At 43.2% G+C, this 57,671-nt stretch carries 52 protein-coding genes (1 of these 52 running past the window's edge); 13 read left to right on the top strand and 39 right to left on the bottom strand.

Features of this window, described 5'->3' with window-relative positions:
• Positions 1–973 carry the 5' portion of a M24 family metallopeptidase gene (locus ADF75_RS08390; RefSeq protein WP_048789799.1) on the bottom strand. 95 nt of this gene lie to the left of the window's left edge, so only the first 973 of its 1,068 coding nucleotides appear in the window; it begins with the start codon at positions 971–973; the stop codon falls past the left edge of the window.
• Positions 970–3,795 carry an excinuclease ABC subunit UvrA gene (gene uvrA / locus ADF75_RS08385; protein WP_048789798.1) on the bottom strand — a complete coding sequence of 942 codons (2,826 nt, stop codon included), beginning with the start codon at positions 3,793–3,795 and terminating at the stop codon, positions 970–972. The genes ADF75_RS08390 and uvrA overlap by 4 nt, the downstream gene beginning before the upstream one ends.
• A 121-nt stretch (positions 3,796–3,916) precedes the next feature.
• Between uvrA and ADF75_RS08380 the strand changes: the two genes are divergently transcribed.
• Together ADF75_RS08380 and ADF75_RS08375 are read left to right on the top strand one after the other, a co-directional pair.
• Entirely contained in the window at positions 3,917–4,861 is a 945-nt protein-coding gene (locus ADF75_RS08380) for a magnesium transporter CorA family protein (RefSeq protein WP_048789797.1), read from the top strand.
• 28 nt (positions 4,862–4,889) lie between these two features.
• Entirely contained in the window at positions 4,890–5,564 is a 675-nt protein-coding gene (locus ADF75_RS08375) for a DUF1129 family protein (protein WP_048789796.1), read from the top strand.
• A 43-nt stretch (positions 5,565–5,607) separates the two neighbouring features.
• Here the strand turns inward: ADF75_RS08375 and ADF75_RS08370 are convergent, their stop codons facing one another.
• The 4 genes from ADF75_RS08370 to rpsF form a co-directional block, all read right to left on the bottom strand.
• Positions 5,608–6,120 carry a GNAT family N-acetyltransferase gene (locus ADF75_RS08370; protein WP_048789795.1) on the bottom strand — a complete coding sequence of 171 codons (513 nt, stop codon included), beginning with the start codon at positions 6,118–6,120 and terminating at the stop codon, positions 5,608–5,610.
• Between the two features lie 207 nt (positions 6,121–6,327).
• Positions 6,328–6,567 (bottom strand): 30S ribosomal protein S18, encoded by a 240-nt coding sequence (gene rpsR, locus ADF75_RS08365; protein ID WP_000068664.1) that lies wholly within the window; start codon positions 6,565–6,567, stop codon positions 6,328–6,330.
• Positions 6,568–6,608: 41 nt separating this feature from the next.
• Complete coding sequence (locus tag ADF75_RS08360) at positions 6,609–7,103, bottom strand: single-stranded DNA-binding protein (protein WP_048789794.1); 495 nt, start codon at positions 7,101–7,103, stop codon at positions 6,609–6,611.
• 26 nt (positions 7,104–7,129) lie between these two features.
• Positions 7,130–7,420, bottom strand: a complete 291-nt coding sequence (gene rpsF / locus ADF75_RS08355; RefSeq protein WP_006595679.1) for a 30S ribosomal protein S6 — start codon at positions 7,418–7,420, stop codon at positions 7,130–7,132.
• 277 nt (positions 7,421–7,697) lie between these two features.
• Here rpsF and ADF75_RS08350 point away from each other — a divergent pair, with 277 nt between their 5' ends.
• The 3 genes from ADF75_RS08350 to ADF75_RS08340 are packed head-to-tail and all read left to right on the top strand — an operon-like array spanning position 7,698 to position 10,036.
• Positions 7,698–8,750, top strand: a complete 1,053-nt coding sequence (locus tag ADF75_RS08350) for a bifunctional glycosyltransferase family 2/GtrA family protein (RefSeq protein ID WP_048789793.1) — start codon at positions 7,698–7,700, stop codon at positions 8,748–8,750.
• Positions 8,737–9,639, top strand: coding sequence for a phosphodiester glycosidase family protein (locus ADF75_RS08345; protein WP_048789792.1), 903 nt, complete (start codon positions 8,737–8,739; stop codon positions 9,637–9,639). Before ADF75_RS08350 ends, ADF75_RS08345 begins: the two co-directional genes overlap by 14 nt.
• A complete protein-coding gene (locus tag ADF75_RS08340; RefSeq protein WP_082162676.1) occupies positions 9,620–10,036 on the top strand; it encodes a hypothetical protein in 417 nt (138 codons plus the stop codon). Before ADF75_RS08345 ends, ADF75_RS08340 begins: the two co-directional genes overlap by 20 nt.
• 108 nt (positions 10,037–10,144) lie before the next feature.
• Here the strand turns inward: ADF75_RS08340 and ADF75_RS08335 are convergent, their stop codons facing one another.
• On the bottom strand, positions 10,145–12,529 hold the full coding sequence (locus tag ADF75_RS08335) for a phosphoketolase family protein (protein WP_048691154.1): 2,385 nt from the start codon (positions 12,527–12,529) through the stop codon (positions 10,145–10,147).
• 360 nt (positions 12,530–12,889) lie between these two features.
• Here ADF75_RS08335 and ADF75_RS08330 point away from each other — a divergent pair, with 360 nt between their 5' ends.
• Positions 12,890–13,861 carry a hypothetical protein gene (locus ADF75_RS08330; RefSeq protein ID WP_048789790.1) on the top strand — a complete coding sequence of 324 codons (972 nt, stop codon included), beginning with the start codon at positions 12,890–12,892 and terminating at the stop codon, positions 13,859–13,861.
• Between the two features lie 365 nt (positions 13,862–14,226).
• Here the strand turns inward: ADF75_RS08330 and metF are convergent, their stop codons facing one another.
• From metF to ADF75_RS08310, 4 genes are all read right to left on the bottom strand, one after another.
• On the bottom strand, positions 14,227–15,102 hold the full coding sequence (metF, locus tag ADF75_RS08325; protein WP_048789789.1) for a methylenetetrahydrofolate reductase [NAD(P)H]: 876 nt from the start codon (positions 15,100–15,102) through the stop codon (positions 14,227–14,229).
• A gap of 69 nt (positions 15,103–15,171) precedes the next feature.
• On the bottom strand, positions 15,172–17,421 hold the full coding sequence (metE, locus tag ADF75_RS08320) for a 5-methyltetrahydropteroyltriglutamate--homocysteine S-methyltransferase (RefSeq protein WP_048691161.1): 2,250 nt from the start codon (positions 17,419–17,421) through the stop codon (positions 15,172–15,174).
• Positions 17,422–17,693: 272 nt separating this feature from the next.
• On the bottom strand, positions 17,694–19,301 hold the full coding sequence (locus ADF75_RS08315) for a glycoside hydrolase family 13 protein (RefSeq protein ID WP_048691163.1): 1,608 nt from the start codon (positions 19,299–19,301) through the stop codon (positions 17,694–17,696).
• 114 nt (positions 19,302–19,415) lie between these two features.
• The gene (locus ADF75_RS08310; RefSeq protein ID WP_048691166.1) at positions 19,416–20,456 is read right to left on the bottom strand and encodes an acyltransferase family protein; all 1,041 of its coding nucleotides are present in this window, start codon (positions 20,454–20,456) and stop codon (positions 19,416–19,418) included.
• A gap of 120 nt (positions 20,457–20,576) precedes the next feature.
• Between ADF75_RS08310 and pabB the strand changes: the two genes are divergently transcribed.
• From pabB to ADF75_RS08290, 4 genes are all read left to right on the top strand, one after another.
• Positions 20,577–22,307 (top strand): aminodeoxychorismate synthase component I, encoded by a 1,731-nt coding sequence (gene pabB / locus ADF75_RS08305; protein ID WP_048691168.1) that lies wholly within the window; start codon positions 20,577–20,579, stop codon positions 22,305–22,307.
• Positions 22,304–22,954, top strand: a complete 651-nt coding sequence (locus ADF75_RS08300; RefSeq protein WP_048691170.1) for an alpha/beta fold hydrolase — start codon at positions 22,304–22,306, stop codon at positions 22,952–22,954. Before pabB ends, ADF75_RS08300 begins: the two co-directional genes overlap by 4 nt.
• A 372-nt stretch (positions 22,955–23,326) precedes the next feature.
• Positions 23,327–24,235, top strand: coding sequence for an ABC transporter ATP-binding protein (locus tag ADF75_RS08295; protein WP_048690315.1), 909 nt, complete (start codon positions 23,327–23,329; stop codon positions 24,233–24,235).
• A 54-nt stretch (positions 24,236–24,289) separates the two neighbouring features.
• Positions 24,290–25,042, top strand: coding sequence for an ABC transporter permease (locus ADF75_RS08290; protein WP_048690317.1), 753 nt, complete (start codon positions 24,290–24,292; stop codon positions 25,040–25,042).
• A gap of 20 nt (positions 25,043–25,062) precedes the next feature.
• Here ADF75_RS08290 and ADF75_RS08285 read toward each other — a convergent pair whose 3' ends face one another.
• From ADF75_RS08285 to ADF75_RS08255, 7 genes are all read right to left on the bottom strand, one after another.
• On the bottom strand, positions 25,063–25,950 hold the full coding sequence (locus ADF75_RS08285; RefSeq protein ID WP_048690320.1) for a sensor histidine kinase: 888 nt from the start codon (positions 25,948–25,950) through the stop codon (positions 25,063–25,065).
• Positions 25,950–26,639, bottom strand: a complete 690-nt coding sequence (locus ADF75_RS08280) for a response regulator transcription factor (protein ID WP_048690324.1) — start codon at positions 26,637–26,639, stop codon at positions 25,950–25,952. Before ADF75_RS08280 ends, ADF75_RS08285 begins: the two co-directional genes overlap by 1 nt.
• Positions 26,640–26,775: 136 nt before the next feature.
• Positions 26,776–28,215 (bottom strand): 6-phospho-beta-glucosidase, encoded by a 1,440-nt coding sequence (locus ADF75_RS08275; RefSeq protein WP_048789788.1) that lies wholly within the window; start codon positions 28,213–28,215, stop codon positions 26,776–26,778.
• A 646-nt stretch (positions 28,216–28,861) separates the two neighbouring features.
• On the bottom strand, positions 28,862–29,209 hold the full coding sequence (locus ADF75_RS08270; protein WP_048688664.1) for a VOC family protein: 348 nt from the start codon (positions 29,207–29,209) through the stop codon (positions 28,862–28,864).
• Between the two features lie 154 nt (positions 29,210–29,363).
• Entirely contained in the window at positions 29,364–31,139 is a 1,776-nt protein-coding gene (gene spxB, locus ADF75_RS08265) for a pyruvate oxidase (RefSeq protein WP_048688661.1), read from the bottom strand.
• 335 nt (positions 31,140–31,474) lie between these two features.
• The gene (locus tag ADF75_RS08260; protein ID WP_048789787.1) at positions 31,475–32,107 is read right to left on the bottom strand and encodes an SGNH/GDSL hydrolase family protein; all 633 of its coding nucleotides are present in this window, start codon (positions 32,105–32,107) and stop codon (positions 31,475–31,477) included.
• A gap of 52 nt (positions 32,108–32,159) precedes the next feature.
• On the bottom strand, positions 32,160–32,993 hold the full coding sequence (locus ADF75_RS08255; RefSeq protein ID WP_048789786.1) for a Cof-type HAD-IIB family hydrolase: 834 nt from the start codon (positions 32,991–32,993) through the stop codon (positions 32,160–32,162).
• 247 nt (positions 32,994–33,240) lie between these two features.
• Here ADF75_RS08255 and ADF75_RS08250 point away from each other — a divergent pair, with 247 nt between their 5' ends.
• A complete protein-coding gene (locus ADF75_RS08250) occupies positions 33,241–34,116 on the top strand; it encodes an AraC family transcriptional regulator (protein WP_048789785.1) in 876 nt (291 codons plus the stop codon).
• Positions 34,117–34,208: 92 nt separating this feature from the next.
• Here ADF75_RS08250 and ADF75_RS08245 read toward each other — a convergent pair whose 3' ends face one another.
• The 6 genes from ADF75_RS08245 to ADF75_RS08220 form a co-directional block, all read right to left on the bottom strand.
• Positions 34,209–35,891, bottom strand: coding sequence for a MutS-related protein (locus ADF75_RS08245; protein ID WP_048789784.1), 1,683 nt, complete (start codon positions 35,889–35,891; stop codon positions 34,209–34,211).
• 17 nt (positions 35,892–35,908) lie between these two features.
• Positions 35,909–37,186, bottom strand: coding sequence for a CapA family protein (locus ADF75_RS08240; protein ID WP_239665213.1), 1,278 nt, complete (start codon positions 37,184–37,186; stop codon positions 35,909–35,911).
• 352 nt (positions 37,187–37,538) lie between these two features.
• Complete coding sequence (locus tag ADF75_RS10850; RefSeq protein ID WP_082160978.1) at positions 37,539–37,742, bottom strand: hypothetical protein; 204 nt, start codon at positions 37,740–37,742, stop codon at positions 37,539–37,541.
• A 34-nt stretch (positions 37,743–37,776) separates the two neighbouring features.
• Positions 37,777–38,712 carry a peptide-methionine (R)-S-oxide reductase MsrB gene (gene msrB, locus ADF75_RS08230; RefSeq protein ID WP_048789783.1) on the bottom strand — a complete coding sequence of 312 codons (936 nt, stop codon included), beginning with the start codon at positions 38,710–38,712 and terminating at the stop codon, positions 37,777–37,779.
• A gap of 282 nt (positions 38,713–38,994) precedes the next feature.
• Positions 38,995–39,351 (bottom strand): hypothetical protein, encoded by a 357-nt coding sequence (locus ADF75_RS08225; RefSeq protein WP_048789782.1) that lies wholly within the window; start codon positions 39,349–39,351, stop codon positions 38,995–38,997.
• Positions 39,352–39,474: 123 nt separating this feature from the next.
• The gene (locus ADF75_RS08220; protein WP_048789781.1) at positions 39,475–40,410 is read right to left on the bottom strand and encodes a dihydroorotate oxidase; all 936 of its coding nucleotides are present in this window, start codon (positions 40,408–40,410) and stop codon (positions 39,475–39,477) included.
• A 374-nt stretch (positions 40,411–40,784) separates the two neighbouring features.
• On the opposite strand from ADF75_RS08220, the gene gdhA reads away from it, so the two are divergent.
• Positions 40,785–42,131 (top strand): NADP-specific glutamate dehydrogenase, encoded by a 1,347-nt coding sequence (gene gdhA / locus ADF75_RS08215; protein ID WP_048789780.1) that lies wholly within the window; start codon positions 40,785–40,787, stop codon positions 42,129–42,131.
• A gap of 93 nt (positions 42,132–42,224) precedes the next feature.
• On the opposite strand, the gene dnaJ is transcribed toward gdhA, so the two are convergent.
• The 13 genes from dnaJ to ADF75_RS08150 all read right to left on the bottom strand — a co-directional run bounded on the left by dnaJ (position 42,225) and on the right by ADF75_RS08150 (position 54,988).
• Complete coding sequence (gene dnaJ, locus ADF75_RS08210) at positions 42,225–43,370, bottom strand: molecular chaperone DnaJ (RefSeq protein ID WP_048789779.1); 1,146 nt, start codon at positions 43,368–43,370, stop codon at positions 42,225–42,227.
• Between the two features lie 157 nt (positions 43,371–43,527).
• Positions 43,528–44,160 carry a DJ-1/PfpI family protein gene (locus ADF75_RS08205; RefSeq protein WP_048789778.1) on the bottom strand — a complete coding sequence of 211 codons (633 nt, stop codon included), beginning with the start codon at positions 44,158–44,160 and terminating at the stop codon, positions 43,528–43,530.
• 198 nt (positions 44,161–44,358) lie between these two features.
• Complete coding sequence (gene dnaK, locus ADF75_RS08200) at positions 44,359–46,182, bottom strand: molecular chaperone DnaK (protein WP_048716323.1); 1,824 nt, start codon at positions 46,180–46,182, stop codon at positions 44,359–44,361.
• A 223-nt stretch (positions 46,183–46,405) separates the two neighbouring features.
• Positions 46,406–46,930, bottom strand: coding sequence for a nucleotide exchange factor GrpE (gene grpE / locus ADF75_RS08195; protein WP_325049894.1), 525 nt, complete (start codon positions 46,928–46,930; stop codon positions 46,406–46,408).
• A 24-nt stretch (positions 46,931–46,954) separates the two neighbouring features.
• Positions 46,955–47,989: a heat-inducible transcriptional repressor HrcA gene (gene hrcA / locus ADF75_RS08190; RefSeq protein ID WP_045759110.1), complete on the bottom strand. Its 1,035-nt coding sequence runs from the start codon at positions 47,987–47,989 to the stop codon at positions 46,955–46,957.
• Positions 47,990–48,155: 166 nt separating this feature from the next.
• Complete coding sequence (locus ADF75_RS08185) at positions 48,156–48,929, bottom strand: M15 family metallopeptidase (protein ID WP_048789777.1); 774 nt, start codon at positions 48,927–48,929, stop codon at positions 48,156–48,158.
• Positions 48,922–49,620 (bottom strand): histidine phosphatase family protein, encoded by a 699-nt coding sequence (locus ADF75_RS08180; protein WP_048789776.1) that lies wholly within the window; start codon positions 49,618–49,620, stop codon positions 48,922–48,924. Before ADF75_RS08180 ends, ADF75_RS08185 begins: the two co-directional genes overlap by 8 nt.
• A gap of 41 nt (positions 49,621–49,661) precedes the next feature.
• On the bottom strand, positions 49,662–50,378 hold the full coding sequence (locus ADF75_RS08175) for a histidine phosphatase family protein (RefSeq protein ID WP_048789775.1): 717 nt from the start codon (positions 50,376–50,378) through the stop codon (positions 49,662–49,664).
• A gap of 133 nt (positions 50,379–50,511) precedes the next feature.
• Positions 50,512–51,849, bottom strand: a complete 1,338-nt coding sequence (locus tag ADF75_RS08170; protein ID WP_048789774.1) for a PFL family protein — start codon at positions 51,847–51,849, stop codon at positions 50,512–50,514.
• 18 nt (positions 51,850–51,867) lie between these two features.
• Positions 51,868–52,134, bottom strand: a complete 267-nt coding sequence (locus ADF75_RS08165; RefSeq protein ID WP_048789773.1) for an ACT domain-containing protein — start codon at positions 52,132–52,134, stop codon at positions 51,868–51,870.
• Between the two features lie 141 nt (positions 52,135–52,275).
• Positions 52,276–53,379, bottom strand: a complete 1,104-nt coding sequence (locus ADF75_RS08160; protein WP_048688602.1) for a VanZ family protein — start codon at positions 53,377–53,379, stop codon at positions 52,276–52,278.
• Positions 53,380–53,516: 137 nt separating this feature from the next.
• Positions 53,517–54,113: a rhomboid family intramembrane serine protease gene (locus ADF75_RS08155; protein WP_048688599.1), complete on the bottom strand. Its 597-nt coding sequence runs from the start codon at positions 54,111–54,113 to the stop codon at positions 53,517–53,519.
• Positions 54,114–54,277: 164 nt separating this feature from the next.
• Positions 54,278–54,988, bottom strand: a complete 711-nt coding sequence (locus tag ADF75_RS08150; protein ID WP_048688597.1) for a CPBP family intramembrane glutamic endopeptidase — start codon at positions 54,986–54,988, stop codon at positions 54,278–54,280.
• A 458-nt stretch (positions 54,989–55,446) separates the two neighbouring features.
• Between ADF75_RS08150 and ADF75_RS08145 the strand changes: the two genes are divergently transcribed.
• Positions 55,447–55,650, top strand: a complete 204-nt coding sequence (locus ADF75_RS08145) for a CsbD family protein (protein ID WP_048688589.1) — start codon at positions 55,447–55,449, stop codon at positions 55,648–55,650.
• Between the two features lie 298 nt (positions 55,651–55,948).
• Here the strand turns inward: ADF75_RS08145 and ADF75_RS08140 are convergent, their stop codons facing one another.
• Complete coding sequence (locus ADF75_RS08140) at positions 55,949–56,536, bottom strand: SMI1/KNR4 family protein (protein WP_048688586.1); 588 nt, start codon at positions 56,534–56,536, stop codon at positions 55,949–55,951.
• A gap of 485 nt (positions 56,537–57,021) precedes the next feature.
• Positions 57,022–57,639 (bottom strand): CPBP family intramembrane glutamic endopeptidase, encoded by a 618-nt coding sequence (locus ADF75_RS08130; RefSeq protein ID WP_048688579.1) that lies wholly within the window; start codon positions 57,637–57,639, stop codon positions 57,022–57,024.
• Positions 57,640–57,671 lie beyond the last annotated feature (32 nt).

Here is a 57,671-nt window from a genome sequence, read left to right as displayed (position 1 = left end):
CTTCAATGTAGATCCCTGGCTCATCTGTCAAGACCATGCCGGCCTTGATAACTTCTTTGGAAGTTTGGCTGAAGTAAGGCTCTTCATGGATGTCCAAGCCAATTCCATGACCAATTCCATGAGTAAAGTACTGACCGTATCCTGCAGCCTCAATAATATCCCGAGGAATTTTATCAAAATCACGGAAACCGAGTCCATCCTTAGCTTCAGCAATGAGAGCTTGGTTGGCTTTCAAGACCGTTTCGTAAATTTCTCTTTCCTTGTCGCTGACATGACCTGCATAAATGGTCCGGGTCATATCACTGACGTAATGGTTGTAAAGACAGCCAAAGTCCAAGGTCAAGGCATCCCCAGGAGAGATGATGCGATCACTTGGAGTCGCGTGGGGCATAGCAGAGCGCTCTCCCGCAGCAGAGATGATATCAAAGGATACACCTGAAGCCCCCAATTCCCGCATTCTGAAATCCAGGAAGGTCGCCGCTTCTAACTCTGTTGTTTGGCCAACCTTGATAAATTCCAGCACGTCCAGGAAGGCTTGATCTGAAATACTGCAGGCCTTGCGGATGGTTGCTACTTCTGTCTCATCTTTAATCAAACGAAACTCCATTACAAAATCAGACAAGGCTCTTAGAGCGACTCCTGAGAAAGCGGTCGCTAGACGGGTATGGTAGCCAACTGTGATCTCATCCTCAAAGCCAAGTTCTTGGATCGCTGCGTCTTTGACAATTTTTGCCACTTCTTCCAATTCATTGCGGGTCTCCATAATCTCAACAAAGGGAAAACAAGTCGCATGGGCATGAATGGTATAGCGAGAATCTGTAAAGAGGACCACGCGCTCTTCTGTCACCAAAACAGTCCCATTTGATCCCCAGAAATTGGTCAAATAGTAAACATTTTTTAAGTTGTTAATGAGGACAGCTTTTAAATCCTGTGCCTTCATTTTAGTTCGTAGATTTGTAATTCGTTGGTTCATTGTAATTTCCCTTTCAAATACTGTCCTGTAAAACTAGCTGGGTTGCTAGCTACCTCTTCTGGTGTTCCTGTCGCAATAATGGTACCACCACCGACTCCACCTTCAGGGCCTAAGTCGATGATATGGTCCGCTGTCTTAATGACATCCAAGTTGTGCTCAATGACCAAAACGGTATTGCCATCATCCACAAAGCGTTCCAAAACCTTGAGCAAACGAGAGATATCTTCGGTATGAAGACCTGTTGTCGGCTCATCCAAAATATAAAAAGACTTACCTGTCGAACGTTTATGAAGCTCAGAAGCCAACTTCATCCGCTGGGCTTCTCCTCCTGAAAGTGTCGTTGCCGGTTGTCCTAAGGTCACATAGCCCAAGCCGACATCCTTGATGGTTTGTAATTTGCGATTAATCTTTGGAATATGTTTAAAGAAATCCACCGCATCATTGACGGTCATGTCCAAAATCTGGGAGATATTCTTTTCTTTATAGTGAACTTCTAAGGTTTCACTGTTGTAGCGTCGCCCATGGCAGACTTCACACGGTACATAGACATCCGGTAGGAAATGCATCTCAATCTTGATGATCCCATCTCCCGAACAAGCCTCACACCGACCCCCTTTGACGTTGAAACTAAAACGGCCTTTTTTGTAGCCTCTAATCTTGGCTTCATTGGTTTGGGCAAAGAGGTCACGAATGTCGTCAAATACACCTGTATAGGTAGCCGGATTGGATCGCGGAGTGCGGCCAATCGGGCTCTGGTCAATATCGATCAGTCGATCAATGTGCTCAACTCCTGAAATAGTCTTGTATTTCCCGGGTTTCTCTGAATTGCGATTCAATTTTTGAGCCAGCGTTTTTTTCAAAATACTGTTGACCAAGGTTGACTTGCCTGAGCCTGAAACGCCAGTAACAGCAATGAACTTGCCCAGCGGGAAGCGTGCTGTCACCTCTTTTAAGTTATTTTCAGCGGCCCCTGTCAATTCGATAAAGCGACCATTGCCTATCCGCCGTTCCGTTGGTACGGGGATAGCCCGTTTTCCAGAGAGGTACTGACCAGTGATGGATTTGCTATTGCGGGCTACCTGCTTAGGCGTTCCAGCCGCAACAATCTCGCCTCCAAAGACACCGGCACCTGGGCCGACGTCGATCAGGTAATCAGCCTCTCTCATGGTATCCTCATCGTGTTCGACCACGATCAAGGTATTGCCCAAATCACGCATTTTCTTGAGACTGGCAATCAAGCGATCATTGTCCCGCTGATGAAGACCGATCGAAGGCTCATCCAGGATATAGAGGACACCTGAGAGGTTGGATCCAATCTGGGTCGCCAAGCGAATCCGCTGACTCTCTCCCCCTGATAGAGTCCCGGCCGAGCGAGACAGGGTCAGATAGCTCAAGCCAACATTGTTCAAGAAGGTCAAACGATCCTTGACTTCCTTGAGAATCGGTCGCGCAATGGTCTCCTCATTCTTGGTTAATTTAAGATCAGCTACCACCTTAAGATGGTCCTCAATGGACAAGTCCGAGATTTGCCCAATATGTAGCCCCTTCTCTCCTCCCACTCGGACAGACAAGGCCTGGTCATTCAAGCGATACCCATGGCAGGTGACACAAGTCAATTCATTCATGTAGGACAACATCTGATTGCGAGTAAAGTCGCTAGACGTTTCGTGGTAGCGGCGATTAATATTGGTAACGACCCCTTCAAAAGGAATGTCAATATCGCGAACCCCACCAAATTCATTCTCATAATGGAAATGGAATTCCTTGCCCTCAGAACCATAAAAAATCAAGTCCCGCTCTTCTGGAGACAAGTCTTCAAAGGGCTTGTCCATATCAATCCCAAACTGGATCATGGCCTGCTCCAACATCTGAGGATAGTAGTTAGAAGAAATCGGATTCCATGGCGCTAGTGCTCCTTCACGGAGAGTCTTGCTAGCATCTGGAACAACCAAATCCAAGTCCACCTCTAGCTTGATCCCCAGCCCATCACAATCTGGACAAGAGCCAAAGGGAGCATTAAATGAAAAGAGACGCGGTTCCAACTCAGGGACGGTAAAGCCACAAACCGGGCAAGCATAATGCTCTGAAAAGAGCAGTTCGTTTTCGTCCATGGTATCGATGACCACGTAGCCATCTGCGATCCGAAGGGCCGCTTCGACCGAATCAAAGAGACGGGACCGAATGCCATCTTTGATGACAATCCGGTCTACGACAACCTCAATTGTGTGCTGTTGGCTTTTGGATAATTCTGGGACTTCTGTCACATCAAAGATTTCACCATCCACACGCACCCGGACATAGCCGTCTTTTTGCACCTTTTCGATGATGTTCTTATGTTGGCCTTTTTTCTTACGAACAATGGGAGCTAAGATTTGCAGGCGTTGGCGCTCCGGCAATTCCAAAACTTGGTCTACTATTTGCTCGACCGAAGAAGCCGTAATCGCTCCATGCCCATTGATACAGTAGGGAGTCCCCACACGAGCATATAAAAGACGTAAGTAATCGTTGATTTCAGTTGTCGTTCCAACCGTTGACCGCGGATTTTTGCTGGTTGTTTTTTGGTCAATGGAAATGGCTGGACTTAAGCCATCAATCGAGTCCACATCGGGCTTTTCCATATTTCCTAAAAACTGACGAGCATAGGCTGACAGGCTCTCTACATAACGTCTTTGTCCTTCCGCATAGAGAGTGTCAAAGGCTAAGCTCGATTTCCCAGAACCTGATAGACCAGTGACCACGACCAGCTTATCTCGAGGGATTTCAACATCAATATTTTTTAAATTATGAGCACGCGCTCCATGAATGACAATTTTATCGAGCATTTCTTCCACTTTTCATCAATTTATTTATCCTTCATTATATCAAATTTTTCAGCATTCTTTTATCCAAAAGCGTGCTTTTTCTGTTATAATGTTAAGGTGTAAAAAAACAAGGGGAGGCACCATGAAACAGGTCTTTTTATCGACAACGACTGAATTTAAAGAAATAGAGACACTGGAACCCGGTAGCTGGATTAACCTTGTCAACCCTTCCCAAAGTGAGTCGATGGAAATCGCTTCTGCTTTTAACATCGATATTGCCGACTTACGGGCACCGCTCGATGCGGAAGAAATGTCTCGTATGACCATCGAAGATGAGTATACCTTGATCATCGTAGACGTTCCCATCAAGGAAGAGCGGAACAATCAGACCTACTATGTCACCATCCCTTTGGGAATCATCCTAACAGAAGAGGCTATCATCACCACTTGCTTGGAAGAGTTGCCTCTCCTAGACACCTTTATCAATCGTCGCTTGCGGAATTTCTATACCTTCATGCGATCCCGCTTCATCTTCCAGATCCTTTATCGCAATGCGGAGCTCTACTTGTCCGCGCTTCGTACCCTGGATCGTAAGAGTGAACTGATTGAAAGTCAACTGCACAAATCAACGCGTAATGAAGAGCTGATTGAACTGATGGAATTAGAAAAGACCATCGTCTACTTCAAGGCCTCTCTGAAAACCAATGAGCGCGTGATCAAGAAATTGACCAGTGCCACCAGCAACATTAAGAAATACCTGGAAGACGAGGATCTGTTGGAAGATACCTTGATCGAGACCCAACAGGCCATTGAGATGGCGGATATTTATGGAAACATCCTCCACTCCATGACCGATACCTTCGCATCGATCATCTCCAACAACCAGAACAATATCATGAAAACCTTGGCCATGGTGACCATCGTCATGTCCATCCCAACCATGATCTTCTCGGCTTATGGCATGAACTTTAAGAACAATGATCTCCCCCTCAACGGAGAACCTAATGCTTTCTGGCTCATTATCTTTATTGCCTTTGCCATGACCGGATCGCTCGTTGTCTACCTCATCCATAAAAAATGGTTCTAACACCTACTAATAACACTAAGGAGTATTTATGTCTCAATTTGATTTGACTCAATTAAGTAAAAAAAATCAAGAATTCGTTCGCATCGCTAAACACCAATTGATTGAAAACGGAAAAACAGAAGAAGAGGCTACTAGCCTGATTGAAGAAATTCTTCCAGCTATCTTTGAAAACCAACCAAAAGGAGTAACAGCGCGAACTCTCTTTGGAGCTCCAACTGTTTGGGCCAATGCTTTTAGTGATAAGGAACGCTACGAAAAAGAGCATCCAAAAGAGAATGATGCTCCTCATCTCATGATCACAGATTCTTTCCTTCTTGTCTTTGGTCTCTTTGCTGCCATTTCAGCCTTCATGAACTTATTTGCTCCTCAGGGAACCACTTATGGACTCCTCACATTGACTCTTGGTAGCTTGGCTGGTGGGGTTGTGCTCTATTTGATGTATTACTACTTCTACCAATACTACGAAGTTTCTAAACGTGGAATGAAACGGCCTGCTTTAACCAAGTCACTTCCTATCCTAATGTTGGCGATGATCCTTTGGGTTGTGATTCTCATGGTCACTGCTTTGCTCCCACAATTCCTCAATCCGCGTGTACCAAACTGGTTCATGCTCTTACTCGGTGGTGGGGCTCTTCTCCTCCGCTACTATTTGAAGAAAAAATACAATATCAAGAGCGCCAATACAGCACCTCAACGACGCTAAAAAGAAACGGATGAAGTTTTCATCCGTTTTTGTTTTACTGTATTTACCTGTTCAACCTTTTTGAAAAATAGAGGACTAAGTCATCATTGTTTTCACAAGAACTGTAAGGATCCGAGGGCTGATCCCTAAACCAAACTCCAGATCCATCTGGGATATAGCCCCGTTTGACATACAGTCTTTGAGCTGGGCCATAACCCGAGTGTAAACCAACCCCTAAAGTAACAATCTCTGATAGTAGCCGGACTCTTTTTTCCGCCTCTTCTAAGAGTTGATTCCCAATTCCTCGATTTCTAAATGGCTCAAAAACATTAAAATCAGATAGTTCAGGATAGACTCCCACGAAAGGGCCGTGCTTGGCATAAGGCAATATAGTGATATAACCTGCCACAAATCCATCCGACTCAGCTACTAATACGTCTCTCTTTCCGTTCTCCTGATCCTGAAAATAGCTGGCCAAGATATCCTCTCTACCCGGCCACCCTTGATGGATAAAGGCTTGAGAGATCCCTTCAATATCATACTCCATCATACTTCTGATGATTGTGCTTTCCTTCATGTTGCGCTCCTTGATACCTTTCTCCCCCTCATTATAGCATAATTAGAGCTTGGGAAAGGTTAAAGAGGGCCACCCGGACCTAACTCACTATTACATTTCTATGCTCGCAAAAAAAGATTCAAAAGGGTCTGAAAAAGAGGTCCACTGGACCTCAACTCGCTCTTACATTTCCAGGCTCGTGAAAAAAGACCCGTAAGGGTCTTTTCTTTAATCTTCGTTTACGAAAGGCATCAAAGCCATTACGCGAGCGCGTTTGATAGCTGTTGTTACTTTACGTTGGTTCTTCGCTGAAGTTCCAGTTACACGACGAGGAAGGATTTTCCCACGTTCTGAAACGAAACGGCTAAGAAGCTCAGTATCTTTGTAATCAACATATTCAATTTTGTTTGCTGCGATGTAATCAACTTTTTTACGGCGTTTGAATCCGCCACGACGTTGTTGAGCCATGTTTATTTCTCCTTTATAGTTTTAATTCGTTAAACCCATTCTTAGAATGGTAGATCGTCATCCGAGATGTCCATTGGATTAGCTCCGAATGGATTGTCATCACGTCCAAAGTTTGGTGTTGCATTTGATGGTTCAGATCCTCCAAAGCTTGGAGCTGCACTTCCTGCAAATCCTCCAGCTGAAGCATAACCACCACCTGCTTGTCCTTCACGATTCGCGCGGCTTTCCAACAATTGGAAGCTGTCCGCTACGACTTCAGTGACATAAACACGTTGACCTTGCTGATTCTCATAATTACGAGTCTGGATACGACCTGTAATCCCAACTAAGGCACCCTTTTTAGCCCAATTCGCTAAATTTTCAGCTTGTTGACGCCAAATCACACAGTTGATAAAGTCCGCATCTCGTTCACCATTTTGGTTTTTAAAATTACGGTTAACCGCGAGTGAGAATGTCGCAACAGCCTGATTTTGAGGGGTATAACGAAGCTCAGCATCTCGAGTCATACGACCTACAAGTACAACATTGTTAATCATTAGTCACCTTCTTTATTCGTTAGGGCTTACGCGTCAACTTTTACGATCATGTGACGAAGAATGTCACCGTTGATTTTTGAAAGACGGTCGAACTCGTTAAGAGCTGCATCGTCGTTCGCTTCAACGTTTACGATGTGGTAAAGTCCTTCACGGAAATCTTGGATTTCGTATGCAAGACGACGTTTTTCCCAATCTTTTGATTCAACAACAGTTGCACCGTTGTCAGTCAAGATAGAGTCAAAGCGTGCTACCAAAGCGTTTTTAGCTTCTTCTTCAATGTTTGGACGAATAATATAAAGAATTTCGTATTTAGCCATTGATATGTTCCTCCTTTTGGTCTAATGACCCCAAGTTTTTGCAAGGGGTAAGTGAGGTTTGCTCACAAGAAACTATTATACCAGACTTTGGGATAGAAGGCAAGTAAAAATACCTTCTCTACATTCTTTTCGAAAAGTTTTATTTTTCTTCTATTATTTTCTCTCCTTTTTTACAACAAGGAAATCTCTCCCTTTCCTTAAAGAAAACTGATATCAGTTAGCTTTAAGAAAGGGCCGTTATACTACCTTCATCACAAACAAGAAACGAGGAACGCTTATGAATTATTTAGTCATCCCCGCTTATCAACCCGATCAAAAACTTCTCAAACTGGTAAATAAACTGAGAGAAAAATGTAACTTCTCCATTATCGTTGTGGACGATGGTAGTTCTGAGGACTGCCAAGCGATTTTTGAAAAATTAGACGGACTAGCTACAGTCCTTCACCACGAAACCAACCTTGGAAAAGGAGGGGCGCTCAAAACAGCTTACACCTACATTCAAGAGCAAGGGCAATATGGAACAGTCATCACCGCTGATGCTGATGGTCAACATAAGGTTTGGGACGTCTTCCGCGTAGCCAATCAATCACAAGAAAATCCGAACCAATTGGTTCTAGGGGCACGCGCCTTTTCAGGCAAGGTTCCTTTGCGTTCTGCTTTTGGAAATAAATTGACCCGCTTCTTGTTCAAGCAACAAACAGGGGTCGCTGTGACAGATACGCAGACTGGCCTTCGAGCCTTTACAACCAACATGATCCCCTTTATGTTAGATATCGAGGGACAACGGTATGAGTACGAAATGAATGTGCTCCTCGCAGCTAGCAAGGCCTTTCCCATCTTGGAAGTTCCGATTGAAACAGTCTATATCAATGACAATGAAGGGTCCCACTTCCGTCCTATTCGCGACGGTCTCATGATCTACAAGGACATGTTCAAGTTTGCCCTCTCTTCCCTGAGTAGCTTTATCGTGGATTACCTGGTCTATGCCTTCTTCCTTTTCGTGATGTTGGCTGTGCCGATTAGTCTTCGGATCCTCCTTGCAAACGGGATCGCTCGTGTGGCCAGCTCCATCTTTAACTACTCGACCAACAAACGTCTAGTCTTTAAGAACAAAGACAGCCTGGCTCGAACCGGAAGTGGTTACTTGGGACTTGCGATTGGACTCTTTATTCTCGATACCCTCTTGATTCGACTTTTCTATACAAGCTTTGGTCTCCATTTGCTCCTCAGCAAAGTGATCGTCGGACTCTTGCTCTTCGTCGTCTCATGGTTGATTCAGAAAAAAATCATTTTCAAGGAAAGGACTGCACCCACTCATGAAATTCTTTAAAAAATCGTATACCTATGCTGCTTGTTTCGGCATCCTGCTAACAAGCTCCTTCAGCTATTCTATGCTCAAGACCTTTATCTTATCGGATGCTATCCAAACAGTCAAAGCTACGACCACTGATACCAAGGCGGCTGAGGAGGCAGCAGCCTCTGCTACTACTACAGATACCAGTTACTCCGATGACAATATCCAGGTGAGCCTGACAGAAACAACAGTTGAAAACACTCAAGTTTACATTGCAGATATTACGGTTAGCTCTTCTGACTATCTAAAAACTGCTTTTGCTCAAAATACCTACGGGACAAACGTGACGGCTAAGACGTCCGTCACTGCAGCTGAAAATAATGCTATTCTAGCCGTCAATGGAGACTACTACGGTGCTAATAGCACCGGCTATGTCATCCGAAATGGAGTGGTCTACCGCGATACGGTTCGCGAAGACTCTAGCAATGGCGACTTAGCGATTTATAAAGATGGTTCCTTCAAGGTTATCTACGAAGATGAAATCACTGCGGATCAGTTGGTCAAAGACGGGGTTGTTAATCTCCTTGCCTTCGGACCTTCCTTGGTTGAAGATGGAGTAATTACTGTCGATACGAACTCAGAGGTGGGACAATCCATGGCGTCTAATCCACGTACTGCCATTGGGATCATCGATGAAAACCACTACATCATTGTCGTCTCGGACGGCCGGACTTCAGAGAGTGAAGGGCTTTCTCTCTACCAATTAGCGGAAGTGATGAAATCGTACGGCGTCAAAACAGCCTACAACCTGGATGGTGGTGGATCTTCTACACTTTACTTCAATGGCCAAGTTATTAACAAACCAACTACAAATGGTACTATCTCAGAAAGGGCGGTGAGTGACATTGTCTACATCGGTTACTAATCCTATCAAACAACGGTTGAAAAAGACCATCCTCTGGTACACTCTGATTACAGCTTTCTTCTTCGTCGGAAGTCGCATCTACGAACACTTTAGTTTTGGCGAAACCTCTGCCTTCATGCACTACCTCTTCTTGATTCCTTTGATCGGCGGCACCCTGCTAGTGGCTCTGCAACTAGTGGTAAAAGGCCTTTCTCGACTCACTCTCAATCTTTGGAACTCAGCAGTTGCCACGGCAACTGCTGGAGTCCTCTACCGAGGCATTGTTAACCTCTCTGGTCGTTCAACAACTCTCGACCAACCCTACTATTATGTCGCAGGGATTTTCCTAGCCCTTGCCCTCATCAGCATCTTCTTTGTCCGAAGTGTCTGGGTGGAGAAAACAAAGTTAAGTACTTAATATTGAAAGCTCTTATCCAATTATTATGGATAAGAGCTTTTAGATTTTTTACAATACTATCTATCAAAAAAGAAATCAGAATAACTTCTGATTTCTTTTGAAATAAACTTATTTATTTACGTTTTCCCATTTCCAGTTGTGTACTTCTGGAATATCATCACCATGTTCACGGATGTAAGCATTGTGGAAGGCAATTGTTTCGTCCATTTGAGCTGCGAATTCAGCTGCTTCTGCTCCAAGAGCTGCATTGGCTGCATCTTGTGCCAAGTGGAAGCGATCCAATTCAGACATGACACGCATATCGAATGGTGTTGTGATATCTCCGTTTTCACGGTAACCATGTACACGAAGGTTATGGTTGTGACGGTTGAAGAAGATGTCACGGATCATGCCTTCATAACCGTGGAAGGCAAAGATCACAGGTTTATCAGTTGTGAAGACTTTGTCGAACTCTTCATCTGAAAGTCCACGCGCATCGACGGATGGGTGACGCAATTTCAAGATATCTACCACATTGACAAAGCGGATCTTCAATTCTGGGAAGGCCTTGTGCAAGATTGTAATGGCTGCAAGAGCTTCAAGGTTTGGCTCTGTACCTGCAGCTGCAATGACAAGATCTGGATCTTCATCTGCTGAAACAGTTGATGCCCAATCGATCACCTTGTATCCTTCACGAACCAATTCTTCCGCTTCATCAGCTGAGTAGAATTGAGGACGTGGGTGTTTAGAAGAAACGATCAAGTTAATCATATCTTCTGCCTTGAAGGCTTGGTCCATCACCGCAAGCAACGTATTCGTATCTGCTGGCAAGTACTCACGGATGTATTCTGGAGTTTTTTCTGCCAAGTGAGTCAAGATACCTGGATCTTGGTGAGTGTAGCCATTGTGGTCTTGTTGGAAAACAGTTGAAGTCGCAATCAAGTTTAAGGCAGGGTAGTTTTTACGCCATGTCGTGTGAGTCTTAGATTTACGCAACCATTTAAAGTGTTGAGTAATCATAGAGTCCACGACACGAAGGAATGATTCGTAAGAAGCGAAGAATCCGTGACGACCTGTCAAGACATATCCTTCGAGCATACCTTCTGCTTGGTGCTCTGACAATTGAGAGTCAATGACACGTCCAGCAGGGCTCAAAGCTTCATCGTAGTCTGGTTTCGTACGTCCTAACCATTGACGGCTTGTACGAGTGAAGACTTCTTGAAGACGGTTTGATTTGGTTTCATCTGGTCCAAAGATACGGAAGTTATGTGGGTTCGCATCCACAAGATCTGCCGCATACTTACCAAACTCGATCATATCTTGGGCCATGATAGCACCTGGTGTTTCGATCTTGAAGGCATGTTTCTTCCAATCAGCAGTGTCCATTGGTTTGATGACACCTGCGTTTGTGATTGGGTTCATAGCCATGCGACGGTCACCTTTTGGTGCAATTTCAGCAATTTCAGGAAGCAATTTACCAGTTTCGTCGAACAATTCAGCTGGACGATATGATTCCAACCATGAAAGAAGAGCATCCACATGCTCCATATGGTGAGCATCTACTGGGATTGGAACTTGGTGAGCACGGAATCCACCCTCGATTGGTGTACCTTCCCAAGCTTTTGGTCCAGTCCAACCTTTAGGAATACGAGCAATCAAGACAGGGTATACTGGTTGAGTTGCTTCTTCTGCAGAACCTTTACGAGCTTCTGCTTGGACTTTCTTGATTTCTTCAATCGCTTCGTCCAATTTTTCTGCAAACAAAGCATGAGCTGCTTCGTGGTCGTCAGAAATAGCCGTTACGTCTGCAAAGATTGGTTTCCATCCAAGACCTTCAAAGAAGAGGGCCAATTCTTCGTCTGTTTTGCGTTCGAAAATCGTTGGGTTGTGGATCTTCCCACCGTTGAGGTAGAAGATTGGAAGAACAGCACCATCGTTAACTGGGTTCAAGAAGGTATTAGCCAACCAACCAGCCATCAATGGACCAGTTTCTCCTTCGCCATCACCGATTACGGTTGCAGCAATCACATCTGGATTATCCAAAACAGCTCCAGCTGCGTGAGAAAGAGCATAACCAAGTTCTCCACCTTCGTGGATAGATCCTGGAGTTTCAGGTGCCGCGTGAGAGGCAATCCCTCCTGGGAATGAGAAGATTTTACATAGGTGTTTAAATCCTTCTTCATTTTGTGGGATATTTGGATTCAATTCTGTGTAAGAACCATCTAAGTAAGAGTTGGACACCATAACTTGTCCACCATGACCTGGTCCTTCAATGTAAAACATATCCAAGTCGTATTTGTTGATGGCACGGTTCAAGTGAGCATAGATAAAGTTTTGTCCTGGTACAGTTCCCCAGTGTCCGATTGGGTGAGCCTTCAAGTCGTTTTCAACCACTTCACGTTTCAACAATGGGTTGTCTTTTAAGTACATTTGAGCAGCCGAAATGTAGTTGGCTGCACGCCACCACGCATCCACTTTATCCAAGTAAGCTTTGCTGTTAAAATCAACAGTCATATTGTCTCCTCTCAAATTCTAGCTATGATTCTGATGAATTAGAATCCAGTGCAAGTATTTAGGTTATAAACATCCTGTTTCATTCATATGAAGACAGAACGAACGCGAACCAAATTTAATTCAATTCTTTTCTATTCTATCAATAATTTAGCTTTTTGTATATAGAAAAAATTAAAAAAAATATAGTTTTTTATAAAAAGTTGCAAATCTCTTTTAAAATCAAAGCATTTTTCAATCATTTTACAAACAAGTTTTTGCTTAAACCTCTCAAAAAGCCTTTGAAATCAGCTATCTATAAATTTCCTTGTCACATAAAATCTTTCATGATATACTTTAGATATCAAACTAAAGGAGATCGGTATGATAAAGGAAAAACGCAATAAAGGATTTGTGTCAGGTCTGGTGCTTGCCCTTGTCTTCCTTGCATTCGCAGGATTAGTATTTTCATTATGGATGGGACGCCAGAACCCTTCCACTAGCTTTGCGAAGGCAGAAAAGTCTGGGGACCCTGTAACGATGCAAGTCTATGATATTACACGAGAACCTGTCGGAACTGTGGACAACGGCCACGTCCTCTATATCGTCCAGTACGATATCCAAAACGATGGTAAGTTTGCAGGGATCGAAGCCAAAAAAGACGATGCGACGATTAAAGAAATCGTTGATAAGGCAAAAAATGGGGAACTGCTGACCAAACCTTATCGACTAAAAGGAACGCAATTAGCCCCTTTGGCAAAGGATAGCAAAAATACGTCTCGTAACGGTCGCCTTGTCGGCTATAGCGACTACATCCATTCCCTTCTCGACCCGACTTCTGTCGTGTCACTTAATATGACGACCAGCTATTACTTAAGCCTCACAGAGTACAACAAAGACTCCTTATTCCTCTTAATTGGTTCAGCTGCTCTTGCTGGACTTTCTATCATAATGGTCGTAGCCAGCTTCTCCGTACGGAAACGGACCATTGCTTCCTATCAGGAACTCCACCAAAACTATCCCGAACTCCAAGGAGATCTGTCCCGCCTGTCTGATGAAGCCAGCTACTACAATCAAGACTTAAAAGTTATCTTGTACAAAAATCATTTGATTACCTATTTCAGAGGAACGCAAACGATTGATTTACGAGAGGTTCAACAACTATACTTACATGTCACTCGAGTTCGTCAATCAGGGATTGCTCGCTCAATCTTCCAATTGTGCTACATCCGCAAGGACAAACCAAAGAAACAGCACCGCCTAGCCATTAAGAATAAGAAGAACGCTGAAGAACAACTCTACACTCTTTTTGCACAGGTATCTGAGAGATTCCCAGATGTCAAGGTTGGAATTTAAAGCTTTCCAACTCCCTTTGGAAATACTTTTCTCAGCACTAAAATCCCCTCATCAGAATCAGTTGATGAGGGGATTTTTTTCTATTTAGGTCACATTTGAAACGAGAGGATTAAATCACTTTTTTACCATTTTTATAGACATCTGTCACTAGGTTGGTCGCGAAGAAATAGAAGAGATAATCTAGATTTGGTGCATCGTAAATCGTGATATCGGCTTGTCAAACAAGATCTAAGCTTCCGATTTTTAGGATTACTATAAAAAAGTGTATCTTCGCATGTATTTTTCTTAAACAAAAAAATCAAAAGGGAGAGGAGCAAGAGGGTACTTTTGAATTCCCTCTGTTCTTCTCCCTATTTTTTGATTTCTCAACTCACTTCAAGTTTGGTTTTGTGGTGGAAGAGAGCTTCCGTAGCCTGATGCACTTGATGAGCTACTTCTGCATTATTCATCGTGTATAGATGAATTCCTGCTACATCTTGAGTAACCAAATCAACGATTTGATCCACCGCATAGGCTAAACCAGCCGCACGAAGGGATTTTGGATCATGTTCATACTTATCCAGAATGGCTTTGAATTTCCGTGGGATATGAACATTTTCACAAGTCTTCAACAAGCGAAGGGCCTGGTTTCTGTTAAGAATTGGCATCACCCCTGCATGAATGGGAACATCAATTCCCGCCAAGGTACACTTATCTTGAAAATCGTAGAAACGCTCATTGTCAAAGAAAAGCTGAGTCACTAGGCTCGAACATCCAGCATCCACTTTCTTTTTCAGATTTTGAATATCTGAAATTTGGTTTGGCGAATCTGGGTGACCTTCTGGGTAACAAGCACCGATCACATCAAAGTGAGGAGCTTCTGTTTTAATAAATTCAATCAAGTCCGTTGCATAACGAAAGTCTTTTAAAGGCTCAATACCAGGAATAATATCACCACGAAGGGCCAAAATCCGATGAACCCCTACTTGATCTAATTCATGAAGGGTATCTGCTACTTTTTCCTTGCTTAGATAGATGGCAGGTAAGTGGGCAATGGTCGGAATAGACAATTCATTCTGAATATGATTGGCTAAAGCAACCGTCGTCTCTTTGATATTGTATTTATTATTGCTAGCTGTCACACTGATAAAGTGTGGAGCTAATTCCTGCATATTTTCCAAGGCACGTAAGAGCTTGGCATTGCCTACTTCAGGATTTGGAGGGAAAACCTCAAAGGAGAGCGACGGTGTTTGCTTAGTCATCAAATGTATTCCTTTCTTGATTGAGCAATTTTTTTTGCTATCGAGCAAGCTTAGGAATTTCTACTTGCTTTATAGCGCTTTACGAGCAGCTTTTGCCGCTTCTACAAGACGGATCAAGCTTTCTTTTGTTTCTTTAATTCCACGTGTTTTCAAACCACAGTCAGGGTTGATCCAAACTTTTCTGCTTGGTACTTTGGCAAGGATCGCTTCGATAGTGTGATCGATTTCGCCTTCGTTAGGCACACGAGGTGAGTGGATATCGTAAACCCCAGGTCCAACTTCTGTTTGGAAGTTTTTCGCTTTGAGTTCGTCCAAGATTTCAAGGTTTGAACGGCTCGCTTCAAATGAGATGACGTCTGCATCCATGTTGTCGATGGCTGGGATGATATCTGTAAATTCTGAGTAACACATGTGTGTGTGGATTTGTGTGTCTGGTGCTACTGTTGAGTGTACCAAACGGAAGGCTGGAATCGCCCAGTCAAGATAGTCTTCGTACCAGTCGCTACGACGGAGTGGCAATTTCTCACGAAGAGCAGCCTCGTCGATTTGGATGATCTTCACGCCTGCAGCTTCAAGATCAAGAACTTCATCCTTGATCGCAAGAGCGATTTGAAGAGTAGAATCCTTGATAGAGATGTCTTCACGTGGGAATGACCAGTTAAGGATGGTAACAGGTCCAGTCAACATACCTTTTACAGGTTTGTCCGTACGGCTTTGTGCGTAGCTAGACCATTTGACAGTGATTGGGTTGAGACGAGTCACATCCCCCCAGATGATTGGTGGTTTCACCCCACGCATACCGTATGATTGTACCCAACCATTCTTAGAGAAGAGGTAACCGGACAAGTTTTGACCGAAGTACTCAACCATGTCATTCCGCTCGAATTCACCGTGTACAAGCACGTCAAATCCAACTTCTTCTTGCCATTTGATCCATTCGTCGATGGTTTCAGCAAGGAAGGCATCGTATTCTTCTTGTGACAATTCACCCTTACGGAAGGCCAAACGTTTCGCACGAACTTCTTTCGTTTGAGGGAAGGATCCGATGGTTGTTGTTGGAAGGGCTGGAAGTTTGAAGGCATCTTCTTGGATTGCTTCACGTTCAGCAAAAGCTGGCAAACGAGTGTAGTCTGCATCAGTCAATCCAGCGATACGCGCACGAAGTTCCGCATTTGCTCCGACACGTTCAGTCGCAAAGAGTTCTTTGTTTGCTGCAAGAGCTGCTTCACCTTGACCATTGCGGATAGCATCCAAGTCACGAAGTTCTTCCAATTTTTCAACTGCAAAAGCAAAGTGGTTCAAGATAGCTGGTTCAAAGTCTTCATTGGCAGTTGTAAATGGCACATGAAGCAGTGAGCAAGAAGTTGTCAAAACAATGTTTTCAGCTGGTACTTGTTTCAAGATTTCCAAGCTTGCTTCGTAGTTGTTGCGCCAGATGTTCTTACCATTGACAATACCTGCATAAAGAGTCTTATCAGCTGGGAAGCCACCTTTGACGAGTTCAAGAGTTTTCTTCCCTTCCACAAAGTCCAAACCAATCGCATCTACTGGCAAGTTCACAAGGTCATTGTAGACATCACGAACATCACCAAAGTAAGTTTGAAGCAAGACTTCAAGACCTTTTTTGTCAGCCAATAGCTTGTTGTAGATGTTCAAGAAGAAGGCTTTTTCTTCTTCTGTCAAGTCTTTGACAAGAGCAGCTTCGTCGAGTTGGATACGAGTTGCACCAAGTTCAGCCAATTTAGCAAAAACATCTTGGTAAGCAGCCACTAAGCTATCCACGAAGTCTTCTGCTTTTACGCCTTCTTCGAAGTCTGATAATTGAAGGAAAGTGAATGGCCCAACCACAACCGGACGAGTATCGAGACCCAATTCTTTGGCTTCTTGGTACTCATCAAAAATCTTGTGACCAGCCAATTTGACTTCTGTTGTTTTTTCAAATTTTGGAACGATATAGTGGTAGTTAGTGTTGAACCATTTCTTCATTGGAAGAGCACGCACATCCCCTTTTTCTCCCTGGTAACCACGCGCCAAGGCGAAGTAGCGTTCAAGGTCAGACAAGTCCAAGTTTTGAACCGATGCAGGAACCACGTTGAAAAGGAAGGCTGCATCTAGGAAGTTGTCATAATGTGAAAAGTCATTTGATGGGATTTCAGTAATGCCTTTTTCTTTGACAATGTTCCAGTGTTTGGCACGCAATTCTTTTGCAGCATCCAACAAATCTTCAGCTGTAATTTCGTTTCTAAAATATTTCTCAGTTGTAAATTTTAGTTCGCGGAATTCACCCAAACGAGGGAATCCGATGATTGTAGTTGACATGTTTTGTCCTCCAAAAATTCAAGTTGAGTCTATCTTATCAGAAGAAGCCCCTTCTGTATAATTGCTTTTCAATGGTTTATGGTATAGCCAGAAGCTATAACCTTATAGATCAAGGGTTTTCGCCGCTTGCCATTGACCAGAACTAATAGTCCTTATAAAAAATAACTATAAGGCTTCTACCAGACAGACTGCCCCCCTCCCATTGGACAGTCCTCGTCCCCTCTAAAACAAAAAAAGAAGCTATCCGCTTCTTTTTTTGTAGGAACTTATGCTCAAGTTAGTTGCACACAAAAAGCATCCCAAGGTTCCAATACTTTTGTCTGTTTGACCTGCTCTACATTGGTATTGCTAATGAGGACCTCCTGATAGTCTTCCTCCAGTTCAAAGCTCTGAACTTGACTAGACAAATTGACCACAATCAAATAGCGTTGATTCCCATCTACTCGTTGGTAGGCAAAGACCTGGTCGACTGTATCCAGTAGCTCAAAGTCTGCCGAGATCAACCAGTCTTGCTCCTTACGGAGGGCAACCAATTGTTGATAGGTATAAAAAATGGATGAGGGATCAGCCAAAGCCGCTTCTACATTGATTTCCTGATAGTTTGGATTGACAGCTAGCCAAGGGTGACCGGTTGTAAAACCAGCCTGTGGGTGCTTGGACCACTGCATAGGGGTTCGAGCATTGTCCCGGCCAATATGTCGGATCTGGTCCATAATGGTGTCGAGATTCACTCCCTTTTCGAGGCTTTCCTTGGCGTAGTTAATAGATTCAATATCTTCGATTTCGTCCAGGCTCTTAAAAGGATAGTTGGTCATGCCAATCTCTTCCCCCTGGTAGATATAAGGTGTCCCTCTCATCAAATGAAGAAGAATAGCTAGGGCCTTAGCGGACTTCACCCGATAGGCTTGGTCATCTCCCCAGGCAGAAACAATCCGAGGGAGGTCATGGTTGTTCCAAAAGAGAGAGTTCCAGCCTTCGTCCATGCCCAGCTCCGTCTGCCACTTGTTAAAGATTTCTTTCAACTTAGGAACATTAAGCTTCTTCGCATAGTGCCATTTGGGCTGACCCTCTTGGAAGAGAAGCCCAATGTGTTCAAATTGAAAGACCATCGATAATTCTTCATTGTCAGGACCAGAGTATTGCTTAGCAATCTCAGGTGTCGCTCCCCAGGTCTCCCCGACCGTTAACAAATCCTTATCCCCGAAAGTCGCTCGATTCATTTCTTTCAGATAAGGGTGGAGCATGGGACCATTGGCTACGATCTTCTGATCAGGAATTTTCCCAATCATGTCGATGACATCCATCCGAAAACCACCGATCCCCTTGTCGATCCAAAAGTTCATCATGTCATAAATCTTCTGCCGAAGGGTCTCATTTTCCCAATTCAGGTCTGGTTGCTTCTTACTAAAGAAGTGCAAATAATACTGCTGGGAAGCCGGATCAAATTCCCAAGCTGAACCACTAAAGGTAGAGACAAGATCATTGGGTCGGTCCCTCCAAATATAGTAGTCTCGCTCTGGACTGTTTGGATTTTCCTTGGCCTCGATGAACCAAGCATGCTCATCAGATGTATGGTTGACCACCAAATCCATGATCATCTTAATACCGCGCTTTTGCCCCTCCGCAATCAATGTTTCCATATCTTCCATGGTGCCAAAGATGGAAGCAATATCCTCGTAATCAGATATATCGTAGCCATTATCATCCATAGGGCTTTGGTAGACAGGAGACAGCCAAATGGCCGTAATACCTAACTTCTCCAAATAATCCAGCTTACTGATGATCCCCTTGAGGTCACCGATTCCATCTCCATTGCTATCTAAAAAACTCTTGGGATAGATTTGATAAATCACGGCATCATGCCACCATTTTTTCTTCATGCGCTTCTCCTTTTTGGTTTCACTTGTAATCCCTTACATCATAACCAAACTGGAAAAGAATTGCAACTCTCAGCTGACCTATCAGTCTCCCTTAAAATAAAAAAGAAAGTCTCTCTAGAGAACTTCCTTTTCAAGACTTCTGTTTTTCTTTTCTTTTTGCCAAGAGTGATAAGAGAGCATGACCAATCCAAAGAGATGACTTCCCAACAAGGCCGTCACAAAAATCAACTTGCCCCTGTCTGGATAAGAAAGCGGGACATTGCTAAAGCCATAGCGAGCCCATTCGATAAAGATCGGATGCGAAAAATAAAGCGCCATGCTCATCTGCTTTAAGTACTGTAAATCATAGCTTTTCAAAAAGGACGATCGCAGACAAGCATTAACCAAATAGACCGTCACAAAGGGAAGGAGCAAGTAAAAGTTCTTATCGATTCCTTCATGTTGAAAAATGATGATGCCTTCCATACAGAACAAGCCAAAGGCGAGAGATAGCTTTTCCCAACGGTGAACCCTAAAGGTTTGTGCATGAAAATGATCATAGAGATAGTAACCCATAAAGATAAAAATGGGCGTGTAAAAGAGACCATTTCGAGCTGTAAAAAATAAATTGCTGTAGAGCTGGTAACCCTCGAGAAGACTCGTGGTGTCCAGATAAGCTGAATAGGTCTCGATCAAGCCCCAGCAGTAAAGAAGAAAGGTGATCACCCCCGTCCAAACCATACCTAAGCGTTTGACCAATTGATTGACCAAAAACAGGCCCAGCAAAAAGGCAGGGATATACCAGAGTTGGTAACACATTCCCAGATAGAGCAGAGCAATCAGAACGCCTGCTGGAAAGAGATAGACAGGGAGATGGAGACTAGAAAAAAAGACCCAGGCATAGGGAAGATAGACACAACTCCAAAATAAATAGGTTTTTACGATTTTGACCAGGTAGGCCTTCATTTTCCTTGCATCTCTTAGTGATGGCTTGAGGAAAAAGCTGGCACAGACGATAAAAAATGGCACCGCTAGCCGTCCAAGGATACTCTTAAGGCCAAAATGCACTGGCTCATAGGAAGTTAAGCGACCACTATGCACCAAAATCACTGCAATCGCAAAGAGGTATTGAAAAAGACTAATACTGGAAGTGTTATAGAGGGAATTCTTTTTCATGGTCCTACTCCTTCGCCAAATGCAGATTCTATGGTTATTTTAGCATGAAAGAGAGGACCAAGCAAGGAATCCTTGCCTCCTTATCTACCTTTTTTCCTCTATTTTTGATATACTCAAAGCATGCATAAACAAACAATTATTGATTTTAAAGAGCTTGGATTGCGACAGCTTTTCACCAAGCCGCTAAAGGAATTAAAAACAAGAGACCTTGACCAAGTAGAGACTCTTCTGAGAGAGGTGGAAGCCTATCAGGAAGCTGGTTTTTATGCCGTAGGCTATGTCAGCTATGAAGCCGCTCCTGCTTTTGAGAAAAAATTAGCCGTCCACCCAGCACCTCTCATGGGAGAGTATCTCCTCTATTTCACCATCCACGAAAAAGTAGAAACCCTTCCTTTCCCAGAGGACTACGAGGCAGTGGATCTTCCAGCCAATTGGCAGGAAGAGGTAGAGGCGCCTGCTTATCAAAAAGCCATCGAGACCATCCAGCACCACATCCGCCAAGGGGATACCTATCAGGTCAACTACACTGTCCAGCTTTCTCAAGAGCTAAAAGCTGACCCTTTGGCCATCTACAATCGCTTGGTGGTAGAACAGAGGGCCCATTACAATGCCTTCATTCAGCACGATGATGTGTCCATCCTCTCTATTAGTCCTGAGCTCTTTTTTAAACAAGATGACAGGCTACTGACCACGCGCCCTATGAAGGGGACGACTCGTCGTGGGCTTACCAACCAAACAGATCTTCAAGAGGCTGCTTGGCTAGAAGCTGATCCCAAAAATCGAGCAGAAAACATGATGATTGTCGATCTCCTCCGCAATGACATGAACCGGATTTCGGAAATTGGAAGTGAGCAGGTGACCCGTCTCTGCCAGGTTGAGCAATACTCTACTGTTTGGCAGATGACCTCGACCATTGAAAGTCGCTTGCGCCCCGAAGTCGACCTAGTCCAAACCTTCCAGGCCCTCTTTCCTTGTGGTTCTATCACAGGGGCACCGAAGATTTCTACTATGGAAATTATTCAACAGACAGAGGTTGCTCCTCGTGGCGTCTACTGTGGAACGATCGGTATCCTTCTTCCAAAAGGTAAACGAATTTTTAATGTGGCCATCCGAACCCTCCAAATGCAAGGGCATCAAGCCATCTATGGCGTAGGTGGAGGCATCACTTGGGACAGCAAATGGGAAAGTGAATACCGAGAGACCAAGCAAAAATCAGCAGTCCTCTACCGACAAGAGCCTCGCTTTGAGCTCCTGACGACCGGCCGCATCCACCAAGGAAAACTGACCTTCCTGGAGCAACACCTGACCCGTTTGAGAGAGGCCAGCCGCTACTTTGCCTACCCTTATGATGAGCCAAAACTCCTGAAAGAACTTCAAGAAGAGCTTGCTCGTTGTGATTCCAACCTTGACTATCGTTGTCGGATTGCCTTGCAAAAAAACGGGTCCTTCCAGCTGGCTATCACCGAACTGAAGGACTTGCCAGCTAGCTATCTGCAGGCTCAACTGACCGAGCAAAAGCTTGATTTAGCGAAGCCATTTACTTATTTTAAGACTAGCCAGCGAGCCCATCTAGTAGCTAAAGATCACGAGCAGATCTTCTATCTTCCTGATGGCAGCTTGTTAGAAACGACAATTGGCAATCTCATCCTTGAAATCAAGGGTAATCTCTATACCCCACCAGCTCACCTCCCTATCCTCGACGGGATTTACCGCCGCCATCTCTTAGAAACTGGACAAGTAGAAGAAAAACTGTTAACGCTGAAGGATTTAGGAGTCGCTGACCAAGTCTATGCCTGTAATGCCCTGCGTGGCCTCTATCCACTCGATTTCACTAGAGAGGAATCAGAATGAAACTTATTTTTATACATGGCCTAGGCCAGGATGCTCACTCTTGGCAAGGGGTCCAAGATGCACTTTCCCCCTTGCAATCTGAATCTTTCGCTATTTTCTCCCATCCAAGCGAAAGCTACCAAGAGGCCAAAGAAAGATTGACGGAGCACCTCCAGCAAGAAAGCGAGCCCTTTATTCTGGTTGGACTCTCACTGGGAGGCGTTCTCGCTCTCGATCTCTCCAGCCGAGACTTGCCACAACTCAAGGGCTTGGTGCTTTCAGGGACGCAATACAAACTCAACACCAATCTCCTCTATAGGCTCCAAATTCTCCTTTTTCGTCTGATTCCCAAACATGTCTTTGAAAAGCAGGGGGCCAATAAACAGCACATGTTGCAAATCTTTACCGAATTAAAAAGCCTCAATCTAACCGATACCGCTAAAACTTGCCCTCTTCCTAGCTTAGTGATTTGCGGCAGCAAGGATGGGGCCAATCAGGCTTCTTCTAAAAAGTTGGCCAATCTCCTGCCTAAAGGTCACTATCTAGAAATCGCAGACGGGGGCCATCTACTCAATACTCAGAAACCCCATGAACTTGCAGAAGCCATCAAGGAGTTTGTTGGTGAATTTAAAAATGAAGAGGCTAGCTTAAAAAACAGTTCCTCTTAATGTAGATAACGTATTTTTTCATGTTACATAACTTAAAAAATCAAGAAATGTTTATATTTTTAAGTTATGCATGAATATCTAGAGGCTTTCCGCCGTGAGAAAAGTGCCTGAAACACAATTGTTTCAGGCACTCGGGAGTTTTGGAACCTTAGGTCCAAAACTAAGTCATGGAACTTCTTCGAAGTTCGCTGACGTCCGTACTCACCTAAGGAAAGCCTCTAAGAAAACTTATTCTTAAAGTCACGGCTAACTTTTAAAAGGTTAGTCATTTTTTTAGAAATATTTTAGAATTGCTTGATAGTTATTTGAAAAGCAAGCTGTATACTAAGAGTGTAAAGAAAACAACTAGTCATTTGGACGAAGGAGAAAACCATGGAAAAAGTATTAGAAATTTCCCATTTGAGTAAAAAGTTCGGTCAACAATACGCCTTAAATGATGTGAATCTCACCATTCGCAAAGGCGACGTCTACGGCCTCATCGGTAAAAACGGGGCAGGGAAAACCACCCTCATCAAGGTCATCACCCAGCTGATTCAAGAAACTGATGGAAGCGTCTCCCTCTTCGCTTCCACGAATCGCTCTCAGTGGACACAAGCCCTGAAACGGGTCGGATCTGTCATTGAAAGTCCTGTGGCTCACAAGCATATGACCGCTTATCAAAACCTAATCTACTATTGCAAGGCACGCCATATCCCCAATCCCGACCAGGTCATCAAAGAAACCTTGAACTATGTCGGCCTGAATAATACGGGTAAGAAGAAATTCCGCGATTTTTCACTCGGGATGAAACAACGGTTGGGAATTGCGATTGCGCTCATTGCCAAGCCCGACTTCCTCATTTTGGACGAACCCATCAATGGTCTCGATCCTGTCGGAATCAAGGAATTCCGTCAGATGATCAAGCGCCTCAACGATGAACTCGGCATGACCATCCTCATTTCCAGTCACATCCTCTCCGAACTTTATCTGGTTGCCAATCGCTTTGGCATTGTCGACCAAGGACGCCTGATCAAAGAAATTAGCAAGGCTGAATTCGAAGAACAAGGAGAAGATTACATCATCCTCAAAACTAGCCAACTAGCTCTTGCCAGTCAACTGATCCAGGATCAGCTCCATCACCGTATCAAGGTCATCGATAAGGATGGAGAAATCCATATCTTTGGACAGACTCACGATATTAAAGTCATTGTCAAAGCGCTCGTTCAAGAGGATATTGACGTGGATGAAATCTACTATGCTCGCCAAGATCTGGAAAAATTCTTTACGGACTTGGTAGACTAGTCAACCCACCGTCTTGCATTACTTATCCCACATATTTCATTTAGGAGATTTATCATGTTGCATACCATTCAAGCAGATTTTTACAGACTTTTTCGCTCAAAAGGTTTTTGGATTACAGAAGCCATTCTCGTTCTCAACATCCTGTCTGGAGTCATCTTTGGAGCTACCGGCCACGTCGGCGTCAATACGGAATCCAAATTACCCCAAGCGACCGAAGTTTGGACGGGCTTTAAAGCCTTGACCAACTACTCTTCCAGCATCAGTGTGACTATCCTCTTTACCATTATTGTCATCACCTTGGTTCTAGGAACAGACTTAACGCAAAACTTATACAAGAATAATCTGGCCTATGGGGTTTCGCGCACCAGCTACTACTTTGCTAAAAGCGCCGTTGTCCTGACCATTGCCCTCTTCCAATTTCTTGTTTCTTATGGTCTCGTCTTCTTAATCGCGACCCTCTACAATGGACTTGGAACCATGCCAGAGCACTTCCTTGCTCATTTTGGACTGACCGTGCTGATTCAGTTCCTTTCCACCTTAGCTTGGGTCAGTATCATTTCCTTCCTCCTTTACGCTAGCCAATCCATCACCTTGGCCTTCGTCGGCTACTTCATTGGAAATATCCTCTTAAGCCTTCCTGCGCTTTTCTTTAAAGATATTGACATTCTCCACTATCTAAACTTGGAATTCCAATATTCCATGGTACAGAGCACAACAGCAACGAACAACACTCTCTCGATTTCCCTTGGATTCATCCTTGTTTTCGGCTTCCTAGGACTCGCTACTTTCAAACACAAAGATTTATAACAAAAAGGCTTGAGCGATGCTCAAGCCTTTTTTCTTAGTGTAATGGTCAAAACAAACCAATCTGCCTCTGTTGCCAGTTGCAAGTCGCCCCCTAAGATCTCTACAAAATTTTGAATAATGTAGAGACCCAAGCCAGAAGACTCTTCTGTATCCGACAGATTTTCAGAGTAGAATCGACTAGCCAGTTGGTCTAAATGTTGAATCGGTTGTTGCACAATATTGCGCAGCTCTACCCGAATCGTGTCCGCGTCCGACATCAAGGTCAAACGCGCCTGCTCCTTTCCATGTTTGAGGACATTGCTGAGCATATTTTGCAAGAGGCGCTCCCAAAGCTCCGGATCCGTAGCATAATGAAGATGCTCCTCTATCTCCACTTCTAAGGCAATCCCCGCCTCAGACAAGCTATCATAATACTGGAACAACTGCTGGGTCAGGACTTGGCTGAGATTAACGTCTGTAAGCCGAGGCTGAATAGCTCCCTCCATCAAGCGTCTGTATTCCAAGAGAGATTCCAGGCGTTTTGAGACAACTTGAAGATTGGAAGCAATTTTCTTCAGCTTTTCCTCTTCCTGCGTCCCACCCTTGATGATTTGTTGGGTATAGCCCGATGCAATGGTCAAAGGCGTTCGGATATCATGAGCAATATTACTGATGGCCATATCCAAGGTCTTTTTCTCTTGAAAGGCAATCCGATTGGTCCGCTCGATCTGTTCAAAGAGATCACTTACCTGCTTGGTCAAGGCGACCATTTCTTTTTTTGAAACACGTGACGTTAACCGCACCCCACTCCCATTTTGGAGCTTCTTTTGAATCTGCTCCTGCAAATCTTTGAGAGCAGAGAGTAGGCGAAGGTAGCCAAGTCCCAAGAGAAGGACAAGGACGACTAGAATTAGAACCAATCCCCACATTACTTGTCTCCTTTCAAGCGAACACCCAAGCCCCAGACGGTTTCAATGTAATCCTCATTAGGATCAAGCTGGGCAATTTTCTTCCGGAGATTACTCAATTGGGCATTAAGGGTATTGTCTCCAGGCAGATAAACTTCTTCCCAGACCGCCTCATACAATTCTTCCTTGGTGAAAATTTTCTTTGGATGTGCCAGCAAGGTCTCAAAAATTTGAAATTCTTTTTTGCCCAAGCGAAGCGTCTGTTCGCCAGACTCCAGTTCAAAGGTTTCTGGGTTCAGGACCAGATTTTTAAAAGTCAGCTTTTTCGATGATGGAGGTTCCTGTGCCGGAGTGTTGTTATTTCTCAACTGCACCGTCACCCGAGCCGCCACTTCATCCAGATTAAAGGGCTTGACAATATAATCATTGGCACCGGCAAGGAGGTACTGGCTAATGAGGTGTTTGTCTCCAAGAGCCGTCATCATGATGACCGGCACCTGACTCTGCAAACGGATCTCCTCCAGGACCTGATCGCCATTTTTCCCAGGAAGCATGATGTCTAGGAGGACCAAATCAACGGCTTCTTGCTGGAAGAGCCGCAGCCCTTCTGTACCTGAAAAAGCCTGAAGGACCTCATGATCTTCACTTAAGAGACTGTATAAAATTTCTTGGATATCATTATTATCCTCGATTAATAAAATCCGTGCCACTTGCCTCGCTCCTTTTTCCTTTGAACTCCAAATCATTTCTATTACCCTAGCCTATCAAATAAAAGCTCCTTCGTCAATGAAAAATGCAAAGAAAACACTCGATCAAGAAGAACTTTCTTCCTAATCGAGTGTTGCATTAGTTGACAGAAGCTCCATTGGTCGCAATGACTTCTTTGTACCAATAGAAGGATTTCTTACGTGAGCGGGCTAAAGTTCCTTTTCCTCCATTGTCCCGATCAACATAGATAAAGCCGTAGCGTTTCTTCATTTCTCCAGTCCCGGCAGAGACCAGGTCAATACAGCCCCAAGTCGTATAGCCCCAGAGGACAACACCATCTTCATGGATGGCATCCCGCATGGCCTTGACATGGGCAGCCAGGTAGTCAATCCGGTAATTATCCTCAATCTCCCCTGCTTCATTTGGTGTATCAACTGCCCCTAATCCGTTTTCCACGATAAACATCGGCTTTTGATAACGATCCCAGATGGTATTGAGGGTAATGCGGAGACCAAGAGGGTCAATCTGCCAACCCCATTCCGAGCTTTCTAGGTAGGGGTTCTTCAGAGAGGCAAAGATATTGCCCGCTGTTTTCTCCCTTTCAGCTGGATCACCTGAAGCGACCCGACTGGCATAGTAAGAGAAGGAAATAAAGTCTACCGTGTGTTCTTTCAATAATTGAAGGTCCTGCTCGGTCATCTCAACCGTGATTCCCTGACGCTCCCACTCTTTCTTAGCATAGTTTGGGTATTCCCCACGCGCCTGCACATCGATAAAGAAATAGTTTTTGCGGTCTTTTTCTAGACCAGCCCAGACATCTCGCGGAGCACAGGTATGCGGATAGTTTTGCCCTGCTGCCAGCATACAGCCGACCTTATTGTTGGAATCAATCTCATGGGCTAGCTTGGTGGCAATGGCTGAAGCGACCAACTCATGGTGAGCCGCCTGGTATTTGACTTGCTCCTCATTCTCTCCTTCTTCAAAGCAGAGACCCGCTCCCATAAAAGGCGCATGGAGGATCATATTGATCTCATTAAAGGTTAGCCAGTAGTTGACCAAGCCCTTGTAGCGAGTGAAGAGGGTCCGGCAAAGACGTTCATAACATTCCAACATCTTGCGACTACGCCAACCTCCATACTCGGTAATCAAATGCATGGGACAGTCAAAGTGGGTAATGGTCACCAAGGGTTCAATGCCATACTTGTGGCACTCCTTAAAGAGCTCTTCATAGAACTGTAGACCTGCTTCATTTGGCTCCAGTTCATCCCCTTTGGGGAAAATCCGAGACCAGGCAATGGACAAGCGATAAGTTTTAAAGCCCATTTCCCCAAAGAGGGCAATGTCTTCCTTGTAGCGATGGTACATATCAATGCCATCCTTAGCCGGATAAAAATAGCCCTCTTCAAAGTCAAACATCTTTTTCTGACCCGTAATAATGGCGTGACGATCAGGACCAATCGGTACCACATCCACATTGGCCAAGCCACGGCCATCTTCATTATAAGCTCCCTCACACTGGTTAGCAGCCGTCGCCCCACCCCAAAGAAAACCATCTGGAAATTGAAGTTTATCGGTCATCTCTCTACCTCACTTGATTTGATAGTTCTATTATACCCTTCTCTAACCAGAAAATCTTACAACATCCTAGGAAAAACTGATACTATTCTAAGATTGTTTTTGTTCACGCGCAATACAAAAAGTCCGGAGGACTCCGATTTTTTAAAATGCATACCAATTATTTTTTGTCAAATATAAATATTGGTCTTTCTTAAATCTAATAAATTCTGTTAAAATAGAAAAATTTTATTCGTTAGAGTTATTCAATCATCTACTGAAACTTTCCGCCGTGAGAAAAGTGCTAGAAACACGATTGTTTCTAGCACTCGGGAGTTTTGAAACTTTAGGTTCAAAACTAATTGAACACTGGCTGCGGATTGTGTCAAAAAGATAAGCTTTCCTAGAATCAAAAGATTCTGCGTCAAACTTCCTATTTTGACTTTATCCGAAGACGCCCTTAGTATCTTGATTTAGTCATGGAACTTCCTGGATTGCTGAAATCATCCACTGGATAATTTCACCTAACGTCCGTACTCACCTAAGGAAAGTTTCAAAGAAGATTTTGTCTTTAATAAAAAAGACCGGATGGCTCCGATCTTTTCTATAGTTCATTTTCTCAAATTCTATTTTAAGAATAGCTAAGGTTGACGTTAAATGACCACGCCTCCTATTTCATACGATAAAAATCAATCACTAGACCAGCAGGGCCACTTACTAGCAGGGATTCGGTTCCCCAATCAGTTACAACTGGCCCATGTAAAATCTCAATCCCTAATTCTTTCACACGCTTTTGATTCTGTTCCAAATCTTCAACTTCAATGTGTAGAATGATTCCTGACTGAAAATTTTCCAAAGGAATCAAATGATTTTGGGATAACATGAGACAGTGACTGCCAATCGTGAACTGAGCAAAACTTTGGTCAACATAGTCCGCCTTTTTGTCCAAGATACGCTCCAAGCTAGCACATACTTGGGGAACATTTGAAACGATAATATCTAATTGATTTAAATTCATTTACTATCCTCCAGAAAAAGACCGGATAGCTCCGATCTTTTCAAGTTCTGCTCTAAGAAAATCAAAGTATAAACAAGGCATAGAACCGCAGACAGTACTGGAGTACGGCAAGGTGAAGATAACGCAGTTTACATTTGATTTTCGACGAGCAGGATTATTTGATTGCGCGTGATTGCAACCCTTCTTCTTCCAAGAAGAGGCGGAATGGTACAAGCTCTTCAGCTTCGTATTTTTCTTTGAAGGCTTTAATAGCTTCTTCTGAGTGTTGTTTTGGATCCAACTCAAGTACTTCTACTGGAAGTGGACGATGTGGAGTGATGTGAGCATCGATAACAACAGTTTTACCTTCTTTGTTCAATTTAACAGCTTCAGCAACGACTGCGTCGATGTCTTCGATACGGTCAACTGTAAATCCAATAGCTCCTTGAGCTTCAGCGATTTTCGCATAGTCAGCATTAGGGAAGTCACAACCAAACAAGTGTTTGTTTGTGTCTTCGTATTTGTCCTTGATGAAGGCATATTTACCATTTGAGAAGACAACGTTGATAACTGGAAGGTCGTATTGAACGTTTGTGATAACGTCTGGGTAGCACATGTTGAATGCACCGTCACCCATGATGTTCCATACTTGGCGATCTGGATTGTCTTTCTTAGCAGCGATACCACCAGGAAGGGCAATACCCATTGTCGCAAAGAGTGGAGATGTACGCCACATGTTCTTAGGTGTCATGTGAAGGTGACGAGTTGATGTTTGAGTAGTGTCACCTACGTCGATTGAATAGATAGCGTCTTGATCAGCATGTTTGTTGATTGCATTGTAAACTTGATACAATTGCAATTCACCCTCAGTTTTACCTTCGAGTTTGTTCATGTAATCACGCCAGTTTTGGTTATTCTTAACGTTTGCACGCCACCATGGAGTAGATTCAACTGGATTCACTTTATCAAGGATTGCTTTCGCTGCTTGACCTGCATCACCAAGGATTGAAGCGTCTAGGGCATGACGTTTACCAAGTTTGTAAGGGTCGATATCGACTTGGATGAATTTTTCAGTGTTCTTGAATGCTTCGTATACTTCAGCAAATGGGAAGTTTGAACCAAGGAAAAGAACTGTGTCTGCTTCAAAGACAACTTCGTTGGCTGGTTTCCAACCAACACGGTAAGCAGAACCTGTCAAACCTTCGTAGTTCCATTCGAACGCTTCAAAGTTTTTACCAGTTGTGATGATTGGTGCTTTGATTTTACGTGACAATTCAGTGATCACTTCACCAGCTTTAACACCACCGTAACCAGCATAGATCACTGGACGTTCAGCATTGTTCAAAATTTCAACAGCCTTGTCAATTTCAACTTCGTTCAAAGCAGGAGCGATGAATGAACGCTCGTAAGAACCTGATCCGTAGTATGAGTTTTCGTCGATTTCTTGGAAACCAAAGTTTACTGGAATTTCAACGACAGCTGGACCTTTTTTAGAAACGGCAGCACGGCAAGCTTCGTCAATCACTTTTGGCAATTGCTCAGCGTAAGCTACACGTTTGTTGTAAACAGCGATACCGTTGTACATTGGGTTTTGGTTCAATTCTTGGAAGGCATCCATGTTCAATTCGTTAACTGGACGTGATCCAAGGATAGCAAGGAATGGAGTGTTATCCATAGCTGCATCGTAAACACCGTTGATCAAGTGAGTTGCACCTGGTCCACCTGAACCAACTGCAACACCGATAGATCCGCCAAATTTAGCTTGCATAACCGCTGCAAGAGCACCTGTTTCTTCGTGACGAACTTGCAAGAAACGGATATCTTTGTCTTCAGCCAAAGCGTCCATAAGTGAGCTAAGTGTTCCTGATGGGATACCGTAGATAGTGTCTACGCCCCATGTTTTCAATACGTTGAGCATTGCTGCAGATGCAGTAATTTTTCCTTGAGTCATAAATATAACTCTCCTTCAATAAAAATAATTGTCAGTCTTTGAACTGAATTCGACAAAGAGTGAAAACGTTTCAAATAACTTTACTATATCAATTTATCACGTTTTATTGTCCTTGTATAAGAATATGCTCACTGAATGCCTGGAACTATTACATAACACAAAGCACATATCTGTTCTGTTTCTGCCAACTATTTTATAACAGAAGTCACAAACCGCATAAGGGCAAGGTTTTTGCTTGTTGTAGAATTAGTACAAAATAGAGTGTTTCCCCAAACTGTTTTATAGAAGACATTAAAAAATCCTAGCTGGAAAATCATTTTCCTTGCTAGGATGGGTTATATTTCTCTTTGAAGAGCCTTACTCAAGACCCTGTATCCTTCAATTGTTAAATGAAGTCCATCTGTTGTATAAGCCGGTTTGAGCTGACCATCTTCTCCAAGCAAATGATCAAAAACATTGATAAATTCAACATTTATCATCCCTTGGGCCAATTCGTGGTAGGCCTGGTTCAAGGTCTGAATCTTCTGATTGGTCCGAATATAGACTGTCCCCTTGTAAGGCTCTCCCTCATTCACAGGAAGAACCGAAACGAGTTTGATTTGCGCCAAGGGCAAGAGCCGCACCATCTCCTGCAGGATAATGCTCATGTTATCAATGGTTTCCGACAGGGGCATTTCCTTGCCAATGTCATTAGTTCCGATCAGTAAAAAGACCTTGTCCACTGCTTGACCGAAAATATGGGCATCTAGATGCTCTCTTAAGAGGTCTGTCTTGTAGCCTCTAATCCCCCGATTCACCATATACTGATTCGTCAACAGCAACTCTTGAAGGGGATAGTATTCGACGATAGAGTCTCCTATAAAAAGAATATCGGGTTCCCTCAAAGGATTTTGATTCAGTTCTCGGTAATTCTTCTGTATTTTTGCCTGTTCTTTCAACAGCCAGGTTTCTAATAATTGTACAGCCATAAAGGCTCCTTTCGATTCGTATAGTAGAAACTGTGCAAGGTAGGATAAGATCCTAGTCGAAGCTGATCCTTCCATCCAAGTAAGCTTCGATGACTTCGTAGACTCCATGATTCTGATGAGAAGGCGCCGTATAGCGGGCTGCTTGTCGCGCATGGGGATCCGCATTTTCCATTGCATAGGAATAGGTCGCTAACTCAAGCATCTCGAGATCGTTTTGGCTATCGCCAAATGCCATCAGATGCCCACCATCCACGCCCCAGCGTGCTTCTAAGAATTGAATGGCCGTAGCCTTATTGACACCCGGTTGCAGAATATCAATGGCTCCATAGCCACTAGCTGCTGGAAGCAGGCGCTCTCCAAACTTTTCTCGCAGCTCTTGCACAAAATCTTCGACTTTTTTAGTCTCCGTGACGACACTTAACTTCAAAACTTGCTCGCCATGTTCATGGACCAAATCATCCACAAAGCGCATCCGTTTGTAAAAAGCAGCTGCTAACTCAGGCGTCATCAATTGCTCTAAAAGAGGAAACTCTGTTCCTTTCTTGGCATAGCCTCCCGATAAGCTACTAACGACCAGATGAAGTTCTTCTTCTCGGCCTTCTAGATACTGCAAGACCTCCTGCACCAGCTCTTCCGGCCAGCTGCACTCTCGGATGAGCTTTCCCTTCTCTAATATCCGTGCCCCATTGGCCAGCACCAAGGTGACGCGATCTTTCAAGTCTCCCAATACATGAGCCATACGGCTATAGCCATTCCCTGTCGCAATGACAAAAGGAATCCCTCTTTGGTCTAGCTGATCCAGAATGCAACTCAAGCGCTCATGGTCCACTTCTCCTTGCTCGTCCATCAGAGTGCCATCCATATCTGTCGCAATCATTTGTAGCATACCGCCACCTCTTTCCATCTTTCCCCTATTATACACCATTCCCTCATCATTTTGGAGCCTTCTCTACCATAAATCGCTCCTCTCCTCCTTCCTTAAAATTTAAGAAATTCCACTGAATCCTCTTTAATTTTTGGTCCAATTTTATTATAATATAAATAGTAGATTTCCCTGTATGAGTAACTAGCAGACCCTTTCACACACCTGGTAAAAACGTCTGCTACTCCCGAAAAAGATCTAAGAGGTAGGCATGAACACAAAGACCTTATACCGCCAAACATCCTTTACCAATAGCGATTTCCCTTTTTCAATCAGACAGATTAGAACCCAAAATGGACAGCCAGATATCTTATTTCACTGGCACACCGATATTGAGATTATTTATGTCAATGAAGGGACTGCTCAGTTCCATATCGACTATGAATATTTTAATAGTCAGCCTGGTGATATTATTTTGATCCGCCCCAATGCCCTCCACTCCATCCACCCCATCCAGAGTTCTTCTCATACTATGGATGTCCTGCATTTTAATCTGGACCTGATTGGGATTACCCATAAAAATATCGCCACTCTAAAATATTTACAACCCCTCTACAATGGGGATTTTGAATTTGTCCGACGCATTCAGGCCCAATCACCTGGTTACGAAGAAATCAAACAGAGCCTCTTAACCTGTATGGCAAACGGAAGAGAACAAGGACCCTACTATGAACTCCGACTTAAATCCCAGCTCAATGAACTCCTCTATCTCCTCTTCTCTCACAACTATATCGTCGAGAAAAAGTTCTCAACAGACGCTTACCGGAGAGAAGAAAAAATCCGTTTGGTCCTCGACCATATTTCGAACCATTACCAAGAGGAGCTCATGATTGAGCATTTGGCAGAGCTGTGCCATTTTAGCCCGACCCACTTCATGAATTTCTTTAAGAAACAATTAGGGATCTCTTGCATGGAGTACATCATTCAATATCGACTGAAAAAAGCGGCCCATCTCCTCCAGCATTCCGATCAGGCAATCATTGATATCGCGAACCAATCCGGCTTCAACAACCTCTCAAACTTTAATCGTCAGTTCAAGAAATACTATCAGGTCACTCCAAGCCAATACCGAAAAGCTTGTCTTTAACCAATAGATCAAACAATAAAAGCACATAAAACACAAGTGAAGTTTGCGTTTTATGTGCTTTTAATTTTTTACAACAGAAGGTCTGACAAAGCCTAGCAACCTTCCTCTTTATCACTCAACATTCTATTCAAAGACCATTTCCCTGTCTTTTCATATTGTCCAATTAATTCTTGGGAAGTTTGAGTGATTTCTGAAGGAAAATGAAGGCTTTTTAATGTATTGACCGCATTCTTCGTTACTGCAGCCCCCTGCTTTATCTGATAATCAAAGACGATTTTCCCATCAACATAGCGACTGTCAAAATGATAATTATCATTTACTGCACCAGATGCCGCAACTAGCTCAATATCATGACTCGAAATCATATACAAGCAATCGTGTCTCGATAGCCAGCGGACAATCCCTAAGCCAGACCCAATTCGCTCAATGGTATTGGTTCCCTTAAAGAGTTCATCAATAAAGAAATAATGAAAACCAGACTTTTCCAGACTCTCAATCATTCGGAGAATCGTTTTGCTCTCTGTAATAAAATAACTATCTCCAACCTCGATATCATCGCTGACATCCATAGAGGTCATGACATGTCCATAAGAAAGCTCCAAACTGTCGCCATAGGCGAAGCCCAAACCCTGCGCTAAAATACAGTTAATGGCTACCATTTTCAAATAAGTGGATTTCCCGGAGGCATTATCCCCACTAATCACCATATTTCTTTCAAAACTAACATCATTAACAACCGGATCCGCTAGTAAAGGATGGTAGATCCCCTTTCCTTTAATCCCAGCTTCTTCCTTAAAATTGGGATGACAAACCAAATCAACATCACGCTTATGGCGTAGAAGGCTGATGGCTACTTCCAATTCCCCCAAAAGATTGATTGTTTCCTGAGCTTCTTTCTGATGAGTCCTCACTTGCTGGTAGATATAGATTTGGGCAATCTGCGGAATTAAGAAAAGAAAATTAAGGTAAATCAGGATAATTTCCATCTCGGAGCTTCCTGTTGGACTTTGTAAGATGCTGGAAATGACTTTCGTCTTCTTAAATGGTTGGATAGCCTGTTTGAGGTTTTCTTGTTTTGGTAGCACTAGACGGCTCAGCTTTTCCGCTGAAGCAAAGATACGAACCAGGTAACTAACTTGATCCAAGCGCATTTTATTCGACCAATTCCGAATGCTCGAAAAAATGATATTAAACGTCACACTCGCTATCAAGACTGACATGGCTTGAATTTTAAAAAACGGAAGAAAGAAAAGAGAGAGGACTGGCAAACACGCTAAAAAAAGATAGAGAGAAAGATAGATCCTCGAATCTTGCTTCCCTGGATTCGCCACAATACTTCTAGCCATATTGTGGTTCTTTTTTCCTAACTGGTTCATAACAACCTGAACCTTCAGACGAAGATCCGGGTGATGTTCAAAGAAATCTTCTAACTCCTGCAAAGATGCATCTGGTTGAAAGTTTATCAAACGCAGCTTCTGATACAAAGCCTCAGCACCTATACTAGACTGTGTATAGTTTAGCTGATCAAAGACTCTATGCATGTCTAAATCATGCCAAGTTTGACCATCTACTTGACTATCCGTTGGCTGGAGTGTAGATGCCAAAAGCATTGTTTCCACTAAACTCTCTTCACTATCATTTTTTATAAAAAAAGGTTTTCCCTCCCAAGCCTTGGCTAATTTTTTTCTCAGACGAATCGTTGCTATCCGATTTGTTAGAACCATAATGATGATCAGTCCAACAAATCCAATTGGTAACCATCCAAGTTTATCCATTTCTTAATCCGCCCTTCCTACTGCCAATTCAGATTCACATGTTCCTTCACTTCTTGATAGGCTGTATCAACACGCGCCTTTGTTTCATCATCCAATTGGTCCCGATACTTGCCTCCTTCAATCCAGTCCTCCAAGATATAGGTCTGGAAATGATAGAGTTCATAGCCTTCAGGAGAATAACTGTCCTTTGGCGTCCGGTTGACCCAAGTAGGATGAGCTGTGGCCGTTTTGATCCGTGTCTTACGCCCTACCTTCTCAATGGTGATATCCATCAAGATACCCCGTTCGGTCCATTGGGCATTGTCTATCCCTTCCATGGTTTCCATCCGCTGATTGGAAAGGAAATTCCCCATAGAATAAACGATCAATTTCTGTTGCCCATCCTTATCCACAATCTCAGCAGGCTGGACGACATGAGGATGACCACCCAAGACGATATCCGCTCCCCAAGAAATCATCTTATGGTATAGCTCCTTTTGTTCCTCTGTCGGTTCTAACTCATATTCATTCCCCATCTGAGGCATGACAATGGTCATGTCTGCTTCCATCTCAGCTTTTTGGATTTCTTGACGCATCCGCTCCTCATTGAGATCCGATAGACGGTTATCATAGTCCTCTTGTTCTAGATTATATTCCATCCCATTAAACCCGTAGGAGTAAGCCAAGATCGCAATCTTGATCCCATTTACTTCCTTGATCAGGATAGGGGCTTGATCTCTCGTCTCATGTGGGTAGACACCAACCGTTTGGATCCCCGCGTCTTCAAAGGCCTTGGAAGTCGAAAACAGCCCTTCCAAGCCAGAATCGAGGATATGGTTATGTCCCAGGTCCATCACCTGGTAGCCTGCATCCTTAATCGAAGCAACCACCTCCCCAGGGGCATTGAAAATCGGATAGCCCGAAAGCCCATAATCCGAATTGATGGTCCCTTCAAAATCCCCCAAGACCAGATCCCCTTGCTTTAACCATTCCTGAGCATAGTGATAATTCTCGGAAAAATCATAGCTTCCATCTTCCTTGGCGGCACTCATATAAATCAAGTCATGATAAAGTTGATCTCCATTTGCCATGATCCGAGCCGTATGCGGTAACTGATCCGGATGAACTTCTTCTTGCTTTTCAACGACTTCCGGCATTTCTAGCGCTGTAATGGGAAAACCATTCCATTTTTGAACCCACAAGACCAGATTTGCTGCCGCAAATACTGTAATCAGCAAACCATAGACAAACTGTTCGTTGGTCAGGCGGAAAGCGGTCACCTTTCCCAAGCCAATATCAAGCCAGTCGTTGAGCATCCTGAGGATATCTTTCCCAAGCTCGCTCCATCTCTTTAAGAGATCCTTCCAATTCTTCATCATCTTCTCTTCCTATTCAATTCTCTTGCACTTGTCAAAGGCCTCTCCCTAGCATCTTGATGGTACCTTTTACATTCTCACACTTCTCTAACATTCCAACTTTCTCATCTCAGGTTTATACAATGAGCCACTAAACCCATATCAAACCTAGTATTCATTGAAATGCTTTCTCTTCATTGTATCACAAATTTTAAGAAGAGAAAAAAGAGAGCAGGACAGAAGCGCCATTGTTTAGAAACGCTTCATCGTCCTGCTCCTGCACAGTTGATTAATTCATATAAATGATCGATCATCATTTCTTATCGTTTGATTTGGACAAGCTAATCGCAACCATGACAAGACTTAGGAAAAAGGCCGAAAGCAGCCCTTTTGTCGTCCGATTCATAAAAGGTTGATGGAATACAAAATGATTATAGGCAGTAAATCCTAATCCAATCAGAGTTACCATAGCCGAAAGTGAAAAAATTGTTAACCACAAATTTCTATTTTTCATCATAAACTCCGTTTTTCGATTTAATAGAAAGGCCCTCTTATTTCAAAGCCTTTAATAAATAACCATAACCTTCTTGCTCCATTTCCTCTTTTGGAATAAAGCGCAGTGAGGCCGAATTGATGCAATAGCGAAGGCCACCTTGGTCTTTTGGTCCATCGGTGAAGACATGGCCGAGATGGGCATTACCTGAGCGGGAACGAACTTCGATCCGCTCCATCCCGTGGCTATGGTCCTGGTAATAGTGGACGACATCTTTGGCAATGGGACGGGAGAAACTTGGCCAGCCACAGCCAGAAGCAAACTTATCCTTGGCAAAAAAGAGAGGCTCCCCAGTCGTAATATCCACATAGATGCCCTCTTCAAAGGTCTGATCGTAGGCATTGTGGAAAGGACGCTCCGTCGCACTCTCCTGAGTGACTTGGTACTGTTCTGCTGTCAGTTTCGCCTTTAAGGTTTCTTGATCTGGCTTCTGATAGGCTGCCGGATCAATCAAGGGTTGGGCTGCATCCGTCACATCGATATGGCAATAGCCTCCAGGATTCTTCTTGAGATAGTCTTGGTGGTAGTCCTCAGCCAAGATATAGTGACGCAAGGGCTCTAGCTCCACCGCGATCTTGTGCCCCAGTTGCTCTTCTTGCTCCGCAAACACTTGGGCGATCACCTGACGATCCGCCTCGTCTAGGTAATAGACACCTGTCCGATATTGGCGGCCTCGATCATTTCCCTGCTTGTTAACGGACAAGGGATTGATCACCCGGAAATAGTAGAGCAGAATTGCGCGTAAAGTGATCTTGTCTGGATCGTAGATAACTTGTACAGTCTCTGCATGATCCGTTTCCTTGATCAGTTGATAATTGGTCGTTTCTACCTGGCCATTGGCATAGCCCACCGTCGTCTTTTCTACACCGGGGATCCGAGAAAAATACTCCTCTAAGCCCCAAAAACAGCCACCTGCTAGATAAATCTCTGCCATCTTTTTTCCTCGCTTCCTGCATTCCCTAAGAGGAACTCTTAACATCTATTAGCTCCATCATAATCTAAGAGCCTCAGATTTTCAAGGATTCTGCATCAAAAATCCCTTCTACTATACTAGTAAAAGGGATAAAGGCACTCCCACTTATTTTTCAAATAAGAAAAAGAGCGAATAACCAAGATTTCGTAGAGACACTAAAAACTGATGGAAAAAATCATGCATGAGAGACATGTCCCACACCTCCTCTCAATCATCTGATGTTCCTAGGCGACTCCTTCAACACTAAAGAACCACCGTCGGTCCGTAGACCTGTAACTGAGGCTTCACAACCTCGTAATGCCAGTGATCATAAGCTCGCCAAGCTTGAAAGGTTTCTTCATTTAAACGCAACCCGCTCAGACCAATCAATAAACTAGCGGTCTGATAAAACTTCTCCAACTCGATCAACAGGTGATTGTCTATCCTTTGAGCCTTCAATAAAACTTTCAACATCTGATCTAGATTTTCTTTAAATCGAAAGGCATCATGACTGGCTTTGCATTCCCTAGAAAAGGCTGTTTGGAGAGTTTCGATCTTCGTCCTCGCCTCTTGAATCACATCCCTTTCTCCCATCGAAATCACCTTCCTTTTCACCTCCATTGTACACCTTTTTCTCTCTATAAAAATGGAAAATCTCTAAAACTAGGAACAGAATGTTCTCTCTGGATAAGAAACTATAAAAACTTCCCCAAGTTTCCACTCGAGGAAGCTCTTTTCAAAAAATTAGTCAATGTAGTGCAATTTTCCACGGAAATCTTCTAGACTTTGGTAGCCTTTTTCTTCCATGATGGCTTTGAGCTCCGCAGTAATGCGTTCAAAAGCCCCCACTCCTTCTTTATGAAGCGTGGTTCCGATTTGTACCATACTCGCGCCACAAAGGATATGTTCAAAGGCATCACGACCAGTCAAGACGCCCCCAGTCCCTACAATCTGAATTTCTGGATTCAGACGTTGGTAAAAGGCATGGACATTGGCCAGAGCCGTTGGTTTGATGTATTCGCCACCAATCCCACCAAAGCCGTTCTTCGGACGGATCACAACGGATTCATCCTCGATGTAAAGGCCATTTCCAATCGAATTGACGCAATTGACAAACTTGAGCGGGTATTTGTTAAAGATCGCTGCAGCTTGGTCGAAATGAACGATATCAAAATAAGGTGGCAACTTGATCCCAAGAGGTTTGGAGAAATAGGCAAAGACCTCTGACAAGATCCGATCCGTCGTCTCAAAATCATAGGCGATCTGAGGTTTTCCTGGGACATTGGGGCAGGAAAGGTTCAATTCAGTCAAACCTTTAAAATCACTTTCTTGCACCTTTTTCAAGATGGTATGGGTCTCCTCAGGAGACATGCCGACAAGAGATAGGAAGAAAGTCCGGTCGGGATCCGTTTCTTGCAACTCCAATAAGTAATTCAAATAATAGTCCAAGCCTTGGTTAGGAAGGCCCATTGAATTGATCGAGCCCAGTGGGACATCTTGATAGCGTGGCTCTGGATTTCCAGAACGGAACTCCAAGGTGGCTGTCTTGGTCACAAAGGTCCCAGCAGCTGAGTTCTTCACTTCCTCTAATTCCTCAGTGGTCATACAGGCCACACCTGCCGCATTCATCAGGCAGTTGTCAAATTCAAAACCAGCAATTTGCGTCTTTGTCGATACCATCTTCTTCTCCTTGAAATGAATTCTTACAGCCATTATAGCACGAAAAGGAGGATTCATGGCTAGAAAACTAAAAAAGAGCAAGGATCGTCCGGAAATAGAAAAAATTACCATAAATGTTATCCATTTATTTTCTATATAGAGGTGAAAAATCAGACATTTTTCCAATCCTATCGTCCTTTCGCATCCATTTTTTCCCACTTCATAGGTAGTTGTGAAAATTTTCAGAAAATTCAACTTTTTTCTTTACAAGTCAAAAAAAGTCTGCTATAATTATCGACGTAATAAAACATGACATTGCTTTCAGCAGTGCCTCCATATACCAGTAAGTTCGCTAACCTGCTGGAATTCGTTTCAATGAAAAAAGGAGAAACATGATGACAACTGCAAAAGAATATATCCAAAGCACTTTCGAAACCGTAAAAGCTCGTAACGGCCATGAAGCGGAATTCCTTCAAGCTGTTGAAGAGTTCCTTAGCACTTTGGAACCTGTATTTGAAAAACATCCAGAATACATCGAAGAAAACATCTTGGCACGTATCACTGAGCCTGAGCGCGTGATTAGCTTCCGTGTTCCTTGGGTTGACCGTGACGGAAAAGTTCAAGTTAACCGTGGTTACCGTGTTCAATTCAACTCAGCTGTCGGTCCTTACAAAGGCGGACTTCGTTTCCACCCAACTGTAAACCAAGGGATCTTGAAATTCCTCGGCTTCGAACAAATCTTTAAAAACGTTTTGACTGGACTTCCAATCGGTGGAGGTAAAGGTGGATCTGACTTCGATCCTAAAGGCAAGACTGACGCTGAAGTGATGCGCTTCTGCCAAAGCTTCATGACTGAATTGCAAAAACACATCGGTCCTTCTCTTGATGTCCCAGCTGGTGATATCGGGGTTGGTGGACGTGAGATTGGTTACCTTTACGGTCAATACAAACGCCTTCGCCAATTTGATGCTGGTGTCTTGACTGGTAAACCTCTTGGTTTCGGTGGTAGCTTGATCCGTCCAGAAGCAACTGGTTATGGTTTGGTTTACTATACGGAGGAAATGCTCAAAGCCAATGGCGACAGCTTTGCTGGTAAGAAAGTCGTGATCTCAGGTTCTGGTAACGTTGCCCAATACGCTCTTCAAAAAGCAACTGAACTTGGTGCAACTGTTATCTCTGTATCTGACTCAAACGGTTACGTGATCGACGAAAACGGTATTGACTTTGACCTTCTGACAGACGTCAAAGAAAAACGTCGTGCTCGTTTGACTGAGTATGCTGCTGAAAAACCAACTGCTACTTACTACGAAGGATCTGTATGGACTTACGCTGGCAACTATGATATCGCTCTTCCATGTGCAACTCAAAACGAGATCAACGGTGAAGCAGCGAAACGCTTGGTTGCTCAAGGGGTAAAAGTAGTTTCTGAAGGAGCTAACATGCCTAGCGACCTTGATGCGATCAAAGTCTACAAAGAAAACGGCATCCTTTATGGACCTGCTAAAGCTGCCAATGCTGGTGGGGTTGCTGTATCTGCTCTTGAAATGAGCCAAAACAGCCTCCGTCTTTCATGGACACGTGAAGAAGTGGATGGACGTTTGAAAGACATCATGACCAACATCTTCAACACTGCTAAAACAACTGCAGAAACCTACGGTCTTGGTAAAGATTACCTTGCGGGTGCCAATATCGCAGCCTTTGAAAATGTCGCAAATGCGATGATTGCCCAAGGTCTTGTTTAATTTGATTCTTTTGCCACACCTCTGAACCCCTGGTTTCGGAGGTGTTTTTCTTGATAAAAAAAGAAGATTGGAAAAACCAAATCTTCTTTTTTTTTATAAATCATCCAAGGCATCTTTCATCTTGTCAAAGAAGCCTTTTTTCTTTGGATTCACCTTGATATCACCAGCTTCCGCAAATGCACGAAGGGCTTCTTTTTGCTTGTCATTTAGACCTGTTGGTGTCACCACATTAACAGATACATATTGATCTCCTACAGAGCCACCACGCAAGCTTGGTGCTCCTTTACCACGGAGGCGGAATTTCTTACCGGTCTGAGTTCCTTCAGGAATGACCAAGTCAACATCGCCGTGAACCGTTGGAACATGGACCGTATCCCCAAGAGCAGCCTGAACAACGTTCAAGTTCAATTTATAGTAAATGGTTGATCCATCACGCTCAAATTTATCGCTCGGCTCAACGTTGACTACCACATAGAGATCTCCGTATGGCCCTCCATTAAAGCCAGCTTCTCCTTGACCAGAGAGGCGGATTTGTTGGCCAGTTTCGACCCCAGCAGGGATTTTCACATTGACACTGTGGGCTTGCTTCTCGTGACCAGTCCCATGACAGGTTGTACAAGGATCTTTAATTTCTTTACCGCGTCCATGACAGACATCACAGGTGATTTGACGGCGCATCATCCCAAGTGGGGTTTGCGTATCCACATTGATAACCCCAGAACCATGACAGCGTCCACAAGTTACTGGACTTGTTCCTGGCTTAGCACCAGTTCCATCACATGTCCGACAGCTGGCTTCCCGATGGTACTTGACTTCCTTCTCAATTCCAAAGATGGCTTCTTCAAACTTGAGGTTTACGCGGTACTGAAGATCATCTCCCTGACGTGGAGCATTTGGATTACGACTTGCACCGCCACCTCCAAAGAAGCTTGAGAAAATGTCCTCAAAACCACCAAAGCCAGTGCCATCAAAACCACCGAAGCCACCAGCTCCGCCACCGAAGCCACCAAAACCACCGTTGGCTCCTGCAGCACCGTATTGGTCATAAGCTGCCCGTTTTTGTTCGTCGCTCAAAGTCTCATAAGCTTCTTGAACTTCCTTGTACTTTTCCTCAGCACCAGGCTCCTTGTTGATATCTGGGTGATATTTTTTAGATAATTTCCGATAGGCTTTCTTGATCTCATCTTGAGATGCATTCTTTGAAACGCCCAAACGGTCATAAAATTCAGTATTGTTCATAATTCAAGATACAAAGGGCGTTAAACGGACACAGCCAAAATAGGAGTTTTGACGACGGACGCTCGCGTCCTAGAAAAAACTATCTTTTTGGCACCGTCCGTAGCCCGTGTTCAGTTGCGAACACCTTTGTTCCTTTCTATAATTTTCATGTACATCTTTAGAGGATGTTTTCTATACTTTGCTTCACTTGATCAAACTCTTGGTCTGATAGAGTAAATATCAAATCCTCTTCAGCACACTCGTTCTTTTCTTTAAAATAGTTGTCCGTATTCTCTGCCAATCCTAAGCTTAGAATCACTTTTCTTGCAAACTCTTGATGGGCAAAACCGATAGCCGTAATGATTTGTTTATCTTGCACAACCACTTTCGGTTGGAAATTCTCACGTGGAAGAAATTCAAAATAATCAAAGAAGTTTTGCCAAATTCCACCTGTAAATTTCGTATCGTTCAGCAAACCTGCTTTCACTAATAAAAGAGGCGCTGAAGAAATGGATGCAATTAGGATATCTTGCTCACCAAGGTCCCTCAAAAACGAAATCAATTTCTCATCCTGTAGAGCAGGTCCTATGTTTACCATTCCTGGCAAAATCACACAAGAATACTCTTCTATACAGATTTGATCTAGTGTTTTCGTTGGTTGACAGGGCAAGCCATCCTCAGAGACCACTATCGAATGATCTGAAGCGGCATAATCAATCGTAATATCAAAAGACAGAGCTAAAGTACTCGTTAAAGCGGTTATCTCATAAAGAGAAAAATTAGGATAAATGATACAAAGTACTTTTTTCATACGCAACATCCTCTATTTTACCGAAAAACAGAGGCTGGGTTGCAACCTCTGGATTTCTTTTTATCATTTACTAGTTAGGCGTTTAGGCAAGTCGCCATAGCGATTGCCGTAGAATGGCAATCACTTTAGTGATTAGTCATTCTTAACGCCTCGCTCCCAAATTTTCAAGCTCGGGATAAAATAGTCCACTGGACTATTTTATTTCTCCGTAAACTCTCCGTCTACGACGTCATCGCCTGCGTTTCCTGTTGCTTGTGCGCCTTCTGCTCCTGCTTGAGCTTGTTGTGCTGCTGCGGCTTGTTCGTAGAGTTTCACAGCAAGTCCTTGAGCTTTTTCGTTCAAGGCTTCAAGTTTTGCTTTCATTTCGTCCAAGTTGTTATCTTCTTGGGCCTTCTTAAGCTCATCAAGGGCAGCTTGTGCAGCATCACGTTCTGCATCGAAGCCTTTGCCTTCAGTTTCTTTGATTGTCTTTTCAGTCGCAAAGATAGCTTGGTCTACTTCGTTACGAAGGTCAACTTCTTCTTTACGTTTCTTATCTGCTTCAGCGTTAGCTTCTGCATCTTTCATCATGCGGTCGATTTCTTCGTCTGTCAAACCTGAGTTTGATTGGATAACGATTGTTTGTTCTTTTTGAGTTCCAAGATCTTTCGCTTTAACAGATACGATACCGTTTTTATCGATGTCGAATGTTACTTCGATTTGTGGGATACCACGAGGTGCAGCTGGGATATCTGTCAATTGGAAACGTCCAAGAGTCTTGTTATCTGCTGCCATTGGGCGTTCACCTTGAAGAACGTGGATATCAACGGCTGGTTGGTTGTCTGCTGCAGTTGAGAAGACTTGTGATTTAGATGTTGGAATAGTTGTGTTGCGGTCGATGAGTTTTGTGAAGACTCCACCCATTGTTTCGATACCAAGTGACAATGGTGTTACGTCAAGAAGGACAACGTCTTTCACATCACCAGTGATCACACCACCTTGGATCGCAGCACCCATCGCAACTACTTCGTCAGGGTTCACTGATTTGTTTGGTTCTTTACCAGTTTCAGCCTTAACAGCTTCTACAACGGCTGGGATACGAGTTGAACCACCAACAAGGATCACTTCGTCGATTTCTGACAAGCTCAAGCCTGCATCAGAAAGAGCTTGACGAACTGGAACTTTAGTACGTTCTACAAGGTCACGAGTCAAATCGTCAAATTTGGCACGAGTCAAAGTCATTTCCAAGTGAAGAGGCCCAGCTTCACCAGCAGTGATGAATGGCAAGCTGATTTGTGTTGAAGTTACACCAGAAAGGTCTTTCTTCGCTTTTTCAGCTGCATCTTTCAAACGTTGAAGGGCCATCTTGTCTGTTGACAAGTCAATGCCGTTTTCTTTCTTGAATTCTGCAACCAAGTGGTCGATGATTTTTTGGTCAAAGTCGTCACCACCGAGTTTGTTATCCCCTGCAGTTGCCAATACATCAAAGACACCGTCGCCTAATTCAAGGATAGATACGTCAAATGTACCACCACCAAGGTCGAATACTAAGATTTTTTCTTCTTTATCTGTCTTGTCCAAACCGTAAGCAAGGGCTGCTGCAGTTGGTTCGTTGACGATACGTTCTACTTCAAGACCAGCGATTTTACCAGCGTCTTTAGTTGCTTGACGTTGAGCATCGTTAAAGTAAGCTGGAACTGTAATAACAGCCTTCGTTACTTTTTCACCAAGGTATTCTTCAGCGTAACCTTTCAAGTATTGAAGGATCATTGCTGAGATTTCTTGTGGAGTGTATTCTTTCCCGTTAGCAGAAACCTTTTCAGAAGTCCCCATCTTAGATTTGATAGAGATGACTGTATCTGGGTTTGTCACTGCTTGACGTTTTGCAGCGTCACCAACGATGATTTCACCGTTTTTGAATGACACTACAGATGGAGTTGTGCGATTTCCTTCTGGGTTCGCGATGATTTTTGATTCAGTTCCTTCAAGAACTGCTACTGCTGAGTTTGTTGTACCTAAGTCAATACCGATAATTTTAGACATATGTTTTTCTCCTTAAATTTATCTTCTTTTTTCTTTTTGATATTTTCCTTGCAAGCCTCCGGCTTGTGTTTTATCTTTCTTTCATAGTTTAGTGTCGTTTCGGACAAGGTAGCCTAGTTGAACACGCCCTAAGCTCTGGGTAAAAAAGATAGATTTCCTTGTGTTCATCGAACACTTCGTCAATCTCCTATTTTTACTGTGAGCTTTTTACGGGCTTTGTATCCTAGTTGTAGACAACTACCATAGCCGGTCTTAGGATGCGGTCATGGAGTTTGTAGCCTTTTTGGAAGACTTGTGCGATAGTGTCTGCTGGATGTTCGTCATCAGCTGGGACTGTTTGAATAGCCATATGATAGTTATGGTCAAATTCTCCGTCCGCTGCGATTTCTTCAATCCCTTCTTCTTTCAGGGCGTGAATCAAGCTTTCTTGTACCATTTCCAAGCCCTTCTTCACATCATCTGTCAATCCTTCGACGGCAAGGGCACGTTCGAGGTTGTCCAGTGATGGTAAGATCGCTTTTGCCAAATCTTGGCTACGGTATTTTTGTAATTGTTGACGTTCTTCATTGGCACGGCGCTGAATGTTTTGCATCTCTGCATGAGCACGAAGGTATTTGTTTTCAAATTCCTCGGCACGCGCTTGTGCTTCTTCTAACTCAGAAGGTTGGTTGCTTTCCTCAACAACTTCTTCAGTTGTCTCGGCAACTTCCTCTTCTTTCACGTCTTCTTTTTTGATATCTTCTGTCAAGGCATACACCCCTTTCATTTGGTCTTAATTTACTTCATAATGGTTGCTGTTGAGGTAACGGTAATAATCCGTCAACTTCATGACCAGTACTCGGCCGATAACATTGACCAGGCTTATCACACGCCTGTAGTCCATCTCTACGGGACCAATCACATGCATGAGGGCCATCCCACGATAAGGAACTAAGAACTTGTGACTAATGACCGTCACATTTTTTAAGGCCTTCTCTTGGGATTCCGCAACCAGGATCTGGGTCATTTGGTCTTCCGGCATTCCTCCTCGTAACTCCAAGGCTACGTGTTGGGGATTATCTAAGAACTGATAAGTCTGAAGGTCGGCATAACTCAAAGATGAAACCTTTCCTTCTACAAAGACCAGTTCTTGAAACAGTTGCGAGAAGACGTAATCGAATAGATCCAAGACATTGTCTGTCGTCTTGAAATAGCGCTGTACAATCTGTGGAATCTCTGTCCGCAAGCGGTAGTGGATATCCAAGACCGTATTTCCAATGAAACGTTCTTGAACTAGCTGATGGAAGATTTCCAAGTCACTGGTTAAGAAATTCTTTGGAATGGCAAATTGTACGGTGACAGGCTTTGATTCATCCAAGGTCAATACCGCTAAGGCATCGTGGTTGGATAATGGAACAATCTCAAAACCCGTCAAGCGCTGCCGTGTCGGCTCCACATCCTGAATCACTGCGGTGTAGCCCGTCATCTGGGCTAATAACTTGGCCGTAGCATCCAAGATATCGTCTAACTTAAAGGCTTCGAAATCAAAGGCTTTCACCACCTGGTAGACATCTTGTTCATCAATCAACTCTAGATCGAGCGAGTTCTGAACGAAATATTGGAAACCAGCTCGGCTAGGCATTCGGCCACTCGAAGTATGGGCTTTCTCTAGCAACCCTTGCTTTTCGAGGGCAGCCATATCGTTTCGGATGGTCGCACTACTGGATTGAATGACATCTTGTAGCGCTTTTGAACCGACCGGTTCGTGGGTCTTGGTAAAGATATCGACGACAAGATTGAGAATCTCATTTTGACGTTCTGTAACCATGACCTCACCTCTCTTTCGTTTTTAGCACTCTAAACACTCAAGTGCTAAACCATGATTCTATTATACACCCTCTCAAAAGAAAGTCAAGAAAAAAATCCAAAAAATTAGCACTCTTTTTTCAAGAGTGCTAAAAATCATTCTTAAGACCGATACTAGGCCAAAAAAACTATAAACCTGCTTCTTTCAGCTTTTGAATATATTCTTCTAAGACCAGTTGGTGCTTGACCATATACTGGGCATTTTCTACACCGACGTAGCGGAAGTGCCAGTTTTCATAGTCTACACCCGTGATCGCGTTTTTCCCTTCTGGATAACGGAGAACAAACCCATATTGTGGCGCCAAGGCAATAATTTGTTGTACTACCTCTTCGGACAGCCCATTTGGGGCACTCATATCAATTGCAAGTCCCGTCTGGTGCTCACTAGCTCCTGGAACCTGTACCTGAGCTTGTGCCTGACGTTCTGCTTCTTCATGAGAAAGACCAGTAGCTTCCAACTGTGCTACCCGCTCATTGTAAAGCTCTGTTTGCTCCTCCACACTTCGATAACCGGAAATCAAGGACTCCTCAGGAGCAACTGCCCTTGCCGCCGCTAGAAACTGTTTGGTTTGTTCTGCGATCCGACTATCCACCTTAATTTCTTCAACGTCGACTAACTGAGGATTCAACTCAGCCAACTTGTTGTCCCGATTGACCAGGACTAGATTCCAATCCTTGCTAGAAACTTGCGGGAGGTCTGTCTTAGGTTTTTCTTCCTTTTTCTCAACCTTTTTTGGAGTAGTCGTTTCTACTTTTTGATCTTCAGCAAAGTCCAGAGGAAGCCATTGAGGTTTCAAATAGAAAATACCCACTCCTGCTCCGATTAGACAGAGGCCTATACAGCAGAGCACGATCCAGCTAACTTTCTTTTCTCTTTTCTTGGCAAGTTTATATTTAGTCATGATCTCCCTCTAACCATTTCGCTCCAACCTGGCGGTATGACAGATCTCCAACTGCTTCTAGTTTAAATTGGCCATCTTCATACTCAATAACAGTCACACTACCATTGTCCAAGACCAATTCTTTAAAGGCTTTTGGATCAATCAGGTAAATCAAGGTACTGATGGTCATCCCATGACTGACCACGATGGCATTCCCGCCACCCTTAGACTCGACATCCTTAGCAATTGCCGTAAAGCCATCCAAGATGCGGTCACGAAGGGTTTCCCAGGACTCTGCCCAGCCGGCTGTGTCCACTTCGACAATCCCTTCTGCCAACTCCATCAAGCTCAAATGATGGAAGTCATCAACCCGAAAGACACGTGGCAAAACGCCCAAAAAGAGTTCCCCGTCATAGGCTCCATCAAAACTTCCAAAGCACCATTCGCGGATGCGCTTATCATAACGGTAAGGAATCTTACCCGTTAACCCTAATTCTTCTAGCACAATCCCCATGGTTTGAATGGTTCGACCGGAGTCGCTGGACACGGCTTGTTGGAAATGAATCCCGGCTTCACGTAGACCAATCCCCAATTCGTGAATCCCTCGTTCCCCAGCTTCCGTCAAGGGACTATCAGACCAACCTTGGGCGCGACCAATGGTATTAAACATGGTTTTTCCATGACGGGCAATATACAATTTTGTCTTTGCCATTTTTATCCTCCTGCAATTGTTTTCTTCTTATATATAGTATCTTATTTTTTTACATCAAGTTCTTCTGAGTGGGCTGCTAACCAGTTAGCACCCAGCTTGCGGTATGACTCATCTCCGATGGTCTGGATTGAAAATTGTCCATTTTCGTATTCTACCAAGGTGACACTACCATTTTCAACCCTTGGATCCAGCTCAATCTCTGGATTCAAAATACACACAAAGGAACCAATGGTCATGCTGTGACTAACAACCAAGGCATTTCCACCACCCTTGGCTTCAACTTCCTTGGCAATCTCCTCAAAGCCATCTACAATCCGTTTTTTCAACACATCCCATGGTTCAGCCCAGCCGGCTGTATCTACTTGGTAAATCCCATTCGCCAGCTCTTCCAGGCTGAGTTTCTTGTAGTCTTCAATATCTAAAACCCGAGGAACGACTCCACGGAAAAGTTCCCCTCCGTAGGCACCATCAAAACTTCCAAAACACCATTCCCGGATCTTTTTGTTGAAAGTATAAGGAATCTGATCTGTGAGCCCAAGCTCGTCTAAAACAATTCCCATGGTTTGAATAGCACGACCTGAATCGCTGGAAACAGCACGGACAAAGTCCAAACCAGATTCTCTCAAACCAACCCCCAATTCACGGATGCCTTCTTCTCCTTGAACAGTTAAAGGCGTATCCGACCAACCTTGGGCACGACCTATCGTATTAAACATGGTTTTTCCATGCCGAATAATAAACAATCTTGTTTTCGCCATGTGATCTCCTTTTATGTCCTTCTATTATATCATTTTTTATAAGGAAACTGGCAGCGATGACCTCTCGATTCACTTTCACTTCCTCAGCCAACATTAAAAGCCCTGAGCAAAAATCCTGCTCCAGGGCCATTTTTTAATTTTTAAAACTATGAACTGGGGCTGGAATTTGGCCACCACGGGCAATGAAATCAGCTGACGAAGCTTTGTTGACCTTCATCACCGGAGCAGACCCAAGAAGTCCTCCAAGCTCTAACATATCGCCTTCTTTTCCATAAGGAATGATCCGAACTGCTGTGGTCTTTTGGTTGATCACCCCGATAGCTGCTTCGTCGGCAATCATGGCCGCAATGGTTGTATCTGGAGTATCAGCTGGGATGGCAATCATATCCAAACCGACGGAACAGATAGCTGTCATGGCTTCCAATTTTTCCAAGTTGATATGACCTGATTGGACCGCCGCAATCATCCCTTCATCTTCTGAAACCGGAATGAAGGCACCTGACAAACCACCGACTTGGTTACAAGCCATAATGCCACCTTTTTTCACTTGGTCATTAAGCAGAGCCAGCGCTGCTGTTGTCCCGTGGGTTCCAACTACTTCAAGCCCCATGGCCTCAAGGACACGGGCAACCGAATCCCCAACTGCTGGTGTTGGAGCAAGAGACAAGTCGACAATTCCAAACTCAACACCGAGACGTTCACTAGCCATTTGACCTACCAATTGGCCGACACGGGTAATCTTGAAGGCTGTCTTCTTGACTGTTTCAGCCAATACATCAAAGCTTGCTCCGGGAACTTTTTCGATGGCCCGTTGGACGACACCAGGTCCTGAAACCCCAACGTTGATGACGACATCTGCTTCACCGACACCGTGGAAGGCTCCCGCCATAAAGGGATTATCTTCTACCGCATTAGCAAAGACAACGAGTTTACCTGGTCCCATTGGATCTGCTTGGGAAGCTTCTTTAATGATGCGCCCCATGTCTCGGACAGCGGTCATATTGATCCCTGTCTTAGTCGATCCAATATTGACTGAAGAGCAGACAAAATCTGTCTCCGCAAGGGCACGAGGAATGGAATTAATGAGGATCTCATCCCCTTTTTGGTAGCCTTTTTGAACAAGAGCTGAGAAGCCACCGATAAAGTTAACCCCAACTTCCTTCGCCGCACGATCCAGCGCCTTGGCAAAGGGTACATAGTCTGTCGCGCTGGTTGCTGCTCCGATAATGGAAATCGGAGTGACCGAAACCCGCTTGTTCACAATGGGAATGCCGAGTTCCGCCGCAATCTCATCCCCAACAGCCACTAAGTCCTTGGCCTTTGTCACAATCTTATTGTAGACTTTTTCCGCTGCCTTATCGATATCCGGATCAATACAATCTAGAAGGGAGATCCCCATGGTGATGGTCCGAACATCGAAGTTCTGCTCCTCAATCATGGCAATGGTTTCTGTTACCTGTCTAATGTCCATAAATTCTCAACCCCTATCTTACAAATTGTGCATAGCATCAAAAATCGCTGCACTTTGGATATTGATTTTCACATGCAGAGACTGACCGAATTCTTCTAACTCTGAACGGAGCTGTGTGAAATCTTTTTTCTCATCTGACGATACAACTGCCATCATGGTAAAGTATTCATCCAATACCGTTTGAGAGATATCATCGATATTGAGTCCTAATTCTACCACTTTCGTTGCAACACCCGCTACGATTCCTTTTTGGTCTTTACCAACGACTGTAATAATTGCTTTCATGTCACTGCTCCATTCTATCTATTTGCTTCCATTGTAGCATATTCCCCTTAAAATCGCCCTTCTCAACTGGGAACGTTTGGATATTTTCCGCGTGTATAAAAAATAAAGGCTGGATCTACATCCAACCTCTCTATCGACTATTCAATCTTTTAGGATCCCTTCCTTCACGCGCACGGTACTCTCATACTCGGCTCCAGCTAGACGGTCAAAGGGAAAGCGACGACTGAGCAAGATGATGGCAAGGGTGAGGATCAGGTACAATAAGAGCACAAAGAAGAGTAATAAAATCATAGATAGAGTCAAAAGGGAATTGTCCGTCAAATCCTGATTCAAAAGCGAGATCAAATAGAACAACCCTTGGGGAATCCAGTAGAAATAGCCTACCACTAGGATTCCTCGCCAGATGGTACGAAGCCATTTTTGCTTGTCAAAACGCAAGCGGAATTTTACCAAAGCCATTCCCAAGGTTTTGCCCCGCCACAAGGGAAGCAAACTAAAGTAAAGCACCAAAACCGCTACATAGGGAATCATCTCTAAACGCTCGATTACCGCATAAAGCAAGGATAGCATCACAAAGTCAATCAAGAAAGCAAGACCCATCCGGAAACCAGATACTTTCGTCCCTACTCGGAAAGAATGCTCGTCAATCTCATCTCGTGTTGGCAATAACCAAACCAGGAACCAACCAAGCAAGTAGCCCACTCCACCACCAGTGGTATTTTGAATAATATCATCGACATCTGCTAGGCGGTAAGGGCCCGGATACAGAAAGTAGAGACCTGATAACTGGGTCAGCTCCAAAAAGAGACTAAAGAGGGCTGTTAGGAGAATCGTTTTCTTAAAACCACACTTGAAATAATAACGTAGATACATCCCAAAAGGAATCAACATTAGGACATTAAAAGCTGGTACATAAAAAGTTGGATGCTTGATAGCCTGAAGCCAAGTACCAGTCTGCGCTAGATCAAAGGGGCTCTCCTTGAAAAAATCCACCACAAAAGCAAAGGGATGGAGATTGACCATTTCCGAGTAGCTAGTATGGATCTTACTCGGATCTGGCAGAGGCAAGACTACCAAGAGATAGACCGTCATCAAGTAAAGCATAAAAGAATAGAAAATCAGCACCCGCAATTTATTGACCGAGCCATATTTTCGATAATTCAAAATCATGTAGGGCAAGGTCAGCAAAAAGGCCAGGAAAGGAAAGAGCTGAACAGCTGTTTTGATTGTAGAAATGTATCCCATTGTGTCTCCCATTTACCGTTATAAAAACACCCTTTGCACAATGACAAAAGGTGATTTTTTCATTGATATAGAGTATTATACGGCCTGGTAGAGGAAGAGTCAAGGAAACAGGATGAAAACCTAGCTCAATAGTCGGCTTAATTGCTACCTCTCCCCTTCAAGCTTTTACTTCCGATAAAGACCAATAGATAACTCACAATCCCTGAAAGATGCAATAGCGTTGAGATCCATCCGGTGATTACTGGTAAGAGCATGAGACCAGATAGAAAAATTAAGAATAGATAAAACCATTTTACGGTGCGTGATAATTCTTTCCACACGTTTGGCAGGAGCATAATCCCTCCGGTCACAAAGGCATAGCCGACGGCAGAGATCCCTGTTGCCTGAATGTCCTGCTCGCGTGTTAAGAAGTGAAAAACGATGGAAGAGAGGACTGTCGCCGTCACAAAAACGATTAAGACTTGTATGGAGCCTCTTTTTCTTTCTAGCAGTCCACCGAAGGGAAGGATCATGAGTCCGTTTAAAATCAAATGAACCCATAAAAACCAGACAGGAGCTCCTTTACTGCCATGCATCAGGGTCCCACTGACATATTGCCAACCATACACCGGCTTCGAATGAAAAGCCAATAGGTCATACATAGCATTCCCATAAAAGGAAGTCAATAAACCGAGCAACAAACAGATTAGAGCTATCGTACTGATAACAGGATAGGTTTTTATCATCGTTTTCATTTTAAAACTTCTTTTCTGTAAATAAATCAATTGTCTCACCTTGAGTATACTTTCATTATACCACCCCTTAAACGAAAATAAGATCACTTTTAAAAAGTGATCCTAGTTTCATTAAACAACTCCAACCTCTAACTCCCATTTCACGCCCGGCCACAGAGACAAGGTTATTTAACAAGAAAATGCCAGTAGATATAATTGAAGATGAATATCCAGATTGGTTTCCAAAAAGTGAGAAAATTGCTAAAGGCATGTAAGAAAATTGGTAAACGGATATCTTTGTGTTTCTTGTAGATAGCTGCGAAGAAGAGCCCTGAACAGAAATAAAGAGAAAAGGTTACAGGATCCCGATATTGATGGATCAGATGAAAGGCCGCAAAGAGAAAGCCCGAAAGCAAAACGTCTAAATGAAACTTACTTTCTTTAAAGAAGACATTCATCAGATAGCCTCTAAAAATGATTTCTTCTATCATAGGAGAAGTAATGGTTGCCAGGACAAAAAACAGAGTACCCGAAATACCGGGGCCATTTAGATAAATAGAGGATGGCAATTTGGTTTGATGAACGACAGGAACCAGCGAATCCTGAAAAGTTTGCAGCACCCATCTTTCAACAAAGAACCACAAGAGCACCAGAGCAAAATACCCCAGATAGTGCCACTTCCATTTCTGTATATTTGAACGGACGACTATCTTCTGTCTTTTGAACCACAATAAAATGCCAATGAGAAGCAAAGAGTAGAGAATCAAATAGATGAAATAAAGAAAACTTACATCACCATTGAAAACTTCAGTTAGGTAGATACCAAGACCTTCGATCCCAAAAACAAATAGATATAACAGGAACAGTAAAGCGACTCCATGTTTGGCATATTTCATATCATCTTTTCTCCAATATCATTCTTCCATTCAATTATATACAAGTATAACACATGGAAAAACTTGTAGACAAGGTAGCCCTCAATTGTTCCTTTTTGAACAGAAAGTGGCATCTTCTTTTGTTATTTACTCCGCTTTGATAGGAGAAAACAACCGTTTAGATTTTCTAGCCTGACGATTCTACAATATATTATCCCTTAATCATCTGGACGATTTTGTTTTGAAATAGCTGAAGACTGATGGTTCTTCAATTAGAAAAGAAGGCAGTGACTTGTTCATCCCTCTTTTTCACGATATCGTAAGGACTCACTCCAACTTTCAGAATACCGTAGCGAATATTTGACTTTCCATTTCAGAGGGTATATACTTATATTAATCTGAACTAAATAGTTTTAATTTTTTAAATGAACTGTCTTGAACTCAGATTAAAAAACTATTTACTTAACGGAGGTGGCGCTATGTCATTAGAAGATAAATTAAACCAAGTTAAAGGTTCTGTTAAGGAAGGTCTCGGTAAAGTAACCGGCGACACAAAAACAGAAGCTGAAGGCGTTGCTGAAAAAGTTGCATCAAAAGCTAAAGAAGTTGCTGAAGATGCAAAAGAGGCTGTTGAAGGAGCTATCAACGGTGTGAAAAACATCTTTCACAAAGACGATAACTAATTTTTAACGTTCTAAAACCACCCTATTTTCTGCAGTCCTATTTGACTGGGGAAGATGGGGTGGTTTTTGTTTATCTTTGATTTAATTTGGGTGTAGGAAAAAGAACACCTCGAAATGTGCTCTTTGTAAATATTGTAATTCTTTTGAATGAACGTTTAGAGTGCAGTGGTTGCCATTCAATCAAACACCACTTCGGGCTTTTACTGAAATAGAGCAAAGTAATTGCAGGTCCCCACGACTATTTTGCTTCATTCTCTCAAACCAATCTGAAACATTTGGGACAACATACTGCCCTCTTTCATACGATCACTTCCATTATCCCTTCAATCAGCTCCGTAAAACTTTCTGCCACATAGATAATTTCATCAGGGTCATGAATGTAACAGATTATCTGCCCTTCTTGCCCCTCCTGGTCTGGATCAAAATCGAGCATGAGATAACAAGAATCGCAATATTCCGCAAAAGGAAGCCATTTTTTATTAAAAAGATAGGGTTTAACTCTACTATCACGCATCTCTTCAACATCTTGGCTCGAAAAATAGTCGGGAAATTCCGTCAACAGGGCATTCCTATTTTGAAAAAATTTTTTTATTGACTCAATCTCTTGCAGGCTCATCAAAGAGAAAGCCATTTCTCTTTGGCCAATCACACAGGGTAGGACTGCTAAGAATTTACTGCCGTTTTTGTAGCGATAGACTTCCTTAAGCTCATTTGGGAGAGAAATTCCAATTCTCTTCTCAAACTCCTGAATTTCCTCCTCAGATGCTCCAGAAATTTCCTGATAATCTTCCAGGTATCCTTCCTCTACAGGATCATCCAAACCCCAGTCTTCAAAAGCTTCACAAATATAAGTTGCTATTTTCCTAACTTGGTTAACTATACACATAAGAACCTCCTTTTTTGATTTCTCTTACCCTTCGAATTTTCATCCCAAAATATGTTCAAAATATTGACAGACTTGCATCTTTACTTTTTCTAATATTATTTTTAGTATGGAATTGGATTTTTTTATTTCTTGATCAGATAAAGTCATTTCATCCGTTCGCTTTACTCAAGTTAACATTATAAACAATTTCTGCATTCGGACTGCCTTTGCCATCCTTCACGACTCCTTTTAACTGACCATCTACTACTAATAATTCGATATTTTCATCTATAAGATCCTGTTTAGTCAGTTTAACTTCATTATTCAGGAAGTATTTCCCAATTTTCCTCTTCAAACTTTTCAAGTACTCCTTGCTCACGGAGGATATTTTCTATTTTGAAGAACATTTCTTTAGCTGCCAACATTACTCCAGTCATATTTATTAGTGGTCTCTTGAGCAAAACCTTACATAAAATTACAAATATAAAAACAATTAGAATACATAATTAAAAATCTATTACAGCCAAAAAATTAGCAAGCATGTGAATTAGTACAGAGTATTCTATCCTTTTAGTTCTATAATAAATGTAAGATACTATACAGCCTAACAAACTATACAGTAAAATCGATCTAATAAAAATTCCAATACTAGGTTCGTTCATACAATGCACAAATCCAAACAATATATTTGATATGAAGAAACCTTTCCTGCTCATATTATAGCAATAATTCATTATTGCACCATGAAAAGTTATTTCCTCTAAAACTGGTCCTACGAAAATTCCATAAAAATTGAATAACTCTATGCCCATAATATCTTTTAAAATTTGTAATAACGCATCATTTTGGGTATCTCCAAAAATGCTTACATACAAATGAACTGTAAGTCTCATCAAAGCAACGAATGCTAAACAATAAAGTACTTTGTTCCACTCTAGTTTCTGAATACGATTAATGACATTATGTTTTATGCTTATTTGATAAGAGAAATATAATGTAAAAAACAAGAAAAGTACAAATAGCAACCTAGCATAGACTAATGAAATATCTTTCAAAATAAAACAACAAAACGGTAAATTTGAGAGTAAAAATAACTGCCCAGTCACTTTATATTTTTCTTTCATTTTTAACTACCTCCAATAAACCATTATTAATA

The organism is Streptococcus sp. 1171_SSPC (assembly GCF_001069335.1).
Lineage (GTDB): Bacteria > Bacillota > Bacilli > Lactobacillales > Streptococcaceae > Streptococcus > Streptococcus xiaochunlingii.
This window is presented reverse-complemented; position numbering and strand designations above follow the sequence as displayed.

Excerpts from the sequence above, each read along its gene's own strand:
- ADF75_RS08295 (WP_048690315.1), top strand. The coding sequence starts at position 23,327 with ATGGAAAAAGTATTAGAAATTTCCCATTTGAGTAAAAAGTTCGGTCAA.
- ADF75_RS08285 (WP_048690320.1), bottom strand. The coding sequence starts at position 25,950 with ATGTGGGGATTGGTTCTAATTCTAGTCGTCCTTGTCCTTCTCTTGGGA.
- ADF75_RS08370 (WP_048789795.1), bottom strand. The coding sequence starts at position 6,120 with ATGAAGGAAAGCACAATCATCAGAAGTATGATGGAGTATGATATTGAA.
- ADF75_RS08360 (WP_048789794.1), bottom strand. The coding sequence starts at position 7,103 with ATGATTAACAATGTTGTACTTGTAGGTCGTATGACTCGAGATGCTGAG.
- dnaJ (WP_048789779.1), bottom strand. The coding sequence starts at position 43,370 with ATGAACAATACTGAATTTTATGACCGTTTGGGCGTTTCAAAGAATGCA.
- rpsF (WP_006595679.1), bottom strand. The coding sequence starts at position 7,420 with ATGGCTAAATACGAAATTCTTTATATTATTCGTCCAAACATTGAAGAA.
- ADF75_RS08330 (WP_048789790.1), top strand. The coding sequence starts at position 12,890 with ATGATAAAGGAAAAACGCAATAAAGGATTTGTGTCAGGTCTGGTGCTT.
- ADF75_RS08220 (WP_048789781.1), bottom strand. The coding sequence starts at position 40,410 with ATGGTATCGACAAAGACGCAAATTGCTGGTTTTGAATTTGACAACTGC.
- ADF75_RS08260 (WP_048789787.1), bottom strand. The coding sequence starts at position 32,107 with ATGGCTGTACAATTATTAGAAACCTGGCTGTTGAAAGAACAGGCAAAA.
- ADF75_RS08160 (WP_048688602.1), bottom strand. The coding sequence starts at position 53,379 with ATGGGATACATTTCTACAATCAAAACAGCTGTTCAGCTCTTTCCTTTC.
- ADF75_RS08275 (WP_048789788.1), bottom strand. The coding sequence starts at position 28,215 with ATGACCGATAAACTTCAATTTCCAGATGGTTTTCTTTGGGGTGGGGCG.
- ADF75_RS08155 (WP_048688599.1), bottom strand. The coding sequence starts at position 54,113 with ATGAAAACGATGATAAAAACCTATCCTGTTATCAGTACGATAGCTCTA.
- ADF75_RS08180 (WP_048789776.1), bottom strand. The coding sequence starts at position 49,620 with ATGGCAAAGACAAAATTGTATATTGCCCGTCATGGAAAAACCATGTTT.
- ADF75_RS08250 (WP_048789785.1), top strand. The coding sequence starts at position 33,241 with ATGAACACAAAGACCTTATACCGCCAAACATCCTTTACCAATAGCGAT.
- ADF75_RS08185 (WP_048789777.1), bottom strand. The coding sequence starts at position 48,929 with ATGACTAAATATAAACTTGCCAAGAAAAGAGAAAAGAAAGTTAGCTGG.
- gdhA (WP_048789780.1), top strand. The coding sequence starts at position 40,785 with ATGACAACTGCAAAAGAATATATCCAAAGCACTTTCGAAACCGTAAAA.
- ADF75_RS08345 (WP_048789792.1), top strand. The coding sequence starts at position 8,737 with ATGAAATTCTTTAAAAAATCGTATACCTATGCTGCTTGTTTCGGCATC.
- spxB (WP_048688661.1), bottom strand. The coding sequence starts at position 31,139 with ATGACTCAAGGAAAAATTACTGCATCTGCAGCAATGCTCAACGTATTG.
- ADF75_RS08255 (WP_048789786.1), bottom strand. The coding sequence starts at position 32,993 with ATGCTACAAATGATTGCGACAGATATGGATGGCACTCTGATGGACGAG.
- ADF75_RS08240 (WP_239665213.1), bottom strand. The coding sequence starts at position 37,186 with ATGCTCAACGACTGGCTTGATATTGGCTTGGGAAAGGTGACCGCTTTC.
- ADF75_RS08170 (WP_048789774.1), bottom strand. The coding sequence starts at position 51,849 with ATGGACATTAGACAGGTAACAGAAACCATTGCCATGATTGAGGAGCAG.
- uvrA (WP_048789798.1), bottom strand. The coding sequence starts at position 3,795 with ATGCTCGATAAAATTGTCATTCATGGAGCGCGTGCTCATAATTTAAAA.
- ADF75_RS08375 (WP_048789796.1), top strand. The coding sequence starts at position 4,890 with ATGTCTCAATTTGATTTGACTCAATTAAGTAAAAAAAATCAAGAATTC.
- ADF75_RS08150 (WP_048688597.1), bottom strand. The coding sequence starts at position 54,988 with ATGAAATATGCCAAACATGGAGTCGCTTTACTGTTCCTGTTATATCTA.
- ADF75_RS08350 (WP_048789793.1), top strand. The coding sequence starts at position 7,698 with ATGAATTATTTAGTCATCCCCGCTTATCAACCCGATCAAAAACTTCTC.
- rpsR (WP_000068664.1), bottom strand. The coding sequence starts at position 6,567 with ATGGCTCAACAACGTCGTGGCGGATTCAAACGCCGTAAAAAAGTTGAT.
- metE (WP_048691161.1), bottom strand. The coding sequence starts at position 17,421 with ATGTCAACTACAATCATCGGATTCCCTCGTTTGGGTGAATTCCGCGAA.
- ADF75_RS08130 (WP_048688579.1), bottom strand. The coding sequence starts at position 57,639 with ATGAAAGAAAAATATAAAGTGACTGGGCAGTTATTTTTACTCTCAAAT.
- ADF75_RS08335 (WP_048691154.1), bottom strand. The coding sequence starts at position 12,529 with ATGACTGTTGATTTTAACAGCAAAGCTTACTTGGATAAAGTGGATGCG.
- msrB (WP_048789783.1), bottom strand. The coding sequence starts at position 38,712 with ATGGCAGAGATTTATCTAGCAGGTGGCTGTTTTTGGGGCTTAGAGGAG.
- ADF75_RS08145 (WP_048688589.1), top strand. The coding sequence starts at position 55,447 with ATGTCATTAGAAGATAAATTAAACCAAGTTAAAGGTTCTGTTAAGGAA.
- ADF75_RS08165 (WP_048789773.1), bottom strand. The coding sequence starts at position 52,134 with ATGAAAGCAATTATTACAGTCGTTGGTAAAGACCAAAAAGGAATCGTA.
- ADF75_RS10850 (WP_082160978.1), bottom strand. The coding sequence starts at position 37,742 with ATGATGAAAAATAGAAATTTGTGGTTAACAATTTTTTCACTTTCGGCT.
- ADF75_RS08270 (WP_048688664.1), bottom strand. The coding sequence starts at position 29,209 with ATGAATTTAAATCAATTAGATATTATCGTTTCAAATGTTCCCCAAGTA.
- ADF75_RS08175 (WP_048789775.1), bottom strand. The coding sequence starts at position 50,378 with ATGGCGAAAACAAGATTGTTTATTATTCGGCATGGAAAAACCATGTTT.
- ADF75_RS08140 (WP_048688586.1), bottom strand. The coding sequence starts at position 56,536 with ATGTGTATAGTTAACCAAGTTAGGAAAATAGCAACTTATATTTGTGAA.
- ADF75_RS08315 (WP_048691163.1), bottom strand. The coding sequence starts at position 19,301 with ATGAAGAAAAAATGGTGGCATGATGCCGTGATTTATCAAATCTATCCC.
- dnaK (WP_048716323.1), bottom strand. The coding sequence starts at position 46,182 with ATGTCTAAAATTATCGGTATTGACTTAGGTACAACAAACTCAGCAGTA.
- pabB (WP_048691168.1), top strand. The coding sequence starts at position 20,577 with ATGCATAAACAAACAATTATTGATTTTAAAGAGCTTGGATTGCGACAG.
- ADF75_RS08245 (WP_048789784.1), bottom strand. The coding sequence starts at position 35,891 with ATGGATAAACTTGGATGGTTACCAATTGGATTTGTTGGACTGATCATC.
- metF (WP_048789789.1), bottom strand. The coding sequence starts at position 15,102 with ATGACTAAGCAAACACCGTCGCTCTCCTTTGAGGTTTTCCCTCCAAAT.
- hrcA (WP_045759110.1), bottom strand. The coding sequence starts at position 47,989 with ATGGTTACAGAACGTCAAAATGAGATTCTCAATCTTGTCGTCGATATC.
- ADF75_RS08300 (WP_048691170.1), top strand. The coding sequence starts at position 22,304 with ATGAAACTTATTTTTATACATGGCCTAGGCCAGGATGCTCACTCTTGG.
- ADF75_RS08310 (WP_048691166.1), bottom strand. The coding sequence starts at position 20,456 with ATGAAAAAGAATTCCCTCTATAACACTTCCAGTATTAGTCTTTTTCAA.
- ADF75_RS08225 (WP_048789782.1), bottom strand. The coding sequence starts at position 39,351 with ATGGAGGTGAAAAGGAAGGTGATTTCGATGGGAGAAAGGGATGTGATT.
- ADF75_RS08205 (WP_048789778.1), bottom strand. The coding sequence starts at position 44,160 with ATGAAAAAAGTACTTTGTATCATTTATCCTAATTTTTCTCTTTATGAG.
- ADF75_RS08290 (WP_048690317.1), top strand. The coding sequence starts at position 24,290 with ATGTTGCATACCATTCAAGCAGATTTTTACAGACTTTTTCGCTCAAAA.
- ADF75_RS08380 (WP_048789797.1), top strand. The coding sequence starts at position 3,917 with ATGAAACAGGTCTTTTTATCGACAACGACTGAATTTAAAGAAATAGAG.